The 52,420-nt window shown below is 60.9% G+C and carries 43 protein-coding genes; 21 read left to right on the top strand and 22 right to left on the bottom strand.

Annotated features, from left to right (window positions below; translation table 11 throughout):
* Positions 1-138: 138 nt before the first annotated feature.
* The gene (locus tag M2400_RS27685; RefSeq protein ID WP_177048376.1) at positions 139-2,316 is read right to left on the bottom strand and encodes a hypothetical protein; all 2,178 of its coding nucleotides are present in this window, start codon (positions 2,314-2,316) and stop codon (positions 139-141) included.
* A 207-nt stretch (positions 2,317-2,523) separates the two neighbouring features.
* Positions 2,524-4,785: a bifunctional diguanylate cyclase/phosphodiesterase gene (locus M2400_RS27690; RefSeq protein ID WP_259200000.1), complete on the bottom strand. Its 2,262-nt coding sequence runs from the start codon at positions 4,783-4,785 to the stop codon at positions 2,524-2,526.
* Positions 4,786-5,066: 281 nt separating this feature from the next.
* On the opposite strand from M2400_RS27690, the gene M2400_RS27695 reads away from it, so the two are divergent.
* Positions 5,067-6,413 carry an MFS transporter gene (locus M2400_RS27695; protein WP_177076700.1) on the top strand — a complete coding sequence of 449 codons (1,347 nt, stop codon included), beginning with the start codon at positions 5,067-5,069 and terminating at the stop codon, positions 6,411-6,413.
* A gap of 7 nt (positions 6,414-6,420) precedes the next feature.
* Entirely contained in the window at positions 6,421-6,543 is a 123-nt protein-coding gene (locus M2400_RS27700; protein ID WP_256348204.1) for a hypothetical protein, read from the top strand.
* A 57-nt stretch (positions 6,544-6,600) separates the two neighbouring features.
* Here M2400_RS27700 and rapA read toward each other — a convergent pair whose 3' ends face one another.
* Positions 6,601-9,447 carry an RNA polymerase-associated protein RapA gene (gene rapA, locus M2400_RS27705; protein WP_177048372.1) on the bottom strand — a complete coding sequence of 949 codons (2,847 nt, stop codon included), beginning with the start codon at positions 9,445-9,447 and terminating at the stop codon, positions 6,601-6,603.
* A 218-nt stretch (positions 9,448-9,665) separates the two neighbouring features.
* On the opposite strand from rapA, the gene M2400_RS27710 reads away from it, so the two are divergent.
* Positions 9,666-10,007 carry a hypothetical protein gene (locus M2400_RS27710; protein WP_010176684.1) on the top strand — a complete coding sequence of 114 codons (342 nt, stop codon included), beginning with the start codon at positions 9,666-9,668 and terminating at the stop codon, positions 10,005-10,007.
* Here the strand turns inward: M2400_RS27710 and M2400_RS27715 are convergent.
* The 3 genes from M2400_RS27715 to M2400_RS27725 all read right to left on the bottom strand — a co-directional run bounded on the left by M2400_RS27715 (position 10,004) and on the right by M2400_RS27725 (position 12,628).
* On the bottom strand, positions 10,004-11,200 hold the full coding sequence (locus M2400_RS27715; RefSeq protein ID WP_259200003.1) for an aminotransferase class V-fold PLP-dependent enzyme: 1,197 nt from the start codon (positions 11,198-11,200) through the stop codon (positions 10,004-10,006). The genes M2400_RS27710 and M2400_RS27715 overlap by 4 nt on opposite strands.
* Complete coding sequence (locus M2400_RS27720) at positions 11,197-11,667, bottom strand: RidA family protein (protein ID WP_259200013.1); 471 nt, start codon at positions 11,665-11,667, stop codon at positions 11,197-11,199. Before M2400_RS27720 ends, M2400_RS27715 begins: the two co-directional genes overlap by 4 nt.
* A gap of 88 nt (positions 11,668-11,755) precedes the next feature.
* On the bottom strand, positions 11,756-12,628 hold the full coding sequence (locus M2400_RS27725) for a LysR substrate-binding domain-containing protein (protein ID WP_259200014.1): 873 nt from the start codon (positions 12,626-12,628) through the stop codon (positions 11,756-11,758).
* Between the two features lie 187 nt (positions 12,629-12,815).
* On the opposite strand from M2400_RS27725, the gene M2400_RS27730 reads away from it, so the two are divergent.
* From M2400_RS27730 to ccoM, 3 genes are all read left to right on the top strand, one after another.
* Positions 12,816-13,301: a lipocalin-like domain-containing protein gene (locus M2400_RS27730; RefSeq protein ID WP_259200017.1), complete on the top strand. Its 486-nt coding sequence runs from the start codon at positions 12,816-12,818 to the stop codon at positions 13,299-13,301.
* Between the two features lie 102 nt (positions 13,302-13,403).
* Complete coding sequence (locus M2400_RS27735; protein WP_003172386.1) at positions 13,404-13,565, top strand: hypothetical protein; 162 nt, start codon at positions 13,404-13,406, stop codon at positions 13,563-13,565.
* Between the two features lie 143 nt (positions 13,566-13,708).
* Positions 13,709-13,825, top strand: a complete 117-nt coding sequence (gene ccoM / locus M2400_RS33440; RefSeq protein ID WP_049709599.1) for a cytochrome c oxidase subunit CcoM — start codon at positions 13,709-13,711, stop codon at positions 13,823-13,825.
* A gap of 577 nt (positions 13,826-14,402) precedes the next feature.
* Here the strand turns inward: ccoM and M2400_RS27740 are convergent.
* Both M2400_RS27740 and M2400_RS27745 read right to left on the bottom strand, forming a co-directional pair.
* Positions 14,403-15,878 (bottom strand): inorganic phosphate transporter, encoded by a 1,476-nt coding sequence (locus M2400_RS27740; protein ID WP_177048865.1) that lies wholly within the window; start codon positions 15,876-15,878, stop codon positions 14,403-14,405.
* A 311-nt stretch (positions 15,879-16,189) separates the two neighbouring features.
* Positions 16,190-16,390: a hypothetical protein gene (locus M2400_RS27745; protein WP_003219834.1), complete on the bottom strand. Its 201-nt coding sequence runs from the start codon at positions 16,388-16,390 to the stop codon at positions 16,190-16,192.
* 622 nt (positions 16,391-17,012) lie between these two features.
* On the opposite strand from M2400_RS27745, the gene pcaR reads away from it, so the two are divergent.
* From pcaR to pcaC, 11 genes are all read left to right on the top strand, one after another.
* Positions 17,013-17,855 carry a pca regulon transcriptional regulator PcaR gene (gene pcaR / locus M2400_RS27750; protein WP_003219833.1) on the top strand — a complete coding sequence of 281 codons (843 nt, stop codon included), beginning with the start codon at positions 17,013-17,015 and terminating at the stop codon, positions 17,853-17,855.
* A 148-nt stretch (positions 17,856-18,003) separates the two neighbouring features.
* Complete coding sequence (locus M2400_RS27755; RefSeq protein ID WP_259200037.1) at positions 18,004-19,350, top strand: MFS transporter; 1,347 nt, start codon at positions 18,004-18,006, stop codon at positions 19,348-19,350.
* 148 nt (positions 19,351-19,498) lie between these two features.
* The gene (locus M2400_RS27760) at positions 19,499-20,356 is read left to right on the top strand and encodes a CoA transferase subunit A (protein ID WP_177048869.1); all 858 of its coding nucleotides are present in this window, start codon (positions 19,499-19,501) and stop codon (positions 20,354-20,356) included.
* A complete protein-coding gene (locus tag M2400_RS27765; protein ID WP_259200178.1) occupies positions 20,353-21,135 on the top strand; it encodes a CoA-transferase subunit beta in 783 nt (260 codons plus the stop codon). The genes M2400_RS27760 and M2400_RS27765 overlap by 4 nt, the downstream gene beginning before the upstream one ends.
* Positions 21,132-22,337 carry a 3-oxoadipyl-CoA thiolase gene (gene pcaF, locus M2400_RS27770; protein ID WP_177048902.1) on the top strand — a complete coding sequence of 402 codons (1,206 nt, stop codon included), beginning with the start codon at positions 21,132-21,134 and terminating at the stop codon, positions 22,335-22,337. Before M2400_RS27765 ends, pcaF begins: the two co-directional genes overlap by 4 nt.
* Positions 22,338-22,365: 28 nt before the next feature.
* Complete coding sequence (gene pcaH / locus M2400_RS27775; protein WP_259200043.1) at positions 22,366-23,070, top strand: protocatechuate 3,4-dioxygenase subunit beta; 705 nt, start codon at positions 22,366-22,368, stop codon at positions 23,068-23,070.
* Position 23,071: 1 nt separating this feature from the next.
* Positions 23,072-23,638 (top strand): protocatechuate 3,4-dioxygenase subunit alpha, encoded by a 567-nt coding sequence (pcaG, locus tag M2400_RS27780; RefSeq protein WP_177048873.1) that lies wholly within the window; start codon positions 23,072-23,074, stop codon positions 23,636-23,638.
* Positions 23,639-23,818: 180 nt separating this feature from the next.
* Positions 23,819-25,114 carry an MFS family transporter gene (locus tag M2400_RS27785; protein ID WP_010176673.1) on the top strand — a complete coding sequence of 432 codons (1,296 nt, stop codon included), beginning with the start codon at positions 23,819-23,821 and terminating at the stop codon, positions 25,112-25,114.
* Between the two features lie 49 nt (positions 25,115-25,163).
* Positions 25,164-26,528: a 3-carboxy-cis,cis-muconate cycloisomerase gene (locus tag M2400_RS27790; RefSeq protein WP_259200067.1), complete on the top strand. Its 1,365-nt coding sequence runs from the start codon at positions 25,164-25,166 to the stop codon at positions 26,526-26,528.
* A gap of 10 nt (positions 26,529-26,538) precedes the next feature.
* On the top strand, positions 26,539-27,330 hold the full coding sequence (gene pcaD / locus M2400_RS27795; RefSeq protein ID WP_177048879.1) for a 3-oxoadipate enol-lactonase: 792 nt from the start codon (positions 26,539-26,541) through the stop codon (positions 27,328-27,330).
* An 84-nt stretch (positions 27,331-27,414) separates the two neighbouring features.
* A complete protein-coding gene (gene pcaC, locus M2400_RS27800; protein ID WP_177048881.1) occupies positions 27,415-27,813 on the top strand; it encodes a 4-carboxymuconolactone decarboxylase in 399 nt (132 codons plus the stop codon).
* Between the two features lie 14 nt (positions 27,814-27,827).
* On the opposite strand, the gene M2400_RS27805 is transcribed toward pcaC, so the two are convergent.
* Complete coding sequence (locus M2400_RS27805; RefSeq protein WP_259200101.1) at positions 27,828-29,441, bottom strand: M91 family zinc metallopeptidase; 1,614 nt, start codon at positions 29,439-29,441, stop codon at positions 27,828-27,830.
* 260 nt (positions 29,442-29,701) lie between these two features.
* Between M2400_RS27805 and M2400_RS27810 the strand changes: the two genes are divergently transcribed.
* Both M2400_RS27810 and M2400_RS27815 read left to right on the top strand, forming a co-directional pair.
* Positions 29,702-31,030 carry a TrkH family potassium uptake protein gene (locus M2400_RS27810; protein WP_259200103.1) on the top strand — a complete coding sequence of 443 codons (1,329 nt, stop codon included), beginning with the start codon at positions 29,702-29,704 and terminating at the stop codon, positions 31,028-31,030.
* Entirely contained in the window at positions 31,020-31,715 is a 696-nt protein-coding gene (locus M2400_RS27815) for a TrkA family potassium uptake protein (protein ID WP_177048885.1), read from the top strand. Before M2400_RS27810 ends, M2400_RS27815 begins: the two co-directional genes overlap by 11 nt.
* Positions 31,716-31,724: 9 nt before the next feature.
* Here M2400_RS27815 and M2400_RS27820 read toward each other — a convergent pair whose 3' ends face one another.
* The 8 genes from M2400_RS27820 to M2400_RS27855 all read right to left on the bottom strand — a co-directional run bounded on the left by M2400_RS27820 (position 31,725) and on the right by M2400_RS27855 (position 45,184).
* On the bottom strand, positions 31,725-32,624 hold the full coding sequence (locus M2400_RS27820) for a polysaccharide deacetylase family protein (RefSeq protein WP_259200195.1): 900 nt from the start codon (positions 32,622-32,624) through the stop codon (positions 31,725-31,727).
* 134 nt (positions 32,625-32,758) lie between these two features.
* Positions 32,759-34,276, bottom strand: a complete 1,518-nt coding sequence (locus M2400_RS27825; protein WP_259200108.1) for a M91 family zinc metallopeptidase — start codon at positions 34,274-34,276, stop codon at positions 32,759-32,761.
* A 119-nt stretch (positions 34,277-34,395) separates the two neighbouring features.
* Positions 34,396-35,646: an OprD family porin gene (locus M2400_RS27830; RefSeq protein ID WP_177076684.1), complete on the bottom strand. Its 1,251-nt coding sequence runs from the start codon at positions 35,644-35,646 to the stop codon at positions 34,396-34,398.
* A 157-nt stretch (positions 35,647-35,803) separates the two neighbouring features.
* Positions 35,804-37,423: a J domain-containing protein gene (locus tag M2400_RS27835; RefSeq protein ID WP_259200112.1), complete on the bottom strand. Its 1,620-nt coding sequence runs from the start codon at positions 37,421-37,423 to the stop codon at positions 35,804-35,806.
* Positions 37,424-37,435: 12 nt separating this feature from the next.
* A complete protein-coding gene (locus tag M2400_RS27840; protein WP_177048893.1) occupies positions 37,436-39,133 on the bottom strand; it encodes a molecular chaperone HscC in 1,698 nt (565 codons plus the stop codon).
* A gap of 283 nt (positions 39,134-39,416) precedes the next feature.
* Positions 39,417-40,874 (bottom strand): AdeC/AdeK/OprM family multidrug efflux complex outer membrane factor, encoded by a 1,458-nt coding sequence (gene adeC, locus M2400_RS27845; protein ID WP_177048894.1) that lies wholly within the window; start codon positions 40,872-40,874, stop codon positions 39,417-39,419.
* Positions 40,871-44,032, bottom strand: coding sequence for an efflux RND transporter permease subunit (locus tag M2400_RS27850; protein ID WP_177048895.1), 3,162 nt, complete (start codon positions 44,030-44,032; stop codon positions 40,871-40,873). Before M2400_RS27850 ends, adeC begins: the two co-directional genes overlap by 4 nt.
* A 3-nt stretch (positions 44,033-44,035) precedes the next feature.
* Positions 44,036-45,184, bottom strand: a complete 1,149-nt coding sequence (locus M2400_RS27855; protein WP_177134187.1) for an efflux RND transporter periplasmic adaptor subunit — start codon at positions 45,182-45,184, stop codon at positions 44,036-44,038.
* A 265-nt stretch (positions 45,185-45,449) separates the two neighbouring features.
* Between M2400_RS27855 and M2400_RS27860 the strand changes: the two genes are divergently transcribed.
* Complete coding sequence (locus M2400_RS27860) at positions 45,450-46,082, top strand: TetR family transcriptional regulator (protein ID WP_003219798.1); 633 nt, start codon at positions 45,450-45,452, stop codon at positions 46,080-46,082.
* Positions 46,083-46,433: 351 nt separating this feature from the next.
* On the opposite strand, the gene M2400_RS27865 is transcribed toward M2400_RS27860, so the two are convergent.
* Genes M2400_RS27865 through M2400_RS27875 form a run of 3 tightly spaced genes read right to left on the bottom strand, consistent with a single transcriptional unit; the run spans position 46,434 to position 49,009 of the window.
* A complete protein-coding gene (locus tag M2400_RS27865) occupies positions 46,434-47,489 on the bottom strand; it encodes an alkene reductase (protein WP_259200121.1) in 1,056 nt (351 codons plus the stop codon).
* Between the two features lie 25 nt (positions 47,490-47,514).
* The gene (locus tag M2400_RS27870; protein WP_177048898.1) at positions 47,515-48,681 is read right to left on the bottom strand and encodes an MFS transporter; all 1,167 of its coding nucleotides are present in this window, start codon (positions 48,679-48,681) and stop codon (positions 47,515-47,517) included.
* 13 nt (positions 48,682-48,694) lie between these two features.
* Complete coding sequence (locus M2400_RS27875) at positions 48,695-49,009, bottom strand: helix-turn-helix transcriptional regulator (RefSeq protein WP_177048899.1); 315 nt, start codon at positions 49,007-49,009, stop codon at positions 48,695-48,697.
* Between the two features lie 156 nt (positions 49,010-49,165).
* Between M2400_RS27875 and M2400_RS27880 the strand changes: the two genes are divergently transcribed.
* A complete protein-coding gene (locus tag M2400_RS27880) occupies positions 49,166-49,750 on the top strand; it encodes an ACP phosphodiesterase (RefSeq protein WP_177048900.1) in 585 nt (194 codons plus the stop codon).
* Positions 49,751-49,860: 110 nt separating this feature from the next.
* On the opposite strand, the gene M2400_RS27885 is transcribed toward M2400_RS27880, so the two are convergent.
* The gene (locus M2400_RS27885) at positions 49,861-50,652 is read right to left on the bottom strand and encodes a lysophospholipid acyltransferase family protein (protein ID WP_177076678.1); all 792 of its coding nucleotides are present in this window, start codon (positions 50,650-50,652) and stop codon (positions 49,861-49,863) included.
* Complete coding sequence (gene olsB / locus M2400_RS27890) at positions 50,652-51,407, bottom strand: L-ornithine N(alpha)-acyltransferase (RefSeq protein ID WP_010176659.1); 756 nt, start codon at positions 51,405-51,407, stop codon at positions 50,652-50,654. Before olsB ends, M2400_RS27885 begins: the two co-directional genes overlap by 1 nt.
* Positions 51,408-52,420: the final 1,013 nt, after the last annotated feature.

Here is a 52,420-nt window from a genome sequence, read left to right on the forward strand (position 1 = left end):
TAGGCGAGGTGCCGAGTGGTGGGGCAAGAGCGTTTTGCTTACTTTTGCGCTTTTCAAAAGTGAGCCGCTGTAAGAGCGGAACCCATATCAGCCATCACCTAAATAACGGATATACACCCCACCCCAGCAACAACCAGCCTACGCAGTCTTCCCGGTATGGTTATTCAGCGAAATAACCTTGGTCTTCCCAATCCGGTGACGATAAATCTCGCGCAGGTACTTGATCGCCTTCTTCACACAATCCCGCGACAGCCGGATATCGTTGATCGACACAAACTTGTCCTTGTCGTTGATCAACTCACGGTACTTCTTCTCATACATCGGTTTGATCGCATACCAGTTGGTATCCAGGATCTTCGCCGGATTCTCGAACTCGTTGAGCAGCTCATCAATCCGGTCTTCATCAAAATCCTCATGGATGATGAAATCCAGGATCGAATTATCCAGCGTGTCATCAAAGCGGTACGGATTACGCGCAAAGCAGCGCTTGATAAACGCCACGATCAACGTCAGAAAGTCGTCCGACAAACACGGGCTCTTGGCAATCAGGGTGGTCAGCGACAAGTTGGCCGACGCCCCGATCACCAACGCATAACGCTTGAGGGTCGTGTTGGGAAACAGACTGTTGAGGTGCGTCTTGAGCCGGTTCAGGTCCATATAGGACAGCTTGTAATCCTTGGGCAACGACACAATCGATACCACCGACGAGCAGTTCTTGAAGAAGTGCAGGTCATGCAGCGCCGCCGCGTCATACCCGGAGTTCTTGTACTGCTCCAGGGACGCCTTGTAGCGCTTGGACTCAATCGGCAACAGGCTGATGCCCTCGATCGCCTGGGTCACCTTGTTGAAGTGCGGCAGGTCAATGGAGCGGAAGAACAGGTCGTCGATGTTCAGCCGCTGCGGCTCTTTTTCGAACACCTTGAACTTGTCGCTCGACGGCGCCGGGGTTTCCGGTACCACCGATTCGGCGTAGGCAATCGCCACCGGGCCGGCCAGGCTCATGAACAGGTCGTTGGCATCCAGGCGGATGGTCTCGCCGATGTCGATCCCGGCCCGACGGAAATAGTTCTGGTCGTAGTCGGTCGTAACCGCCTGGGCCGTCAGAATGTTGAAGATCTGCTGCGAGATGTACTGGTTGGCGTGTTTCTCCATGGCATTGACATCAATGTTCTGGATGTTGCCGTCATCGCTTTCTTCGGCGTAACGCATGATGTCGTTGGAGATCAGCATCATCGCGTTCCACGGCCGGATACGGCCTTTCACGCTGGCTTCGCTGCTGTCTTCATTGTCGAAGTTGTACGAGAAGTCCCATTCCTCCGACAGGTATTTGCACAGCAGCCGCCCGGCGTTGATGTGCAGCGCCTCGGACATTTCGCTGCGGTGATCGGAGATATTCGGCAGCACACAAATGCCGCTGGTGAAGATCGGCTCGAACACGAAGGCGTGGCCGCTTTTGCTGTCGTGCTCGTCGGCGGGCTTGGTGTCGAACGTCTTGTTCATGTACGAGTGCTGCTGGGCCAGGCCGAATTCCGAGGCCATGCCCGAGCCGGTACCGCCGCCGGCGCTGAAGATCGAGAAGTACAGCCGCGACTGGTTGGCCTTGATGCCGCAGGAGTCGATCAGGTACGAATGGATCATCTTCCAGTCGGGGCTGGAGAAGCGCTGGGTGTCTTTGTTGAGGATGATCTTGGCCAGGTACTGGCCGAGGATCGGCGCGTTGCCGGCGCCACCGGCATGGACTTCCGAGAGGTCCATGATTTTCATCTTGCTGTAGTCCCGCAGGAAACCGCTTTTCTCACCCTTGCGCGAGAAACGGATGCGCCCGGCAATGTCCTTGTCCAGGTCGCCCAGCATTACCAGCGGCTCGACCAGGAATACCGGCTTGGTGCCCTTGTTCGAACCCAGGCGCAGGTTGTTGCGAATCCATTGGGCGGGGCGATAGCCCTTATCCGTGGACTTGTCTTCGTTGCTGAATTCGTTGAGGTAGAACTTGCGGGCGTTGTACACCAACTCCGCCACATCCAGGGCAATGTTCGAACCGCAGCGGCCCAGGCCGATCAGGCACACCGAGGGGAATTCCTGCTCGTTGCGCAACTCACCGTCGACTTCCAGGTGCGGCGCACGCGGGAACACCATGTCGCGCAGGCCGTCGAGGTTATCGAGGATGCGGTCGGTGTTGGTCTCGGTGAAGTACAGGTACTGCTGGGTGGCCAGCGGGCGGGCGGTGCTCAATGACTTTGAACCTGAGGGTTTTTCCGCAGGGCCTGTCAGCAACACGTCGGATACCGCAGTGGCAGAGTTATTTTTAGAAGTCATTGTGCGCCATGTGCCTGGACGGATGGCTGGAAAAGTATCAAATAGCCATCACGGAATGAGAGATCGCAACTTTACAGTGCGTCCTGGTCCTGGGCGATAGGGTTTAACCCTAGGGTTTTAAGGGGGAAACTCTGGCCGGACTCTGATGAATCGGCCGTTCGTCGGGGTTCTTTAACGAAATGATGGCGATTTGCCAAATTTTCGACGTCAGCGAATTGGCCGAACGATGGACGCCGGGCCCGTACGACCCGAAGGCGGGTCTTTCGGCGCAGGTTCTCCTCCGGTGAGGCCCAGCAGGCTGAACATGTTGTGCTGATCAAGGCCGTTGATCACCGCGCTGATATCACTCATTGGCACCGCAGCGCTGAGCAGGTAACCCTGGACGAAATCGCAGCCGTGTTTTTGCACCACTTCCAGCTGTTGCAGGGTTTCCACGCCTTCGGTCACCACCTGCAGGTGCAGGGTGTGGGCCATGCCGATAATGGCCTGGACGATCTCGATGTCGGTGGTGGATTTGGGAATGTCCTGGATAAACGAGCGGTCGATTTTCAAGGTGTTCAGCGGCAGTCGCTTGAGGTAGGCGAGGGACGAATAGCCGGTGCCGAAGTCGTCAATCGACAGCGAGACGCCCAGGGCGCGGATTTGCCGCAGCAGCGCCAGGGTGCTGCTGATATTGCCCATCAGGGCGTTCTCGGTCACTTCCAGTTCCAGGCGATTGGCGGCGATCCCGCCGAAGCGCAGGGCGTTTTCGATTTCGTCGGCCAACTCGTCACGGGTCAGGTTCAGGGCCGAGCAATTGACCGCCATGATCAATTCGGTATGCCCTCGCTCCGACAGCAGACTCAGGTCGTGACAAGCCTGGCGCAGCACCCAGTGATCCAGTTCGGCAATCAGCCCGTTGTTTTCGGCAATGCCGATAAACCGGTCCGGGGTCAGCAGGCCATGTTGGGGATGTTGCCAGCGCACCAGGGCTTCAAGGCGCGTGATCTTGCCTTTTTTCAGGTCAAGAATCGGTTGGTAAAACAGCACCAATTCGTTCTTGCCGCGCAGGGCCGCGCGCAGTTCTTCTTCCAGCTGCAGTTCCAGGAAAGCCCGGGTTTTCAGGTTGGAGCTGAAGAAGTTCAGGCTGTTGCGCCCCGCATCCTTGGACTGATACAGCGCCAGGTCAGCGGTTTTCAGCAGTTCTTCGCTGGTTTTGCCGTCTTCGGGGAAGAGGCTGATACCGATGCTGGTGGTCATCACCATGCGCCGGCCGGCCAGCTCGATGGGGTCTTTCATTTTCTGCATGATGCGCTGGGCCAGATGCCGCGCTTCATCGCGATGATGGATGCTGATGAGGATGCAGAACTCGTCACCGCCAAACCGTGCAACCACGTCGTCATGGCTGCGTACCGAGCTTTTGATGTGGCCGGCGAGCACGGTCAGCAGTTCGTCACCGGCGTCGTGGCCGAGGCTGTCGTTGATGCGCTTGAAGTGGTCGATGTCGAGGAAAATCACCGCCAGCATGCCGTCGGTGGCGGTTTTTTCCGCAAGTTTCTCGGCAAAGATCTGGTTGAAACCACGGCGGTTGAGCAGGCTGGTCAGGGCGTCGTAGTGCGCCACCTGTTGCAGGGAGGCGCGGGCCTGATCCAGCTCGGTGAGCAGTGCATTGACCCGGCGCAGGTCGGTTTCCTTGTGTTGCAGCTTCTTGTCTGCCAGGGCGGCGCTGATGCTGCTGCCGATCACCAGCAAGGCGATGACCGCCACCAGCAGGCCCAGTTGGACCGGGTTGTTGTCCACGGGCAGCGGCGACGGCACCACGTCCTCGGGCACCAGCAGTTGCATGGCCGCCATGCCGGTGAAGTGCATGCTGATAATGCCGGCGCCGAGCACCAGGCTGGCGGCGTACTTGAGCAATTGATGGAACATCCCCGTGCCGTTGCGCAGGTACAGCGACAGCAGCAACGCCGCCAGGCTGGCGCCGATGGCGATTACCACCGAGGCCAGGAATAGCCCGGTCTCGAAATACACGCCCGCCTCGGAGCGCATGGCCGACATGCCAACGTAGTGCATCAGGGCAATACCCAGCCCCATCCACACTGAAGCCAGCACATATTGGTGCAGGCGCAGCCTTGGGTGACTGAGGGTTTGCATGGCGAACAGCGACGCGATCAGGGCGATCAGCAGCGAGGCGAACGTCATGATCAATTCGTAGTGAATCGCGATAGGCGCCTGGAAGGCCAGCATGCTGATGAAGTGGGTCGACCAGATACCGCCTGCCAGGCAGCCCGCGCCTACCCAGCGCCAGTGCCGTTGAGCTTTGAGGTTGTCGACATGGCCGACGCGCTCGGCCATGTCCAGGGTGCCGAAGCCCGCTGCACAGGCCACTACGTAAGCCAGTAGCACCAGAAAAGGGTTATGACTGCAATTGAGTAATAAGTGCCCGGTCCCTGGAAGGTCGGTAAAAAAATGCAAACCAAGCCATTCCATAGCATGTCCCATCACAGAGTTTTAGTCTGACTGCGCTCTTGAGTATAGAGAGCGTGAGCGGGTTGCAAGGGTTGATGGCAGATTGCTTCTAATCATTTGGCGATGAATCTATAAACAACTAGAACTAAATGAATAGGGATGACCGCCAGGGTCGCCCGATGGAGTGACATCAGACTTACGAATCATTACAGACAATCACCACGGGGCTGACTAGATTGCAGGTTCCGGGCTCAGGATGCGTCTGGCATCGCGGCTCACATAACAATAAAAGAGACGGACCCATGCAGAACTCGACCCAAGCGGCGAATGCCTGGCGCATTCTGTTCCTGTTGTTCCTGGCCAACCTGTTCAACTTTTTTGACCGCACCATTCCCGCGATCATCATTGAACCGATCCGTATGGAGTGGCACCTCAGCGACTTCCAGCTCGGCATCATCGGTACGGCGTTCACCATTGTTTATGCGATTGCCGGCTTGCCGCTCGGGCGCATGGCCGATACCGGCTCGCGCAGTAAGCTCATGGGCTGGGGCCTGGCAGCGTGGAGCGGCCTGACCGCGGTGAATGGTCTGGTGGGCAGTTTCTGGACCTTCTTGCTGGTGCGCATGGGCATCGGCATCGGCGAGGCGAGTTATGCGCCGGCGGCCAACTCGCTGATCGGCGACCTGTTTCCCGCCCACCGTCGGGCGCGGGCCATGGGGATCTTCATGCTGGGCCTGCCCTTGGGGCTGTTGCTGGCGTTCTTCACCATCGGCGCGATGGTCAAGGCGTTCGACAGCTGGCGCGCACCGTTCTTTATTGCTGCGGTGCCGGGGCTGATCCTCGCGGTGTTCATGTTCTACATCAAGGAACCCAAGCGCGGCGCGGCGGAAACCGTGCAAGTCTCCCAGGAGAAAGTCGACCGGCCGATTCGCCGGGTGCTGGCGGTACCGACGTTCCTGTGGCTGGTGCTGGCAGGGTTGTGCTTCAACTTCGCCACCTACGCCTGCAACTCGTTCCTGGTGCCGATGCTGCAACGTTATTTCCTGTTGCCGTTGCAGGATGCGGCAGTGGCCACCGGTGTTATCGTCGGTGTTACCGGCCTGGTGGGCCTGACCCTGGGCGGCTGGATTGCCGACAAGATTCATCAACGCATCGCGAATGGCCGGCTGCTGTTCGCGGCGTGCAGCCTGATCATCTCCACTGTCACCACTGCCTGGGCGTTGCACGCCGGGCGGATCGAGATTGGTGTGTTTGTGGCGCTGTTCAGTGTGGGCTGGCTGTTTGCCTATAACTTCTACACCTGCGTGTACACGGCGATCCAGGACGTGGTGGAGCCGCGCCTGCGGGCGACGGCGATGGCGTTGTTCTTCGCCGGCTTGTATTTGCTGGGCGGTGGCATGGGGCCGATTGTGGTGGGCGGGTTGTCAGATCATTTTGCCCATTCGGCGATGTATGCGGCGGGGGCGGAGCAGATGACCGAGGCGTATAAAGCCATAGGGTTGCACGATGCCATGTACCTGATTCCGGTGGCGCTGTTTCTGACCATGCTGTTTCTGTTCCAGGCGTCCCGCAGCTTTGTGCGCGATGCCAAGCGGATGAAGGATGGGTTGGGGGTGGTGGAGGTGCCGGCTGCGGCGGTGACTGCTTGAGACCGAGGTGACGCCATCGCAGGTAAGCCAGCTCCCACACCTGATCGAGTTGTTGCTGATGTACACGGTCACTGTGGGAGCCGGGCTTGCCCGCGATGACGGCAGCAAGGTCACCGATGAAACCCTGTGAACAAAAAAAGGCCCGCATTGCGCGGGCCTTTTTGCTTGGCAGGGCAGGGCGGCGAGTTTAGCCCGCGACCAACACCCGAATCGCTTCCAGTCGCAGCGCCGCCTTGTCGAGCATGGCCAGGCCTTGCTCGCGCTGCTGGCGCAGGGCAACCAGTTCGCTGTCACGCACGGTCGGGTTGACCGCTTGCAACGCGGTCAGGCGTGCCAGTTCTTCGTCGGTATCCGCCGCCAGGCGACGTTGAGCCTCGGCCACACGCTCGGCGTGGCGCGGTGCGATCTTCTCTTCACCGGCGTTGATCCGTGGCGTCAGTTGGTCGCGCTGAGCCTGGACGAACTTGTTGGCACTGGCACGCGGCACGCTTTCCAGCTGGTCGTTCAAGGTCAGGAACGAGACGCGGCCCGACAAGTCATTGCCGTTGGCATCCAGCAGGCAGCGCAACGCGGCCGGTGGCAGGTAGCGGCCCAGTTGCAGCGAGCGCGGGGCAACCACTTCGCTGACGTAGAGCAGTTCCAGCAACACGGTGCCGGGTTTGAGCGCCTTGTTCTTGATCAGCGCCACGGCGGTGTTGCCCATGGAACCGGACAGCACCAGGTCCATGCCGCCCTGCACCATCGGGTGTTCCCAGGTGATGAACTGCATGTCTTCGCGCGACAGCGCCTGGTTGCGGTCGTAGGTGATGGTCACGCCTTCGTCGTCGCCCAGGGGGAAGCTGGCGTCGAGCATTTTTTCGCTGGGCTTGAGGATCAGCGCGTTTTCCGAATGGTCTTCGCTGTCGATGCCGAAGGCGTCGAACAGGGTTTCCATGTAGATCGGCAGGGTGAACTGGTCGTCTTGCTCAAGGATGTCTTCCACCAGCGCATCACCTTCGCCAGCGCCGCCGGAGTTGAGCTCCAGCAGGCGGTCGCGGCCGGTGTGCAGCTCGGCTTCGAGGCGCTCGCGTTCGGTGCGGGCTTCGTCGATCAGCGCTTGCCACTCGCCGTCGTCGGCGTTTTCCAGCAGCGGCAGCAGGCGCGGGCCGAACTGGTGCTGCAAGGCGTTGCCGGTCGGGCAGGTGTTGAGGAACGCATTCAGCGCTTCGTGGTACCACTGGAACAGCCGCTCTTGCGGGCTGGTTTCCAGGTACGGCACGTGCAGTTCGATCACATGCTTCTGGCCGATCCGGTCGAGACGGCCGATCCGCTGTTCCAGCAGGTCCGGGTGGGACGGCAGGTCGAACAGCACCAGGTGGTGGGAGAACTGGAAGTTGCGGCCTTCACTGCCGATTTCCGAGCAGATCAGCACCTGGGCGCCGAACTCTTCGTCTGCAAAGTAGGCAGCGGCGCGGTCACGCTCGAGGATGTTCATGCCCTCGTGGAACACCGTGGCCGGGATGCCGGAGCGCACGCGCAGGGCGTCTTCCAGGTCCATGGCGGTTTCGGCGTGGGCGCAGATCACCAGCACTTTGGTGCGTTTGAGCATTTTCAGCTGATCGATCAGCCACTCGACCCGCGGGTCGAAACGCCACCAGCGTTGTTCTTCGTCCACGTCCGGCTGCGACTGGAAGCTGACTTCCGGGTACAGCTCGGCGTGTTCGCCCAGGGGCAGTTCGAGGTATTCGTCCGGGCACGGCAGCGGGTAGGCGTGCAGCTTGCGCTCCGGGAAGCCTTGCACCGCGGCGCGCGTGTTGCGGAACAGCACGCGGCCGGTGCCGTGGCGGTCCAGCAGTTCGCGCACCAGGCGGGCGCTGGCTTCGGCGTCGCCATCGTTGACGGCGGTCAGCAGCGCTTCGCCTTCGTCACCGAGGAAACCCTGGATGGTCTTGTGGGCGGCTGGAGACAGGCGGCCCTTGTCCAGCAGCTCCTGGACGGCTTCGGCCACCGGGCGATAGTTTTCGCTCTCGGCGCGGAAGGCGTGCAGGTCGTGGAAGCGGTTCGGGTCCAGCAGGCGCAGGCGCGCGAAGTGGCTGTCCTGGCCCAGTTGTTCAGGGGTTGCGGTGAGCAGCAGTACGCCGGGAATCACTTCGGCCAGTTGTTCCACCAGCGAGTACTCGGGGCTGGCTTTCTCTTCGTGCCAGACCAGGTGGTGAGCTTCGTCGACCACCAGCAGATCCCAGCCGGCGGCGAACAGCGCGTCCTGGGCTTTCTCGTCGTCCACCAGCCATTCCAGGGCCACCAGCGCGAGCTGGGTGTCTTCGAACGGGTTGGCGGCATCGCTTTCGATAAAGCGTTCTTCGTCGAACAGCGCGACTTGCAGGTTGAAGCGGCGGCGCATTTCCACCAGCCACTGGTGCTGGAGGTTTTCCGGCACCAGGATCAGCACGCGGTTGGCGCGGCCCGACAGCAACTGGCGATGGATCACCAGGCCGGCCTCGATGGTCTTGCCCAGGCCCACTTCGTCCGCCAGCAGAACCCGTGGCGCGATACGGTCGGCGACTTCACGGGCGATGTGCAACTGGTGCGCGATTGGTTGCGCGCGCACGCCGCCCAGGCCCCAGAGCGAGGACTGCAACTGGCGGCTGGTGTGTTCCAGGGTGTGGTAGCGCAGGGAGAACCAGGCCAGCGGGTCGATCTGGCCGGCGAACAGACGGTCGCTGGCCAGACGGAACTGGATGAAGTTCGAGAGTTGGGTTTCCGGCAGGGTGACCTGCTCGTTCTGCCCATTGAGGCCGTGGTAGACCAGCAGGCCGTCGACGTCGTCGACCTCTTGCACGGTCATTTTCCAGCCTTCGAAATGGGTGATGGTGTCACCCGGCGAAAACCTCACGCGAGTGAGGGGCGCATTCCGTAGCGCATACTGGCGGGTGTCGCCAGTGGCCGGATAGAGCACGGTCAACAAGCGGCCGTCCTGTGCCAGAACGGTGCCTAACCCCAGCTCTGCTTCGCTGTCACTAATCCAGCGTTGCCCCGGTTGATACTGCTGCGCCATGCTGCCTGACTCCCGCCGTGAAAAAGCCGACTATCTTAACGGAACAAGGGCCCCAGCCAAAGGACTCTGACAAAAACTACCAAGCTTTACGGGTGGTTCGGGCTGCAATCGACGGGTGGCAAGGCACTTGAGACTGACGACTGAGTCACAAGTTGGCAAACGAAGGCTCAAGTGGATCCCGCGCCAGCCGACAGCCTGCTGACAGGAGACTGATAATTATGATTCCACCCATGCTGCCCTTGAGTGTTGTGCCGGTCACGTCGCAACTCGATCCGGTGCGCCAGAAACCGGATATCCCGCCCGTGGTGCCGGTTCAGCCAGGCTCCAACGAAAGCACCATCGACCTGCAAAAGCGCGACCCCGAGGAAGCGGCACTGTTGCTGCGCGAAGAACAACGTCGCCAGCAGGAACAGCAAAAGCGCCGCCGCGAAGCCGATGAGGATCCGCAGGAGCACCTGGCTGTGCCCGGTGACGAACTCAACGCCGACAACACCGTGCCGGTGGTGCCGCTGATCGAAGATGCGCCCCGCCAAGGCTTGTGGGTGGACGTCGAGGTTTAGTCCCGCAGTTCCCGCAGGGCGGCGAGCAGTTGCTCGATGTCTTGCGCCGTGTTGAGGTAGCTCAGCGAAATTCGCGCCACGCTGTCCAGCCCGCGCGCCAGCATGTCCAGCGGGGTGTAGGGCACGCCGTTGGCACCGATGTTGATCCGCTTGAGCCCCAGGCGCCGCTTGAGCTCAAAGGCGTCCCAGCCGGCCAGGTTGAAGGCGATCAAACCGGACTGGTTTGCGGCCACCCCCAGGTCATGCAAGGTTATCCCGTCGATCCCGCGCAGTTCTTCGCGAAGCGTGACGCTTAGAAGCCGGACCGTCTCGCGTATCCGCTCAACCCCCAATCGATTGACCTCCAGCAACGCGTTGCCCAGGCCTGCCAGCAAGGCGAATGACACTTCGCTGGTTTCAAAGCGCCGCGCGTCGTTGCGCAGGTCGAAACCCGCCGGGCTCCAGGGCGCAGAAAACACATCGCGTTGGGCCGGGTTCAAACGCTCCAGAAAATCCGGCCGCACATAGAGCAGGGCGGTCCCGCGCGGGCCCCGCAGATGTTTGCGCCCGGCGCCCTTGAGCACATCGCACCCCAGCGCTTGTACATTCACCGGCACCTGGCCGATGGCTTGGCCGGCGTCGATGAAATAGGCGATGCCGTGACGCCTGGCTACCTGGCCGATGGCCTCGGCGGGGTTGATCAAACCGCTGTTGGCGGGGAGCCAGGTCAGGTCGATCAACCGCACCCGGGCGTCGAGCATGGCTTCCAGGCCAGCGACGGACACGGCGCCGGTTTCATCGCAAGGAATCACCTCAATCCGCGCGCCTGCTTCTATGGCCGTCTGCATGCTCGCCAGGTTGCCGCCCCATTCATGGCGGCCCACCAGGATCCGGTCGCCCGGCTGCCACGGGCCCAGCGCCTGGAACGCCATGCTCCAGGCGGTGGAGCCGCTGCTGGCGAAAGCAATCGATGATACCGGCGCGTTGAGCAATTGCGCGGCGGCGCGCCGGGCTTTCTCGGCCAACAGCGCACCGTGGTCGCCGGTCTCCATCGGGCCGTCGCGGGCTTCGCGCTGCAACTGATCAATGATCGCGTCGAGCGTGCCCTGGCTGGGCAGGGACGCACCGGCGTGATTGAAGTGGACGATGCCGGACTGGCAGCCCGGCGTTTCGTCCCGCAGTTCCAGGACTTGCGTCGGGGAAAGCGCGGTCACGGCTGCAGCTCGAAAATGGCGTCGATCTCCACGGCCACGCCGCCCGGCAAACTGGCGACGCCCACAGCCGTACGGGCATGGCGGCCCTTGTCGCCGAGGGCGTTGACCAGCAGGTTCGACGCGCCATTGGCGACGGCGCCCTGGCGCTGGAAATCGCCGCTGCTGGCGATAAACACCCCCAGCCGAATGATGCGCACCAGCCGCGACAAGTCATCGCCCAGGGCATCGCTCAATTGCGCCAGCAGGCCCAATGCCGCGAGTTCGGCGGCCTTGGTGCCTTCATCTTCGCTGATGGACTCGCCGAGTCGGCCGATGTACGTCGGCTTGCCATCCAGCAGCGGGATTTGGCCGGAGATGAACAGTTGGTTCTGGCTGATCACGTAATTGACGTAGTTGGCGATCGGCTGGCTGGGTGTCGGCAGGTTCAGGCCGAGGGCTTGTACGCGTTGGGCGATGGAGTGGCTCATGTCGAATCCTCGTGGAAAGAGGCTTCAGCATGGGCGGCATGATTTTGGTCGACAAACGGATAGATCTCACTCGACGTATCTAAATAACTCATGCGTCGGCACAGATTTCCTTTAACCATTTACTGAAAGCTGCGGCCGCTTCGCGGGTATCGCCTTGCGGTGCGATCAGCCAGTAACCGATCTCGCTTTGGTAAGGCGGCCAGTCGAAGGCTTCCACCAGCGTGCCGTCCTTCAACCTGCGCTCGATCAACCGGTGGCGGCCCATGGCGATGCCCTGGCCGGCGGCGGCAGCTTCAACCACGATGTTGTAGTCGTGCAACAGCGCCTTGGGATAGTGCTCCACATTCACTTGGTAATGCCGGGACCAGTCGGTCCACTCGAAAGGACGGTGTGAAGTGGCCATTAGCAGCGGGCCATTATCCAGTTGGCTGGCCTTGAATGCCGGGCTGCACACCGGTGACAGGGTTTCGCTCATCAAGCGGGTGGCCTGCACATCGTCCCAGTCACCCTTGCCATAGCGAATCGCCAGGTCGACCTCGGCAGCGGCGACGTCCGCCAGTTGAATCGCCGGCACCAATTCCACCTGGATGTGCGGGTAGCGGCTGAGAAACCCGGCCAGGCGCGGTGCCAGCCACAAGGTGGCGAACGAGGCGAGCAGGCCGATTCGCAGCACGGTGCTGGCGGGCGGTGTTTGTTGCTGGCGCGTCGCGGCGGCGATGGCGTCGAGGGCGGGGCGGATCTGGTTGTAGTAGTGCTGACCGTCTTCTGTCAGATCGATGGCCCGGGTGCGTCGGATAAAGAGTGGCTTGCCCAAGTGCTGTTCGAGCTTTTGCACCTGATGGCTGAGGGCGCTCTGGGTCACCGACAGCTCGACGGCGGCCTTGATAAAGCTCAAATGCCGGGCCACGGCCTCAAAGGCGCGCAGGGCCAGAAGTGGGGGAAGGTCCTTGTGCAGTGCCACCTGAGTGCGCCTCGTGCGTAGAGTGTAAAAGTGCTGATTCTGGGCGATGGCGGTGTAATTTGTCGCCCGTTGTTTTGCTGTCGGTTTTGATCACCAGGCCTGCATGGCATTGGCTTGGGATTTGTCTTACATAGACTTTCACAATTATTCTGAAGAATTTACGCCTCATTATTGAGGTGATGGAACGATGCACAGGTATGTAAAAAAGTGGTTGTTTGGGGTGACTATTACGGCGGCACTTTGCGGGACGGTACTGGCAAATGAGTCACCGTTGGTGGGGGCATGGCGCTTGGTCGGTTATCAGGTTGAGTCCCAGGCTACCCTTGAGCGGATTCCTGCGATGGGAAGCCATCCTTCCGGGCGCGTCATTTTTACCGCAGATCACCGAGTGGCTTTTGTGCTGACGGGTGAGGGAAGAAAAGCGGGATCAACGGACGCGCAAAAGGCGGTGTTGCTGAATACGCTGGTGGCCTATACCGGTATCGAGCGGGTCGAGGGCAACCGATGGTGCACACAGGTAGAGGCCGCCTGGAACCCGGATTGGGTCGGTACCGAGCAGTGCAGGGATTTTGAGGTCAAGGGGGACACGTTGGAAGTGCTGACGCCTTGGCGAGAGATGCCGAATTGGCCGGGCGTTACACGCTCCATCATTACCTTTGAGCGCGATAAATAAGCGAGTGAATGTGAGTGCGGCGGGAATTTTCTCCAGGGTATTTGCCGCAACGCAGGCAAGGCCGCATTATTGAGTCATTCCCGCCACAACGTAAGCCAAGCCATGAGTGATGACGACAAGCTGATTGACCTGAATGCCGAACGTGCCAAACGCGTTCATGACCTCAATGACAAGCGTCTGAACGAAGTGCGCCAGGCATTTGAGCAGGCGATGCCGTTGGGTAAGGCTAAGAAAAAGCCGAAAAACAAACCGAAAAAGCGTTGATATAGCCTGCATCATTTGATGCAGGTCAGTTATTTCCCTTCTTTACGTCCCGTCGCGTGCGACATTGATCCTAGTCAATTTCTTCTTTCGTCTTCTTGGTTAACTTAGCCCTATCGCAACAGGGCAAGTGCAGGAGGCCGGTCATGTTTTTCGATAATGTGGTATTTGCCGGAGTGCTGACGGTTAGCCTCATGGTGATGTTCTTTGTAGGGTTTGGAATTTTTATCTGGAAAGACGCTAACAAGCGTAAGAAGCCTTAGGTCTTTTCGGGATACATGAGCACGCAAGGCATTTTGGGCGACTTCGGTCGCCTTTTTTTTGTTTTGTTTTTATTGGGGTTGAGTACATATCCGTTGCTGCGGTAACGGCTACTTAGGGTTCCGCTCTTACAGCGGGTCACTTTTGAAAAGCCGGAATGCCGGCCCAGCCCAAAGTAAGCAAAGGGCTCTTGGGGCAGTCAGATCAACAGCACGGCGGCCTGAAAGCCGACCTGAGTGTTAAAAGCAAGATCCAGAGCGAAAGCAGAGGTGCTTTTCTGTAGGAGCTGGCTTGCCTGCGATGCAGACAACTCGGTACATCAGATACACCGAGGCGATGCCATCGCAGGCAAGCCAGCTCCCACATTTTTGACCGTGCCCGCTGTAGCTTTTGATTTTGATGTTGCCTTTGCTTCACCACACTCAAGCCGGCCTGTAGGCCGCTGTGTCAAAAGTGAGCCGCTGTAAGAGCGGAACCCATATCAGCCATCACCCAAAAAACGGATATACACCCAAACCCCAGCCATAAAAAAAGGCGCAACCCTCACAGGTCGCACCTTCTTCACAAGCCAAAGACCTGTCAGCTACCCAACGCCTTGGAAGCCAACCAGAACAACCCGGCCGAAAGGCCCACAGTCGCCGGCAAGGTCAACACCCAAGCCATCAGAATGGTCTTGACGGTGCCGCCCTGCAGCCCGCTCTTGTTAGCCACCATGGTCCCCGCCACACCCGAAGACAACACATGGGTCGTAGAAACCGGCAGGCTGAAGATGTTAGCCAAGCCAATCATGCTGGCCGTGGTGATCTGCGCCGACATGCCCTGGGCATAGGTCATGCCCTGCTTGCCGATCTTCTCGCCAATGGTCAACACCACACGCTTCCAGCCCACCATGGTGCCCAGGCCCAAGGCCAACGCTACCGCCAGGATCACCCAGAACGGCGCGTACTCCGTGGTAGCGGTCAGGTCCTTGCGCAACTTGTCCAGGTCCGACTTCTCACGCGCATCCAGGCCAGGCAACTTGCCAACCTTCTTCGCGGTGTCATCCAGGCACAACAGATAACGGCGCACTTCAATCCGATGCTCGGCGGTCAACGAATGGTAGTCAGAGACACCTTTCAATGTACCCAGCAGGGCGTTGATGGTCGGCTCAGTCTGCTGCGGATTGCACTGGAACTTGCCCGGCAGATCGTTTTGCACACTCTTGCCCAGGGCAAGGAACTCACCGAGGGTTTCATGATTGCGCTGGTAGAACTGATTCAAGTGCAGGGTGGCGTCGCGGGTACGCTCGATCTGGTAAGTGGTGCTGCCCAGGTCCAGTACAAACTGTGCCGGCACAATACCAATCAACACCAGCATGATCAGGCCGATACCTTTCTGCCCGTCGTTGGAGCCGTGCACGAAGCTCACGGCCATGGCCGAAATCACCAGTACCAGGCGGTTCCAGAACGGCGGGTGCTTCTTGTCGTCGAGCTTACGGCGCTGGTCCGGCGTCTTGTGCATCTTCGACAGCGGGCGCCACCATTTCAGGCCCAGCAGCACCAGGGCTGCCACCACGAAACCGGCCATCGGCGAGAACACCAGCGAGGCGCCGATATCGATCGCTTTCTGCCAGTTCACGCCGTCAGCCAGCGGGATGTCGTTGATCAGGGCGTTGGCCAGGCCGACACCAAGGATCGAACCGATCAGGGTGTGGGAGCTGGACGCCGGGATCCCGAAGTACCAAGTGCCGAGGTTCCAGGTGATCGCCGCTGCCAATAATGAGAAGACCATGGCCAGGCCGTGGCCGGTGTTCACATTGATCAGCAACTCCACCGGCAGCAAGTGCACGATGGCATAGGCAACACCGACACCGCCGAGCAACACGCCGAGGAAGTTGAACACCCCGGAGAAGAACACGGCCAGATGCGGAGGCATGGCTTTGGTATAGATGACTGTGGCAACCGCGTTAGCGGTGTCATGAAAGCCATTGATGAACTCGAAGGCGAGGACAAAGGCCAGGGCGAGCAACAGGCTCACGAGAACCCAAGCATCCAGTCCGCTGAATAAATCGATCATGAAGGTTTTCTGACCCGGTCGTAAGGGGGCGCGATTATGCCAGAAAACATCGGTAATCAATGCACTAGCTGCTCATCGGTAACATTCTTCAACGAAAAAAAATGGGGGCGAGGCGCGCATCCCGCTGTTTTCGTGGCTTTGGCAAGTGTTTGATTTATAAAGAAGATTTGTGAAATATTTGGGTTTAAGCACCGGGAAGGCATATCTGAAACAATTGTATGAAATTTCGCTAAGACGGCCAAAAGGGGCTTCCCTCCACCAGCGCAGTACTGGCAGAGAGATGGCACTTGTGACTGCTCAACCCGAATCGCTTATGGCTCTTCGGCTTTGAGGTCCTGTTCAATCTTTTGGATTTCCTGGGCAAAGGCCTGATCGAGCAGACTGGCTCGTTTGCGCCATGGCTTGCGTTCAGGTTCTGGCTGGGCGGCGTAGGTGGTGACTTCCCCGCCGTAAACATCCTTGTAACGTTGTTCCTGGCGCTCAAGTTCCGCGCGCAGTTCGTCTTTCGTCACATTGTTACCTAATTGAGTTGAGTTTGATTCCGGTGAAGCGCGATGCCAGGAAGGACAAAACATTTCCTTATTCCGCGCGGCCACGATACCGGAGAAGAACAGCTGTCGTAGCAACAGTTTTCTTTTTCTCAGCCACAAGCAGTTGGCAGGCATTTGAAATGAGTGTCAGGTACTTGCGGCGCAGCTTGCACAAAGCCAGTGCATGGCTGGGTGAGGTTCGTCCTCGGGGGCTAGACGAGGCTGGCCTCTACACAGGATGCATTATAGCGATGCGTTTGAATAACACTATCATCATCAAGTTAAAAATCGTCAACTTTGTGTGAGGGTTTTGTTACGTGCGCATGTGGGGTACTTGCTGAACTATTGGCGCCATAAATTGTGCGGTGTTTTACAGGCGGTAAATAAACCTTAAGTTCTTTCGTACATCAGTCGATTTTGAAAACAGGTCAAGTGGCGCGCCGATTTGGGCCCGGCACCGGCCGGCAGTGTCAAATTGCGATAATCGAATGATCGTCCGATAATCGCACAATGTTGGCTGCCCTGCCTTGTGTACCCATTGCATGGCGGCTTGTAATAGCGGTTACCCTCCCGCAGCGGTTAAAAACAAGAGAAAGGACCCCACATGAACGATCAATTGCGCAACTCCTTCGCATCAGTGGCGCCGCCGATCGTTGCTTCACCGGCCAAGCGCATCCAGGCGTTTACCGGTGATCCGGACTTCATGACTTCCCTGGCACGTGGCCTGGCCGTGGTGCAAGCGTTCCAGGAGCGCAAGCGCCACCTCACCATCGCCCAGATCAGCCATCGCACCGAAATTCCCCGCGCTGCCGTACGCCGTTGCCTGCATACCTTGATCAAACTCGGCTACGCCACCACCGACGGGCGTACCTACTCGCTGCTGCCCAAGGTGCTGACCCTCGGCCACGCGTATCTGTCGTCCACGCCCCTGGCGGTATCGGCCCAGCCCTATCTGGACCGCATGAGCGAGCAACTTCACGAAGCCTGCAACATGGCGACCCTGGAGGGCGACGACATCCTCTACATCGCCCGCTCGGCCACCACCCAGCGCCTGATTTCCGTCGACCTGTCGGTGGGCGGGCGCCTGCCGGCCTATTGCACCTCCATGGGCCGCATCCTGCTGGCGGCACTCGATGACGCCTCGCTGCAGGACTACCTCGACCACGCCGACCTGCAAACCAAGACCAGCCGCACCCTCACCACCCCGCAAGCCTTGCTCGAATGCCTGCAGGAAGTGCGGCAACAGGGCTGGTGCATTGTCGACCAGGAACTGGAGCAGGGCCTGCGTTCCATCGCCGTGCCGGTGTACGACGCTTCCGGCCAGGTGCTGGCGGCGTTGAATGTCAGCACCCATGCCGGGCGGGTCAGCCGCAGTGAGCTGGAGCAGCGTTTCCTGCCGAGCATGCTCAGCGCCAGCCAGGAGTTGAGTGCCCAGCTGTTTGCCTAAGCTGTTCGGTGATCGCACAGATACCGGCCGGATGAATTGACGGTGTTTCCCCAGGCTTATTAATGTGCGGCAGCGCTTCATGGCGCCGCCCCAATAATAATGACGACCCAACGTCGTTCGCCCGCCCATCGGTGTGGAAATAAAAATAATGAATCAGCCTTCACCTGCTGTCGGTACGTGCCTGGACGTTCAGTCCTTCATCAACGCCCAACCGCTGTCGCGGTATCAGTGGCGGGTGGTGATCCTGTGTTTTCTCATTGTGTTCCTCGACGGCCTCGACACCGCCGCCATGGGCTTTATTGCCCCGGCGCTGTCCCAGGACTGGGGCATCGAGCGCGCCAGCCTCGGCCCGGTGATGAGTGCCGCGTTGATCGGCATGGTCTTCGGTGCCCTGGGGTCCGGCCCGTTGGCCGACCGCTTTGGGCGCAAGGTGGTGCTGGTAGGGGCAGTGCTGGTATTCGGTGCCTTCAGTCTCGCATCGGCCTACAGCAGCAACGTTGATCAATTGCTGATTCTGCGTTTCCTCACCGGCCTGGGCCTGGGTGCCGGGATGCCGAACGCCACGACGCTGCTTTCCGAATACACCCCGGAACGCCATAAATCCTTGCTGGTGACCAGCATGTTCTGCGGCTTCAACCTGGGCATGGCAGGCGGCGGGTTTATCTCGGCCAAGTTGATTCCGGCCTTCGGCTGGCACAGCTTGCTGATGATTGGCGGAATTTTGCCGTTGATCCTCGCCGTGGTGTTGCTGTTCTGGCTGCCGGAATCGGCGCGTTACCTGGTGGTGCGCAATCGCGGCACCGACAAGGTGCGCAAGACCCTCGCGCCCATTGACCCCGCCGTTGTCGCCCAGGCCTCAAGCTTCAGCGTGCCCGAGCAAAAAACCGTCAAGGCGCGCAACGTATTCGCGGTGATCTTCTCCGGCACCTACAGCGCCGGCACCTTGCTGCTGTGGCTGACTTACTTCATGGGCCTGGTGATTGTTTACCTGCTTACCAGTTGGCTACCGACCCTGATGCGCGACAGCGGCGCCAGCATGGAACAGGCCGCGTTTATCGGCGCCTTGTTCCAGTTTGGCGGCGTGTTGAGTGCGGTCGGTGTGGGCTGGGCGATGGACCGGTTCAATCCCCACAAAGTTATCGGCACCTTCTACCTGCTGGCCGGGGTATTTGCCTACGCGGTGGGGCAGAGCCTGGGCAATATCACGCTGCTGGCGACCCTGGTGCTGATCGCCGGGATGTGTGTCAACGGTGCGCAATCGGCGATGCCGTCGTTGGCCGCGCGTTTCTATCCGACCCAAGGCCGCGCCACCGGTGTCTCGTGGATGCTCGGCATCGGCCGTTTTGGCGCGATCCTCGGTGCCTGGATGGGCGCGACCTTGCTGGGCCTGGGCTGGAACTTCGAACAGGTGCTGACGGCCCTGGTGATTCCGGCGGCGTTGGCCACCACGGCGGTGGTGATCAAGGGCATGGTCAGCCATGCAGACGCGACGTAAAGCCGACCGATAGCAAGACAACAATCCGTTCGATAATCGAACACTCAGTCGATTATCGGATTGTTTGGCCCCGACCCCCGGCTTAATCTTCAAGCACTTCGGCGCTGCCTCCAGCGCCTTTTTCGATCCATACCGGGAGCCCAACCCCATGGCTGAAATCCTTTCCCTGGCCGAGGCCGTGAAGCAGTTCGTGAATGACGGTGACACCGTTGCACTCGAAGGCTTTACTCACTTGATTCCTACGGCGGCAGGTCATGAAATCATTCGTCAGGGCAAGAAAGACCTGACGCTGGTGCGCATGACGCCCGACCTGATCTACGACCAGTTGATCGGCGCCGGCTGTGCACGCAAGCTGATTTTCTCCTGGGGTGGCAACCCGGGTGTGGGTTCCCTGCATCGCTTGCGGGACGCGGTTGAAAAACAGTGGCCGCAACCGCTGGAGATCGAAGAGCACAGCCACGCCGACCTGGCCAATGCCTACGTCGCCGGTGCCTCCGGCCTGCCATTTGCGGTGCTGCGTGCCTACGCCGGTTCCGACCTGCCCAAGGTCAACCCGCTGATCAAGACCGTAACCTGCCCGTTCACTGGCGAAGTGCTGGCAGCGGTGCCGTCGGTGCGCCCGGACATCACTGTGATCCACGCGCAAAAGGCTGACCGCAAGGGCAACGTGCTGCTGTGGGGCATCCTCGGGGTGCAGAAGGAAGCGGCCCTGGCGGCCAAGCGCTGCATCGTGACCGTCGAAGAGATCGTCGACGACCTCAACGCGCCGATGAACGCCTGTGTATTACCGACCTGGGCCCTGACCGCCGTGTGCCACGTGCCAGGCGGCGCGCATCCGTCCTACGCCCACGGTTACACCGAGCGTGATAACCGTTTCTACCAGGCCTGGGACCCGATCGCCCGGGACCGTGAGACGTTTACCGCGTGGATCAACGAATACATCCACGGCACCGCCAACTTCAGTGAATTCCAGGCCAAGCTGGCCACCGCGCAGGAGGCCAAATAATGGCTTACTCCACCAACGAAATGATGACCGTCGCCGCCGCGCGCCGCCTGAAGAATGGTTCGGTGTGCTTCGTCGGCATCGGCCTGCCTTCCAAGGCCGCCAACCTGGCACGCCTGACGTCGTCGCCCGACGTGGTGCTGATCTACGAGTCCGGCCCGATTGGCGCCAAGCCGTCGGTACTGCCGCTGTCCATCGGTGACGGCGAGCTGGCGGAAACCGCTGACACCGTAGTGCCGACCGGTGAGATTTTTCGCTACTGGCTGCAGGGCGGGCGCATTGACGTCGGCTTCCTCGGTGCGGCCCAAGTCGACCGTTTCGGCAATATCAACACCACCGTGGTTGGTGATTATCACCAGCCCAAAGTGCGCCTGCCGGGTGCCGGTGGCGCACCGGAGATCGCCGGCTCCGCCAAGAGCGTGCTGATCATCCTCAAGCAGTCGGCCCGTTCGTTTGTCGACAAACTGGATTTCATTACCTCGGTTGGCCACGGCGAAGGCGGCGACTCGCGTAAACGCCTGGGTCTGCCAGGCGCCGGCCCTGTAGGGATTATTACCGACCTGTGCATCATGGAACCGGAGGAGGGCAGCCACGAGTTTGTCGTCACCGCCCTGCACCCCGGCGTGACCCGTGAGCAAGTAGTGGCCGCCACCGGTTGGGCGATCCGCTTCGCCGACCAGGTGACCACCAGCGCCGAGCCCTCCGAGATTGAGCTGACTGCCCTGCGCGACCTTGAAGCACGCACCGCTGCCGCCCACGGCCAAGCCCCCGGAGAAGCCTGATGCGCGACGTATTTATCTGTGACGCGATTCGTACCCCCATCGGCCGTTTTGGCGGTGGCTTGTCCACCGTGCGCGCCGATGACCTGGCGGCGCTGCCGATCAAGGCCCTGATGGAACGCAACCCGTCGGTGGACTGGAATGCGGTGGACGAAGTGTTCCTCGGCTGCGCCAACCAGGCCGGCGAAGACAACCGCAACGTCGCCCGCATGGCCGCGCTGCTGGCCGGCCTGCCGGAGAGCATTCCCGGCGTCACCCTGAACCGCCTGTGCGCTTCGGGCATGGACGCCATCGGCACGGCGTTCCGCGCCATCGCCAGCGGCGAGATGGAGCTGGCAATTGCCGGTGGCGTCGAGTCGATGTCCCGCGCGCCGTTCGTGATGGGCAAGGCGGATGCAGCGTTTTCGCGCAACATGAAGCTGGAAGACACCACCATCGGCTGGCGTTTCATCAACCCGTTGATGAAGGCCCAGTACGGCGTCGACCCGATGCCGCAGACCGCCGACAACGTGGCCGACGACTATCAGGTTTCCCGCGCCGACCAGGACGCCTTCGCCCTGCGCAGCCAGCAACGTACCGCCGTTGCACAGGCCGCCGGCTTCTTCGCTGAAGAGATCGTGCCGGTGCGGGTCGCCCACAAAAAAGGCGAAACCGTGGTCGAGCACGACGAGCACCCACGGGCCGATACCACCCTGGAGGCCCTGACCAAACTCAAGCCGGTCAACGGCCCCGACAAGACCGTCACCGCGGGCAACGCCTCGGGCGTCAACGACGGTGCCGCCGCGCTGATCCTGGCCTCCGCCGAAGCCGTCAAAAAACATGGCCTGACTGCCCGCGCTCGGGTGTTGGGCATGGCCAGCGCCGGTGTGGCGCCACGTGTAATGGGCATCGGCCCGGTGCCGGCGGTGCGCAAACTGGTGGAGCGCCTGGGCCTGGCGGTCACCGATTTTGATGTGATCGAACTCAACGAAGCCTTTGCCAGCCAGGGCCTGGCCGTACTGCGGGAACTGGGGATTGCCGACGACGCACCCCAGGTCAACCCGAACGGCGGCGCGATTGCCCTCGGCCATCCGCTGGGCATGAGCGGCGCGCGCCTGGTGCTGACCGCGTTGCATCAGCTGGAAAAAACCGGCGGCAGCAAAGGCCTGGCGACCATGTGTGTGGGGGTTGGCCAAGGTTTGGCCCTGGCGATCGAACGCGTTTGAGACCCACAAAAATAAAGAGGATTGCTCCATGAGTGACAAGCCCGGATACCGGCGCCCGCAAGCGGGTACTCAGCCTGATTACCTGCACCCGGCCTACCAGTCGACGAACCTGCGTTCGCCGTCCAAGCCGTTGGTGTTCCTGCCCCATTCCCTGTCGGAAATCACCGGCCCGACCATCGGTGCCGAGCGGATCAACGAGAAGGACAACGACCTGACCGCCCAGCACGAAGGCGAGCCCCTGGGCGAGCGCATCATCATTCACGGGCGTGTGCTGGATGAAAACGGCTTGCCCGTGCCCGGCATCCTCGTGGAAATCTGGCAGGCCAACGCTGCCGGCCGCTACAACCACAAACGCGACGTGCACGACGCGCCGCTGGACCCGAACTTCACCGGCACCGGCCGTACCGTCACCGACGCCGATGGCTGGTACCAGTTCCAGACCATCAAGCCCGGTGCCTACCCGTGGGGCAACCACCACAACGCCTGGCGCCCGGCGCATATCCACTTCTCGCTGTTCGGCCCGAGTGTGCTGACGCGGCTGGTGACGCAGATGTACTTCCCCGGCGACCCGCTGCTGGCCTACGACCCGATCTACAACTGCGTCCCGGATACGTCCGCCAAGGAACGCCTGATCGCCTCGTTCGATCTGGAAAAAACCATTCCGCACTATGCCCTCGGCTACCGCTGGGACATCGTCCTGCGCGGCCGCGACGCCACGCCGATGGAGAAATGAGATGAGCCTCAACGCGACTACTTCCCACACCGTCGGGCCGTATTACCACATCGGCCTGACCTGGCTGAACCGCGAAGACCTGACCGTTGCAGCAACCCTCGGTGAGCGTGTGGCGATCACCGGGCAGGTGGTGGATGGCAACGGCGATGTGGTCAACGACGCCATGCTGGAAGTCTGGCAGGCCAATGCAGCCGGCAAGTACGACCATCCCGAAGATGACCAGGACAAGGCGGTGGACCCGAACTTCGAAGGTTTTGGCCGGGTGCCGGTGGATGCCGAAGGGCGGTTTCGGTTTACCACCATCAAGCCGGGCAGCGTGCCGGGGTTGAAAGGCACGACCCAGGCGCCGCACCTGGTGGTGCTGGTGTTTGCCCGTGGATTGGTGAAGCACCTGCTGACGCGGATTTACTTTGACGGTGAGGCGCTGAATGGGGATGACGCGCTGCTGGCGTGTGTGCCCCAGGAGCGGCGGCGCACGTTGATCGCCAAGGCGGATGCGGCGGGTGTGTATCAGTGGAATGTGATTTTGCAGGGCACAGACGAAGAAACGGTGTTCTTCGATTATTGAGTTGGCGGGGGATTTATCGCAGGCAAGCCAGCTCCCACAGGGGAATGCATTCCAAATGTGGGAGCCGGGCTTGCCCGCGATGAGGCCAGCCCAGGCAACAAATATCCAAAAGTCTGCTTGCGGAACATGGTTGTTGCAAAGTATGTCTAGGCTATAACCGTTCCCACTGAGTGAAAAAACATGACAACAAAAACGAGCCACTACACCGGAGAAGAACGCAGCAAAAGGATTTTTGCGATTGTCGGTGCCTCATCCGGCAACCTCGTCGAATGGTTCGACTTCTACGTCTATGCCTTCTGCGCCATCTACTTCGCCCCGGCGTTTTTTCCGTCGGACGACCCCACCGTGCAACTGCTCAACACCGCTGGCGTGTTCGCTGCCGGCTTCCTGATGCGTCCCATCGGCGGCTGGCTGTTCGGCCGGGTGGCGGATAAACACGGTCGCAAGAATTCCATGATGATCTCGGTGCTGATGATGTGCGCCGGCTCCCTGGTGATCGCGTTTTTGCCCACCTACAAAGACATCGGCGCCTGGGCCCCGGCCTTGCTGCTGGTGGCCCGGTTGTTCCAGGGCCTGTCGGTCGGCGGCGAATACGGCACCACCGCCACCTACATGAGTGAAGTCGCCCTCAAGGGCCAGCGCGGGTTCTTCGCCTCGTTCCAGTACGTGACCCTGATCGGCGGGCAACTGCTGGCGGTGCTGGTGGTGGTGATCCTGCAACAGATCCTCACCGAAGAAGAACTGCGGGCCTGGGGCTGGCGGATTCCGTTCGTGATCGGCGCCATCGCGGCCGTGATCTCGCTGTTGCTGCGTCGCACCCTGAAAGAAACCACCAGCAAGGAAATGCGTGAAGACAAGGACGCCGGCAGCATTGCCGCGCTGTTCCGCGATCACAAGGCGGCGTTTATCACGGTGCTCGGCTACACCGCCGGCGGCTCGCTGATTTTCTACACCTTCACCACCTACATGCAGAAGTACCTGGTGAACACCGCCGGGATGCACGCCAAGACGGCCAGCTACATCATGACCGGCGCGCTGTTCTTCTACATGTGCATGCAGCCGGTGTTCGGCATGCTGGCAGACAAGATCGGCCGGCGTAATTCGATGCTGTGGTTCGGCGCCCTGGGCACCCTGTTCACCGTGCCGATCCTGCTGACCCTGAAAACCGTCAGCAGCCCGTTCCTGGCGTTTGTGCTGATCACCCTGGCCCTGGCCATCGTGAGCTTCTACACCTCCATCAGCGGGCTGGTGAAAGCCGAAATGTTCCCGCCACAAGTGCGTGCACTGGGCGTGGGCCTGGCGTATGCGGTGGCGAACGCGATCTTCGGTGGTTCGGCGGAGTACGTGGCCCTGGGCCTGAAGTCCCTGGGCATGGAGAACACCTTCTATTGGTACGTCACGGCGATGATGGCGGTGGCGTTCCTGTTCAGCTTGCGCCTGCCCAAAGAGGCGGCGTACTTGCACCACGATCTGTAACCGGCTGGCGCATGCCCGTTGCCGGGTATGCGCCACCTAGGGATGTTTTATGAGCATGCGCACGAGCAACCAACTGTTCGACGCCTATTTCACTGCCAACGGCATGGCCGAAGTGTTCTGCGACCAGGGGCGCTTGCAGGGCATGCTGGATTTCGAAGCGGCGCTGGCCCGGGCCGAGGCCCAGGTGGGGTTGATCCCGCACGCGGCCGTCGCACCCATTGCCCAGGCCTGCCTGGCTTCTCTCTACGACGTTGATGCCCTCGGCGAGGCGATTGCCACGGCAGGCAATTCGGCGATTCCGTTGGTCAAGGCCCTCGGCAAGTTGATCGCCAGCGAAGATGCCGGCGCCGAACGTTATGTGCATCTGGGCGCTACCAGCCAGGATGTGATGGACACCGGCCTGGTGCTGCAACTGCGCAGCGCGGTCGAATTGATCGAACATGACCTGGCGCGGCTCGGTGACATCCTCGCCGCCCAGGCTCAACGCTATGCCGCAACCCCGTTGGCTGGCCGGACCTGGTTGCAGCATGCAACGCCGGTCACGCTGGGCATGAAAATCGCCGGCTGGCTCGGTGCAGTCAGCCGCAGTCGGCAACGCCTCAGCGAACTCAAGCCGCGCTTGCTGGTGCTGCAATTTGGTGGTGCTTCCGGCACCCTGGCGGCCCTCGGCGAACAGGCGATGCCGGTGGCTCAAGCGCTGGCCGCCGAGTTGCAACTGGGCTTGCCGGAACAACCCTGGCATACCCAGCGCGACCGCCTGGTGGAGTTCGCCTCGGTGCTTGGCCTGATCGCCGGTAGCCTGGGCAAACTCGGCCGCGACATCAGCCTGCTGATGCAGACCGAAGCGGCGGAAGTGTTCGAACCGTCGGCACCCGGCAAAGGCGGCTCCTCGACCATGCCCCACAAACGCAACCCGGTGGGCGCCGCCGTGCTGATCAGCGCCGCCACCCGCGTGCCCGGCCTGGTGGCGACGATGTTCAGCGCCATGCCCCAGGAGCACGAGCGCAGCCTGGGCCTGTGGCACGCCGAATGGGAGACCTTGCCGGAAATCTGCCGGCTGGTCTCCGGTGCGTTGCATCAGGCGCTGCTGGTCAGCGAAGGCCTGGAAGTCGACCCCGGGCGCATGGGCCAAAACCTTGACCTGACCCAAGGCCTGGTGCTGGCCGAAGCGGTCAGCATCGTCCTCGCCCAACGCCTGGGCCGCGAAACTGCGCACCATCTGCTGGAACAATGCTGCAAACGCGCCGTCGCGCACGGGCGCCACCTGCGGGCGGTGCTGGGGGATGAGCCGCAAGTGACGGCCGAGCTCTCGGCCACCGAACTTGATCGCCTGCTGGACCCGGCGCACTACCTGGGCCAGGCGCAAACCTGGGTCACCCGGGCCGTGGCCGAACATTTTGCTTTGACTGCCTGAGGAGGCTGCTGTGGGATTTGTACAACTCGCCGATGGCGCACTGAACTACCAACTCGATGGCCCCGAAGACGCACCGGTGCTGGTGCTGTCCAACTCCCTGGGCACCGACCTGCACATGTGGGACATCCAGATCGAGGCGTTCACGAAGCACTTCCGGGTGCTGCGTTTCGACACTCGTGGCCACGGCAAGTCACTGGTGACAGAAGGCCCCTACAGCATCGAGCAGTTGGGCCATGACGTATTGGCGTTGCTGGATGCGTTGCAGATCGAACGCGCGCATTTTTGCGGGTTGTCCATGGGCGGCCTGATCGGCCAATGGCTGGGCATCAATGCCGGTGAGCGCCTGCGCCGGCTGGTGGTGTGCAACACCGCCGCGAAAATTGGCACGCCCGAGATCTGGAACCCGCGCATCGAGATGGTCCTGCGGGACGGCTCGGCTGCGATGGTGGCCCTGCGTGACGCCTCGATCGCACGTTGGTTTACCGCCGATTTCGCCGACGCCCATCCTGATCAAGCCAAGCTGATCACCGACATGCTGGCGGCGACCAATCCCCAAGGCTATGCCGCCAACTGCGCGGCGGTCCGCGACGCGGATTTGCGCGAGCAACTGGCATTGATCAAGGTGCCGACCCTGGTGATTGCCGGCACTGAAGATGCGGTCACACCGCCTTCCGGTGGGCACTTTATCCAGGAGCAGGTGAGGGGCGCCGAGTATGCCGAGTTCTACGCGGCGCACCTGTCCAACGTGCAAGCCGGTGTGGCGTTCAGCGACCGCGTACTGGAATTTCTGTTAGCCCGCTGAGTATCGCTAAACCCTGTGGCGAGGGAGCTTGCTCCCTCGCCACAGGTAGGTGCCTGTCGTCGATAGTTGCATGAGGAGCTTTTTGTGGACGAGAAACAACGTTATGCCGACGGGCTGCAAGTGCGCCGCGAAGTGCTGGGCGACGCCCATGTCGACCGCAGCCTCAATGCCCTGACCGAGTTCAACAGCGAGTTCCAGGAAATGATCACCCGCCACGCCTGGGGTGATATCTGGACCCGCCCGGGCCTGCCCCGGCATACCCGCAGCCTGATCACCATCGCCATGCTCATCGGCATGAACCGCAGTGAAGAACTGAAGCTGCACCTGCGGGCCGCCGCGAGTAACGGCGTGACCCGCGCCGAGATCAAGGAAGTGCTGATGCAGAGCGCGATCTACTGCGGGATTCCGGCGGCCAACGCGACGTTTCATCTGGCCGAGTCAGTGTGGGACGAACTCGGTGTGGAGTCGCGCGATTCGGCCTGAGTGAGCGGTGCCTGTTACGTGTAATGGCCGCGTAATGGGCGTCCCATTTCGTCCCTCAGGGCGTTTTCCGTAAAGGGCGTGGGATTGGTAGTCGTGGGCGCGGTCGCGCGGTGATTGTCGAAGTCAAACGGCTGCGTGGCGGTAGGCAAGCCTACCGCTTGTCGTTCAGCGTTGGGTTCACCTTCGGGGTTCTGCGGTATGGCGGTGTCGCCCTGCAGGAAGGTCCCGGTTGCACCGTTATAGGCATGGGCCATTTCGTGATAGAGGGCGTTGACCGGCGCGCTGTCCTCATCAAGCGAGAAGGAGGGGTTGTACTGTATTTCCCCGGCGGTGGCGACAGCGCCGCGCTGATGATCGGTGATATGGCCTTGGGCCGCGGGTGCCAGGGTTTCAAGGGGTTCACCTGCTGCCAGATGGCTGCGAACCGCGGCGTTATTGAAATAATAAACACCGTTATCGCCCGTGAATTCAGTGATGCGAACCGGGGCGTTGTTGCGCTGGGCCGTGGCGTCGGCAGCACCGAGCATTTTCTTGCCCTGCGGTGACATTCTCAGCAACTCCATATCGTCCTCTACCCGTTGTTTGAACTCGGTAGAACCTTCAATGATGTAGCCACTTTTACCCGCCTGATCGGGTTGTGTGTGAACGCGTGTGGAACCTGGCGTGCGGTGAATCTCGTCCGAAGTCTTGGCGTAGATGACGGTGTCGTCGTTATCGGACCTGACAATGTTCCGGTCGCGCCCGGTATAGATCGTGGCGGGGCCATGGGTCACGATCAGATTTTCACCTTTGCCTCCGTGTATGACTGCCGGGATGTCGGTGTCATTGCGGGTGACAATCATGAAGTCATGGCCATCACCGCCGTCCATGAACAGGCGGCGTTCCGGTGATCCTCGGCCGGCTTGCATACGGTCGTTGCCGTTGTTGCCTTTGAGAACGCTGTTACCGGAACCTGCGATCAGCAAATCATTGCCATCGTCGCCGAACGCGATGCCGTTGCCGCTGCCGAGTTTAAGGGTGTCGTTGCCCGCTCCGCCGTAGAGTCGGGTGTTGCCCGCGCCGGCCCTGGCGTAATCGTTGCCGTCACCCAATTCGATGCGGATATCGTTCGCAACCTGAGGGTCGATCAGAACGCAGTCGTCGCCGCCGTTTGTTCTGATGCGCAGGGGTTGAGTTTCACTGCCGTCAGGGGAGCGAAGCAGGTTCAGTTGGTAGGGTGTTTTGTTGATGAGAGCGATCAGGCTGTGGTCCGGGCCTTTTTTGATGATCACCTTGTCGGCTTGGTTGCCTGTCTCGATGACGAACTCGTTACCGGTAGAGCCCACAGGCTGTCCGTTTTTACTGACGTAGGTGATCTCCTGGTAGATCTTCACATTTTGGTCGTGTCGCAATACGTCGGTATTGACGTACTTTTTCTCGTTTTTATCCCACGGATTCTGGTCCGGGGTGAGCCTGGAGTCGGCAGAGAAATACAAGAAGTCCAGCGGCCTGTCGTGGCCAATATATCGCGACGATTTGCCGGTGATGACCACGGGGACTGGCGGTGAGGACGCCTTCGAATCTGTCGGTGCAGGTGATATCACCTGTGGGTTGAGTGCCGGCGAACCGAGAAGGGGAGACATATTCATGGGGTCTTATCTCTGTGTGGATATACCCTTTGTGTGGCGGAACTTGGGGGCGAGTTCCTCATGGCACTCGGGATGTTGGGGCGATTACTGTTACCTGTCGTCGCGAGGCTGTGCAACGCAGTAGACGGTCCTACGGATGGGCACTTGAGTGTTTCAGCTATGCTGATAATGAGTGACGGCTTCTTCCTACAGCTCCTATGGCGCGTCGTGTTTATCCTGCGCTATGGCCCTCTCTGTTACGCCCCGAGCCCTGATACCCGATGAAACTACTGCTGCATCCCGCAAGGGTAGTTGCCCTGGTGTTCCTGGCCGCCATACTGGCCGGAACCTTCATACTGATGCAGCCAATCTCCCAGGCTGAAGGCGCAGCCGTTCCTTGGGTGACGGCCTTCTTTACGGCGGTGTCCGCCGTCTGCGTGACCGGGTTGGTGGTGGTGGACACTGGCACGTACTGGTCGACCTTCGGTCAGTCGGTGATTCTTCTGCTGTTCCAGCTCGGTGGCTTCGGCATCATGACGGTGGCCACGTTGCTCGGCTTGATGGTGAACAGCCGGTTGCGCCTGCGCACCAAAATGGTCGCGCAGTTGGAGTCGCGCTCATTGGGCGTGGGCGACATTACCAGCGTGGCCAAATTGGTGTTGGTGGTGACGTTAGCCCTGGAACTCGTCGCGGCCGTTTGGCTCACCCTCAGGTTTCATTTTGCCTATGGCCAGCCATGGAGCGACGCGGCATGGAGCGGCCTGTTTCATGCGGTATCGGCGTTCAATAATGCGGGGTTCTCGATTTATCCCGACAGCCTGATGCGTTATGCCGCAGACGGCTGGGTGTTGCTGCCGATCATGGCGGCGATTGTAATCGGCGGCATTGGTTTTCCGGTGCTGTACGACTTGCGCAGCCGGTTCAATCAGCCCCGTCGCTGGTCACTGCATACCAAGCTCACCCTGGCCGGCACCGCCATTTTACTGATGCTCGGGTTGCTCACGCTGCTGCTGTTCGAGTGGGACAATTCGGCGACCCTGGGCCCGATGGCCGTGGCCGATAAACTGCTCTCGGCGGCATTTGCTTCGGTTTCCGCCCGCACTGCCGGGTTCAATTCCATCGAGATTGGCGCACTGACCCCGGAAAGCTGGGCCGTGCATTACTTCCTGATGTTCATCGGCGGTGGCAGCGCGGGCACGGCCGGTGGTGTCAAGGTTGGCACGGTCGCGATCCTGGCCTTGCTGGTGATTGCCGAAATTCGCGGGAACAGTGACTGCGAGGCATTTGGCCGGCGAGTTGGCGCCCCGGCCCAGCGCCAGGCCATTACGGTGCTGGTGCTGAGCAGCGCGCTGATCGTGCTGGCGACGCTGTTTATCCTGCGTGAAACCGCGCTGCCCACCGACCAGGTGATTTTCGAAGTCATCTCGGCGTTTGGCACCGTGGGCTTGTCCACCGGCATTACCGCCGATCTCCCCACCTCGGCCCAGTTGGTGCTGACCCTGCTGATGTACATCGGGCGTGTTGGCACTATTACCCTGGCGGCCTCGCTGGCGCTGGGGGAGCACCGCATGCCGTACCGCTACCCGGAGGAACATCCAATTGTTGGCTAACTTGTTATTTTCAGAACGCTTTTCTTTCGCCAAAGGCGACAGCGTAGTGGTGATCGGGCTTGGCCGCTTTGGTGGCTCGGTGGCCCAATCATTGATGCGCCTGGGCCATGATGTGATGGGGATCGACAGCGACCCTGCGCCGGTGCATGAGTGGGCCGATCTCTTGACCCACGCGGCCCAGGCCGACTCGACCAACCTGCAGGTCATGCGCCAACTGGGGATTGCCGACTTTGCCCACGCTATTGTGGGAATTGGCACCGACTTGTCCGCCAGCCTGCTGACCGTCATGGCCCTGACCGAACTGGGGATCCCGGATATCTGGGTCAAGGCCCGCACCGCCGAGCACGGGCAGATCGCCCAGCGCATTGGCGCCCATCATGTGGTCTACCCGGAGAAGGAAATGGGCGAGCGGGTTGCTCACCTGATTACCGGGCGGATGATTGATTTCATTGAGTTTGACGACGGTTTTGCCATCGCGAAGATTCATTCCCCGTTGTCGTGTCACAACAACACCCTGGCCGACGGGCAGATCCGCGAAAAATTCGGCGTGACGATCGTCGGGCTCAAGCGCGCCAGCCAGGATTTCCAGCATGCCACTCCGAGCACCCTGGTGCTGCCGGGTGATCTGCTGATCGTGTCCGGCCCGACGCATCTGATCCAGAAATTTGCCGGCCACTCGAGCTGACCCGAGCGATCAGTGAGAGTCCGCGTCCCACACCCAGTTCCACACGCCCGGCAGATGCACCACTTCGTCGGCGTTCTTTACCGTGCGGGCCATGGCGGCGCGCTGCAAGGCCGCCCGGTCGGTATAGAACGGCTGCGTGGCGACGGGTACGCCGTTGATGCGCGCACTGTCCATCAGGATTTGCAGGTATTCCTTCAGGTGCCAGGCGGTGTAGCGGTTGATGTCGTGAAAGGTCACCACCACCGGAATCACACCGTCCACGGTCGGTAACTCACCCTTGGCAATGCGCTCGCGCAGTACCGACAACTGGCGTATCAGGTTTTCCCGACGACGCGGGCTGCCGTTGAAGACCCAGATCACCCCGTCATTCGCACTCAGGTCCGTGAGCAGCACGTGCATCCCATGCTGCTGGTAGGCGGCGAAGGTGCGTTTGTCGTAGTTCCAGAATGGCGGGCGTACCAGCGTGGGCGGCTGGCCGGTGATGGACTGAAGGGTCGACGAACCCAGGCTGAGGTAGTGCTCCAGCTCAACCGGATTCTGCGAGCGATGATTGCTGTGCCACGGCGTGGCGGTGTGGAAGGCCAGGATATGGCCGGCCGCGAATTCCCGCTCCATGGTCTTGCGACCCCGTGGGTTGCCGCCAGAGCGGGGCGCCTCGGTCTGCAAAAAGAACACCGCCTTGATGCCCGGCTGTATCGGGTTATTCGCCAGGTCAGCCATCACCGAACGGCTGGGGTTCATAAAACCCGAAGCGCTGGGGCCGTCATCGAAGGTCAGCAAAAAACGAATTGGCGCCTCGGTTTTCAGGCGTTGTTCGGTCTGCGGTGTGAGGGCCAGGGGCGGACTGATACAGCCGCTGAGGCTCAGGGCCAGGACCCATAGGGCCGATGCGAGGGCGAAGGGTTTCATGGTGGACGGCGGACTCGAAGACGTTGGCTGCTGGTTCGGGTCATCCATGACACGCGCACCATACAGCAAGTCCCGCGAGGCTTTACAGCAGGCTTGGCGGGTAACTGACGACCAGCCGGTTATCGCACAACGTGTCAGGAGTAACGACGGCGCAAGGGCCTGCCCATTTCTTCGTGCAACGTATTTTCGGTAAAGGGTTTGGGGTTGGTTGACGTGGCTGGCGTGGCGGGGTCGTTATCGAAGTCGAACGGCGGGGCGTCAGTTTCAAGGCCGACCGCCTGGCGTTCGTTATTGGCCACGTACCCTGGCGACTCGCCTGGATGCCCCTCCAGCATGAACCCGGGAAGAAACGTGCCGTTGGCACCGTTATAGGCGTGCGCCAGTTCATGGTACAGCGTGGTCAAGGGGGGGGCGACATTGCCAGGGGTGATGTGTAAGGACGTCCGGTTGAAACGGATATAAGCCTGAGTTGCACTAGAGCCGGGTACGCCGTTTTTGATGGCACCTTCAATAGGGTCGTCGGTATCGACTGGCGAGTGTTGCAGCCACGCCCTCAATTCCTCGCTATCGAAAACGTATTGGCTGTCATCGATATGAAGTTCTTCCTTGATCGTGACGGGCCCACCGTTTTTCCTGGCCGCCGCATCCATTGCCATCAGCATCGCCTGGCCGCTGGGTGAGTTGCGCAGCAGTTCAAGATCATCCGCGACGCGCTGCCTGAAGGCGTCCGAACCTTCGACGGCCAGGCCCTGGGCGCCTGCGGTACTGGGTGTTACCTGGCTGACGATTGAACGGCGGGCACCGTAGACCGTGTCGCCGGCCTTGCCATAGATGAGGTTTTCGCCTCCATTGGAGAAAACCCTGTCGTTACCCTGGCCGGTGTAGAACGTGGTCCGATCATGACCCACCAGTACATCATCGCCTCGGCCTCCATGGATGACCGTATGGCCATTGCCCGCGTAAAGATGATCGTTGCCCTGGCCACCGCCCAGGTAACTCTGTTTGCCGCAGGTTCCAGCCCCGGCATACAACCGGTCATTACCGTTGTTGCCATACATCACGTGGCTGCCGGTGCCGCCCGTGATCAGGTCGTCGCCATCATTGCCTTCGGCGTAGCCTGTGCCGTCGGCCAGGCGAAGGGTGTCATTGCCCGCGCCGCCGAACAGCCATGTTGCGCCGCCGCCCGCCTGGACGTGGTCGTGACCGTCACCGGCTTCGACTTTGACGGCAAGCCTGACATCACTGTCAATCCTTACCCGGTCATTGCCGCCCTGGGTCTTGATATGCAGCAGTGGCGGCGGCCCATCCTGCGTGTCCGAGGGCTTAAGCCAATAGGATCGGCCGTTCACGCTGACCCGTAACTGCCCACTGTGGTGTTTGCTGATGTGCACGATGTCTGGGTGATTGCCGGTTTCAATCAGCAGGGTGTCATTCAGTATTTCCGCTTGGTCGGGGTGCCCCAGATCCCAGGTGACCACCCGGCTGGCGTGCAGGTTGCCATCATTGATCAGCGTGCTGGTCTTGATTTGAATGGGCTCCTGCACATGCTGTGGTAACCGTACGGGCGGATCGTAGGCGGGCGGATGACGAAAATCTATGCTGTTCAATGGCGTGGCCTTCAAGTCGGGAGGGTGGGTTTTCAGCTGCGCCATCAGAGGGCGAGAGCATCGCCTGCCGACACGTGCGGCAGGTGTACCTCTACGTTCTCTATCGAGCGGGACTGGTTCCACCCGGTATTGCATCGAACTGATTCAGCACGTGCGCCGCCGGCTTACAGCAGGCTTATCGGGTAACTGACGATCAGCCGGTTTTCATCAAACTCATTGTTGTTGTAGTCCCGGCGCATGCTGGAATTGCGCCAGCGCACATTGAGGTCTTTCAACGTTCCGCTTTGCACCACGTAGCCCACTTCGCTTTCCCGTCCCCATTCCCTGCCGTCGGTCACCGTGCCGCTGTGTACGTTGCTGCCGCTGATGTAGCGGTTCATCAACGTCAGGCCTGGGATGCCCAGGGCGGCGAAGTTGTAGTCGTGGCGCACCTGCCAGGATTTTTCCCGGGCGTTGTCGTAGCTGGCGTTGTAGCTGTCGTTGGCCAATGTGCCGCCGCTGGTGCCGTTGACCCGCATCCAGGCGCTGTTGCCGGTGAGTTTTTGCAGGCCTACGTAGAAGGTGTTGCCACCGTATCGGGCCGAGAACAAGCCGGACCAGGTCTTGTTGTCGAGGTCGCCGGCGCGGGCGCTGCCGTCGTCCTTGCCGTAGAAGAACCCGAGGTTGGCGCCCAGGGTCCAGTCGCCCACGGGCTGGCTGTGGATCAGGTTGAGGTATTGCTGGCTGTAGATGTCCTTGAGCTGGGCGTTCCACACGCCGATCTGGGTGCGTTTGTCGTTGAAGGCATATTCGCCGCCCTGGAAGTTGAAGCGGTCGGAGGTGAACGCGGTTTTCCCGAACATCGACATGTCGGTCATGCTGCTGTCGTCCCGCGGGCTGTTGGCGCGGAACTGGCCACCGTACAGGGTCAGGCCGTCGATTTCTTTGGAAGTGATTTGCCCGCCGCGCAAGGTTTGCGGGAGTGAGCGGCCATCGTCGGAACGCAGGATCGGCAGCACCGGCATCCACTCGCCCACCTTCACTTCGGTCTTCGAGATCCGGGCCTTGAACGCAACGCCGAGGCGTCCGAAGTTATCGGCGGGCTCGCCATCGCGGTCCAGCGGCAGGAGTTGGGTACCGCCGGTGCCGCGTCCGCCATCGAGCTTCTGCGAGTACAGGCCGAGCACGTCCATACCGAACCCGACGGTGCCTTGGGTGAAACCGGACCTGGCGTCGAGAATGAAACTTTGCGTCCACTCCTGTGCGCCGCCCTGGGCCTTGGTCGGGTTGGTGAAGTTACGGTTGAAGAAGAAGTTGCGCAGGTTGAGGTTGGCGCTGGCGTCTTCGAGAAAGCCGTGTTCTTCGGCGAGAACGGGAAGGGCGAGACTGGCAACAGCGGTTGCCAGCAATAGCTGGCGCGGGTCAAGGATGCTCATGGTGTCGGACCTGTTGTTATTGGGGTTATGCAGGTGCGGGCCATGGTGCGGGGCGGTGCGGGGGCGTTTCAATTGGGGTGGAGCGGGTTTTGGGCGATGATCGAACGCAAGTTGCAGGACCAGCCCCGCGGCAGGGCTGGCCGGTTTTTCGCAAGCGTCAAAGGCGGGAGGCGGTGAGGCTGGTCCAGGGAAAGGCGGGCAAGTATTTCTGGCAGGCGAGGGTTGCGGCCACCATCACTAACAGGAACACGACCTGAAACGGGCTCCAGTAGCTCCAGTGCAGGCCGCTGATCCACGGGTATTTTTCATTGAAGCTTTCGCTGACTTGGCCAATGCGCCGGCGGTGAAACTGATTGATCAGAATCATGCCCAGGTAGCCCAGCATGCCCATCAGTCCCAGCACGAAGCCGAACATCAACAGCATGCCCACTTGCGGGACACCGTGGCGCAGCACCAACCAGTATTGATGAGGGTTGAAGCGCTTGGGCAGCAGGCGTTCACTCAGCCACAGGTCGGGGACGATCAGCCGCGAAGTGAATGCCGCCCAGAGCTGGGTGCCACGAATGGCGATCATGGCCGGGATAAAGGTCAGCAGCATGAACATGACCATTTCGGCGACCAGCGTGGTTTTTTTCTGCTGATAAAACGCCAGGCCACTGGCGATGGCCAGGCCGCCCCACACCCGGACCCAACTCTGATAAGAGACGGCGCGCGGCAGGAACCTGCGCCAGAAATACACATCGGGCTGAGGCAGACGCTCAAGCAGCTGCGGGTAGCGCCAGGCCAGGGTTTCAGACAGGTGCTGGCAGGCGTTCCATTCGTTGCCGCCAAACGGGTCTGTGAAGCGATGCTGCTGTGTGGCGGACATGGGCGTGAGCAGCAGCCGCGCCGCCAGCACGTCCGGTGAGTTGCGCGGACCATCCTTGGCCTTGGCCAGCAGGTTGTCGTAGAAGCTTTCCTGCTGGCAGCGCTCCACCAGGCCGCTCCACATCCACTCGGGCTCCGGGTGCACGCCTTTCTGATCGTCCCAGCCAAAGGCCTGGGACACCCGCTCGAACAGCGGCACGCTCCACTGCGTTTCGTGGAGCAATTGCAGGATGATGCGTTGCCACTGTTGCTGCAGGTCGAACACCCGCAACCAGGGCTGCTGGTTGTAGGCCGTGAGCTGGTTGACGAACTCGCGCTCGGCCTTTTGCTCCAACAGCTCCTGAAGCGCCTGGCGGTATTGCTGGAGCAGTTCGTTGGTGAGCGCTTCGTGTTGCCAGGGCGTCATCACCACGCTTTGCCAGGGCGTCAGCCATTCCAGATGCTGCACGGCCCAGGCGGCAATCGCGCCGCGTTCGCCAGGGGTATCGAAGCAATGGCGCAGCAGGGCGGCCTGGAAGGCATCCGCACACAGTTGCTGCTGCGCCTGCTCCCAACGCTCGGTGAGGTTGGCTGCGCTCAGCCCTTTGATCAGGGCCTGTGCACGAGTCTGCTCGGGCGGTAGCTCGAACGGGGCAGGGCTGACGGGGTGCACGTCGATAAAGTCCGAGTACTGGTTGAGGCTGCCGTAGGCCTGCTCCGCCACCGGGGCTTCAATGACTTCGGCTTCTTGCTCTTCATGCTCGGCCCGCCAGCGCGCGATGTTCAGCGCCTGCTCGTAAGCCTCCCGCAGGCGCTGGAAGCCTTCGGCATCGTCATCCGGGCGGCAGTTTTTGAGCAGGCGCGCATAGCTACGCTTGATGCTGCGTTCGTCGGCGTCTTCCGGCAGTTGCAACACTGTCCAACATTCCATGTCGCAGGCTCCCTAGCGCCAGATGCCACTGTCCAGTTGTTCCAGTTGCCGGGTGAGTTCAGTGCGGGCTTCACGGATACGACGTTCGTCCTGGGTGTCGAGCACTTGCTGGAACTGCGCCGCCCAATGGCCCAACTGCTCACGCAATTCCCCCAGGTTTTCCTGGTAGAGCCGCTCCAGGCGTGCGGTCAGCACGGTGTTGACCTGTTGGTCCCTCGGGTGAATCTTCAGCAGCGCCAGGGCTTGCAGGCGTTGCTGGATTTCGTCCGCGGTCAGTACGCCGGGGTTGTTCTCGATCACCAGCGAGTGTTGCTCGCCCGTCAGCGGAATACTTACCTGGGCTTCCAGCAGGCCGTTGTTGTCATAGGTGAAGCGCACATCCAGCGAGACTTCGCCGGCCTTGCGCTTGGGCACATCAATTTCCAGCTCGCCGAGCTTGATGTTGTCTTTCACCAGGCGGCTTTCGCCCTGGAAGATTTTCAGCAGTACCTGGGCCTGGTTGTCGTGCATGGTGTGCACGGTTTTGACGCGGCTCACCGGCACGCTGCTGTTGCGCTCGATCAGCGGCAGGTAATGGCCGCTTTCGATGTGGTTACCGTACTGGGTCGAGGTTTCGATGCCCAGGGTGTAAGGGCAGACGTCGGTCAGCACCACTTCTTCCAGCGCCGCCGAACGCGCCTTGAGCGCGGCTTGAATCGCGGCGCCGTGGGCGACGACCTGGTCGGGGTCGAGGCTGATGGACGGGAAGCGCCCGAACAACCCGGCGGCCAGCTTGCGCACCAGCGGCATGCGGGTGGTGCCGCCCACCAGCAGGATCTCGTCCAGGTCGCCGACCCGGATGCGCGCGTCCCGCAGCGCCCGTTCAATCGGGGTGCGCAGGCGTTCAAGCAGCGGCGTGAAGAGTTTGGCCAGTTCCTGCTGGGTGATGGTGTGGGTCCATTGCTGGCCATCCACTCGCAACGTGAACTCGGCGCTGTCGTCCTGGCCGAGGGCCTTGCGCACCCGTTCGGCTTCGCGTCGCAGGGGTTGCAGCACCGAGGCCCGTGGCGGGAAACCTTGGACGTTGCGCTGGCTGTCGATGAAATGGTCGAGCAGCAGGGTGTCGAAATCTTCGCCGCCGAGGAAGTTGTCACCGGCGCTGGCGCGCACTTCCATGACGCCGTCGAACAGCTCGATAATCGACACGTCAAAGGTGCCGCCGCCAAGGTCGAACACCAGGAACGAGGTTTCCTTGTCCCGCTGGTGCAGGCCATAGGCGAGGGCGGCGGCGGTGGGTTCGTTGATCAGCTTTTCGATGTTCAGGCCGGCCAGTTCACCGGCGATGCGGGTGGCCTTGCGCTGGCCGTCACTGAAGTAGGCGGGCACGCTGATCACGGCTTCCGTGACGGTGTGGCCGTAGGTGCGCTCGATGTCTTCCTTGAGGCTTTTGAGCACCAGCGCCGAGAGCTCTTCCGGGCGGAACAGCCGGTCGCCCAGGCGCACTTCAGTGGCGCTGCCCATGTAGCGCTTGAACAGCGAGGTGGTCAGTTGCGGGTGAGTGTGCAGCCGCTCGCGTGCGGCCTGGCCCACCAGGATCCGGCCCTGGTCATCCAGCCCGACCACGCTTGGGGTCAGGAACTGGCCAAGGGCGTTGGGCACCAACTCGGTGGTGTCGCCGCGCCATACGGCGGCAAGACTGTTGGTGGTCCCCAGGTCGATTCCTACGATCATTACGACAAGCTCCCTCTGTGGTCTGTAAGAATCTGTTACCAATTTTACCCTGATGTCCGGCGCGAAACGCAACCCACATTAGACCAGTGCCGCTCCCGGATCTGAAATGCACCCCCTTGTGGGAGCCGGGCTTGCCCGCGATGCAGACGACGCGGTCTGCCAGACACACCGCAGCGATCCCATCGCAGCCTCGCCAAGGCTCGACAGCTCCTACCTTGATCTTTGTTACAGGCATAAAAAAACCGCCTCCCGTGAGGGAAGCGGTTTTTGTGTTACCGGGCTATCAGAACAGATTCAGCTTTGGCGCTTCTTCTTTCAACGGCTCGTTCTTCGCGGTTTGCTCGTTCCAGCCACCACCGAGGGCCTTGTACAGGTTGACCTCGCTGTTGAGCTGCGCCAGGCGGTCGGTGATCAGCGATTGCTGGGCACTGAACAGTTGGCGCTGGGCGTCGAGGAACGTCAGGTTGCTGTCGACACCAATGCGGTAGCGACGCTCGGCCAGGCGGTAGTAATCCTGGTTGGCCGCGACGAAGCCACGTTGGGCGTCCAGTTGCTGCTTGTAGGTCTCGCGGGCGGCAAGGCCATCGGAGACTTCCTGGAAGCCGGTCTGGATCGCTTTCTCGTAGTTGGCGACGTTGATCTCTTTCTGGATTTTCGAGTAATCCAGGCTGGCGCGCAGGCTGCCGGCGTTGAAGATCGGGATGTTGATCTGCGGTGCGAACGACCAGGTACCCGAACCACCCTTGAACAGGCCGCCCAGGGTCGGGCTTGCAGTACCGGCACTGGCGGTCAGGGTGATGCTCGGGAAGAACGCTGCCCGTGCCGCACCGATGTTGGCGTTGGCCGCCTTGAGGTTGTACTCGGCCTGCAGGATGTCCGGACGACGTTGCAGCAGGTCCGACGGCAGGCCGGCCGGTACTTCGCTCAGCAGGTCGTCAGCCAATGGCCGGCTGACGATGTTCGCCGGCAGGCCGGTGCCCAGCAGCAGGGTCAGGTTGTTTTCGTCCTGGGCCACCTGGCGGGTATAGCGCGCCAGTGCAACCCGGGCGTTTTCCACCGAGGTACGGGCCTGGCTCAGGTCCAGGGCCGACGCTACGCCGACTTCATTGCTGCGGGAGGTGAGCTTGAAGCTCTGCTCGTACGCGCCCAGGGTGTCCTGGGTGAGCTTGAGCAGCTCCTTGTCGGCCTGCCAGGTCAGGTAGGCGTTGGCCACACTGGCCACCAGGCTGATCTGAGTGGTGCGACGCGCTTCTTCGGTGGCGAAGTATTGTTGCAGCGCTTGCTCGCTCAGGCTGCGCACGCGGCCGAACAGGTCCAGCTCATAAGAGCTGATCCCCAGGCCCGCCGAGTATTGGCTGGTAATGCCCGCTTCGCCGGTCTGCGACAGTTTGGCCGGAGTCCGCGAACGGCTGCCGCTGCCGGTGGCCGAGATGGCCGGGAACAGGTCGGCACGCTGGATCTGGTACTGCGCGGCATAGGCGTCGATGTTCAGGGCCGCGACACGCAGGTCGCGGTTGTTCACCAGTGCAGTCTGGATCAGCTGCTGCAGGGCAGGGTCATGGAAAAACTGCTTCCAGCCTTGCTCGGCGGCGGCCTGGCTCGGCGCCTGGGCCGACGAATACGCCGGCCCCTGCGGGAACTGCGCGGCTACCGGCGCTTCAGGGCGCTGGTAGTCCGGGATCAGCGAGCAGCCACTGAGCACGAATGCCGTGACGGCTAAGGAAAGTAGCGACTTGCTCATTGGCCAGCCTCTTTAGGAGTTTGCTTGGTTTCAGTCTTTTTACGCTCGCCAGCGGAGGACACGGTTGCGAAGAACAGGGGTACCCAGAAAATCGCGAGGACCGTGGCGGTGATCATACCGCCAATTACGCCCGTACCGATGGCGTGCTGGCTACCTGAGCCGGCACCGGTGGAAATCGCCAGGGGCAGTACGCCGAGCATGAACGCCATGGACGTCATGATGATCGGACGCAGACGCATGCGGGATGCCTCGATAGCCGACTCGACGATGCCTTTGCCCTGTTCGTGAAGCTCTTTGGCGAACTCCACGATGAGGATGGCGTTTTTCGCCGCCAGGCCCACCGTCACCAACAGGCCCACCTGGAAGAACACGTCGTTGGACAGTCCCCGCAGGCTGGTGGCGATCAGCGCACCGATCACACCCAGTGGTACAACCAGAATTACCGCGATCGGAATCGACCAGCTTTCGTACAGTGCCGCAAGGCAAAGGAACACGACCAGCAGCGACAGGGCGTACAGCGCAGGCGCCTGGGAGCCGGACAGGCGTTCTTCGTACGACAGGCCGGTCCAGGAGTAACCGACACCGGCCGGCAGGTCCTTGGCGATGCGCTCGACTTCCGCCATCGCGTCACCGGTACTGTAGCCAGGTGCCGGGGTACCGAGGATTTCCATCGCCGCTACACCGTTATAGCGCGAGAGTTTCGGCGAACCGAAGATCCACTTGCCCGAAGAGATGGCCGACAGCGGCACCATCTTCCCGGACGTGCTGCGCACGTACCATTTGCTCAGGTCTTCCGGAGACATCCGGCTGGCGGCGTCACCCTGTACATACACCTTCTTCACACGACCACGGTCGATGAAGTCGTTGATGTAGCTGCCACCCAAGGCGATTGCCAGGGTCTGCTGGATGTCTGCCAGGCTGATGCCCTGGGCGCTGGCCTTCTCGTCGTCAACGGTCAGCTCGTACTGCGGCTCATCGTTCACGCCGTTGGGGCGCACGCCCGCCAGGATCTTGCTTTGTGCAGCGGCACCGAGGAACTGGTTACGCGCATCCATCAACTTCTGGTGGCCAACGCCGCCCTGGTCTTGCAGGAACACGTCGAAGCCGGTGGCGTTACCCAGTTCCAGTACCGACGGTGGTACCACGGCGAACACCATGGCGTCCTTGAAGGTCTGGAAGAAATAACCCTGGGCGCGCTTGGCAACTTCAAATACCGACAGCGACGCATCACGCTCATCCCATGGCTTGAGCATCACGAACGCGAGGCCCGAGCTCTGGCCACGACCGGCGAAGTTGAAGCCGTTTACGGTAAACACCGATTTAACCGCCTTGCCTTCGCCTGGCTCGCCTTCCTTGTCGTTCAACAGGTAGGCGCGCATGTCGTCGATGACTTTCTGCGTACGTTCAGCCGAAGAGCCCACTGGCGTCTGGACCTGGGCAAAGATCACGCCCTGGTCTTCCTCTGGGAGGAACGCGCTTGGAATACGGGTGAACATCCAGATCATGCCGGCGAGGATCAGTGCATAGACCACGAAAGCCGGGAACTTGTGCTTGATCATGTTACCGACGCCGCGCTCGTAGCTCAGTACGCCACGGTCGAAGGTACGGTTGAACCAGCCGAAGAAACCGCGCTTGGGTTGGCCGTGCTTTTCCGGGTCAATCGGCTTGAGCATGGTGGCGCACAAGGCCGGGGTGAAGATCAGGGCAACCAGTACCGACAGCGCCATCGCCGAAACAATGGTGATGGAGAACTGGCGGTAGATCACACCGGTGGAACCACCGAAGAACGCCATTGGCAGCAATACCGCCGACAGTACCAGGGCGATACCCACCAGGGCGCCCTGGATCTGGCCCATGGACTTGACCGTCGCCTCCTTGGGCGACAGGTGCTCCTCGGCCATTACCCGCTCGACGTTCTCCACCACAACAATGGCATCGTCCACCAGCAAGCCGATGGCCAGGATCATGCCGAACATGGTCAGGGTGTTGATGGTGAAGCCGAACGCGGCGAGGATCCCGAAGGTACCCAGCAATACCACCGGTACGGTCATGGTGGTGATGATGGTGGCGCGGAAGTTCTGCAGGAACAGGAACATCACCAGGAACACCAGCACGATCGCTTCGACCAGGGTGTGAACCACACCGGAGATCGATTCGGTCACGACCGGCGTGGTGTCATACGGCACCACAGCCTTCATGCCAGGCGGGAAGAACGGTTCGAGGGACGCAACCGTTTCACGAATCGCCTTGGCGGTGTCGAGTGCGTTGGCACCGGCTGCCAGCTTGATCGCCATACCGGAAGCCGGCTTGCCGTTGAACTGTGCACTGATGCTGTAGTTCTGGCCGCCCAGTTCGATACGCGCAACGTCACCCAGACGAACCTGGGAGCCGTCGGAGTTGACCTTCATCAGGATATTGCCGAACGCTTCAGTGGTTTGCAGACGCGTCTTGCCGATGATGGTGGCGTTCAACTGAGTGCCGGGCAGGGCAGGCAGGCCGCCCAATTGGCCGGTGGCCACCTGGACGTTCTGCGCCTGGATGGCGTTGCTGACATCCACTGGCGTCAGCTGGTAGTTGTTCAGCTTGGCCGGGTCGAGCCAGATACGCATGGCGTACTGGGAACCGAACACCTGGAAGTCACCCACACCAGCGGTCCGGGAAATCGGGTCCTGGATGTTGGAAACGATGTAGTTGGAAAGGTCATCCTTGGTCATGCTGCCGTCTTCCGACACCAGACCGATCACCATCAGGAAGTTCTTCACCGACTTGGTAACGCGGATACCTTGCTGCTGTACTTCTTGTGGCAGCAGCGGGGTCGCCAGGTTGAGCTTGTTCTGCACCTGAACCTGGGCGATGTCCGGGTTGGTACCCTGGTTGAACGTCGCGGTGATGGTCATGCTGCCGTCGGAGTTACTGTCCGAGGCGACATAACGCAGGTTGTCGATACCGTTGAGCTGTTGCTCGATCACCTGCACCACGGTGTCCTGCACGGTTTGTGCAGACGCGCCCGGGTAGGTCACCTGGATATCAATGGCGGTTGGCGCAATGGCCGGGTACTGGTTGATGGGCAACTTCAGGATAGACAGTGCCCCGACCAGCATGATCACCAGGGCAATTACCCAGGCGAAAATGGGACGGTCGATAAAAAATTTCGACATGAATTACTCCCCTTGACCAGCAGCGGCAGCAGGAGCAGCAGCGGAACCGGCGGGCTTGGCGTTATCCGCGTCCTTGACCTTGACTTCGATGCCCGGCTTGATGAATTGCAGGCCTTCGGTGATCACACGGTCACCGGCGTTCAGGCCTTTTTCCACCAGCCAGTAGGCGCCGGTAGTCCGGTTGGCGACCAGTACACGCTGCTCGACCTTGTTGTCCTTGTTCACCACCAGCGCGGTCGGGATGCCCTTCAGGTCGCGGGTCACGCCTTGCTGCGGTGCCAGGATGGCCTTGCTGTTCACACCGGCCTGCAATTGCGCGTGCACAAACATGCCCGGCAGCAGGGTGTGGTCTGGGTTCGGGAATACGGCACGCAGGGTCACGGAACCGGTGGTTTCGTCGACCGAGACTTCAGAGAATTCCAGTTTACCGTCCAGCTTGTAATCGCTGCCGTCTTCCAGGGTCAGCTTGACCTTGGCCGCGTTATCACCGGCTTTTTCCAACTGGCCGCTTTCCAGGTCGCGACGCAGTTTCAGCATCTCGGCGGAGGACTGCGTGACGTCGACGTAGATCGGGTCCAGTTGCTGGATCACGGCCATGGCATCGGTCTGACCGCTGCTGACCAGCGCGCCTTCGGTGACCGAAGAACGGCCGATACGCCCGGAGATCGGGGCGAAGACCTTGGTGTAGCGCACGTTGATCTGGGCCGTTTGCACGTTGGCTTCAGAGGTCATGCGGTTGGACACGGCGGTGTCGTATTCCTGACGGCTGACCGCTTGCTCGTCCACCAACTGCTTGTAGCGGTCGGCAATCGACTTGGTCTGGGCCAGGTTGGCCTGGGCGCTTTTCAGAGAGGCGTCATACACCGACGGATCGATCTGATAGAGCTGCTGGCCTTCCTTGACGTCGCCGCCTTCCTTGAACAGGCGCTTGAGAATGATGCCGTTGACCTGAGGGCGAACCTCGGCAATGCGATAGGCCGTGGTGCGGCCTGGCAGCTCGGATGTCAGGGTAAAGGCTTGAGGTTGAATAGTGACCACGCCGACCTGAGGGGTTTGAGCGGGCGGAGCCGCTTCTTCCTTTTTACATCCGCTGAGCAGCGATGCCAGGGCGACGGCAGTAACCAGGGCGGTAACAGCTGGCTTAAGTTGCATGAAGATCCTCGGGTCAGGCGCGCAGAGTGCGCACAAGAAGTGTGGAAGGGTAAAAAACAGGCACTGAGTGGATAAGTAGCTTGCTACGCAATATACTTACGTTCATGGTTGTTTGTAAACTCTTGACAGGCTTCGCGGAATGTTGACAAAGCAGCGTCCAAAGCCTCGATTCTAGTACGTTCGGCGCCCATGAAGGCGTCGTCCCACAATTATTCAGATGGTCGTTTCCGGCCACCCAAAGTGTCCTGATTGAGGTTTTACTGCCATGGTTCGTCGTACCAAAGAGGAAGCTCAGGAAACGCGCAGCCAGATTCTTGAAGCGGCCGAGCAAGCCTTTTACGAGCGCGGGGTTGCGCGTACCACGCTGGCGGACATCGCCGCCTTGGCGGGCGTGACGCGCGGTGCCATCTACTGGCATTTCAGCAACAAGGCCGACCTGGTGCAGGCGATGCTCGATACGCTGCACGAGCCGCTGGATGAGTTGGCCAGGGCCAGTGAGAGCGAGGACGAGGTCGATCCGCTGGGTTGCATGCGCAAGCTGCTGATTCATCTGTTCCATCAAGTGGCGCTGGACCCGAAGACCCGGCGCATCAATGAGATTTTGTTTCATAAGTGCGAATTCACCGATGAAATGTGTGATCTGCGCCGTCAGCGCCAGACCGCCAGCCTTGAATGCAACCTGCGCATCGGGCTGACCCTGCGTAACGCGGTCCATCGCGGGCAGCTTCCGGAGAATCTCGACACCGTACGTGCTGCCGTATGCATGCACGCTTATATCGACGGAATTCTCGGCCAATGGCTGCTGGTACCCGACAGTTTTCAATTGGCCCAGGACGCAGAACGGTGGGTCGATATCGCGTTGGACATGCTGCGCTTGAGCCCTGGCCTGCGCAATTAAGACAAAATGCGTAATTGCGACCAGTTGTGTCAACAATAAAGGCCAGGGCAGGTCAATCAGCCTTTTCCCTGATTTTATGGGGTGACGTTATATACGGGCTGGCGGGTGGTTGATAGGTAGTTGGCTAAGTATTTTGTAGCAATATTGTTGCAAGGCTGTGAAGGAATGTTCCTGCGGCCTGTGTAGGAGCGAGCTTGCTCGCGAAGATCGTCAACGATAACGCGGGCATGCTGCATTAACGCGTCGCCTGGGCGTTTTTCGCGAGCAAGCTCGCTCCTACAGGAAAATGTTTCCTGCGGCCCATAAAAAAGCCCCGGCTCTCGCAAGCCGGGGCTTTTTCGTTTCAGCCGATTACAGGGCCAGGGTCGGGTAGTCGATGTAGCCGACCGGGCCTTTGGCGTAGAACGTCTCTGGATGCGCTTCGTTCAGCGGAGCATCGGCCTTCAGGCGAGCCGGCAGGTCCGGGTTGGCGATGAACGGTACGCCGAACGCTACGGCGTCGGCCTTGCCCGAGGCCAGCCAGGCGTTGGCGCTGTCCTTGGTGAAGCGTTCGTTGGCGATGTACGGGCCGCCGAAGGCTGCTTTCAGTTGTGGGCCGAGGCTGTCGCCGGCTTCCTTTTCACGGGAGCAGATGAACGCGATACCACGCTTGCCCAGCTCTTTTGCGAGGTAGGTGAAAGTTTCCGACAGGTTGGCGTCGCCCATGTCGTGGGAGTCGGCGCGTGGTGCCAGGTGCACACCCACACGGCCGGCGCCCCAGACTTCAATCACTGCGTCAGTCACTTCGAGCATCAGGCGTGCACGGTTTTCCAGGGAGCCGCCATAGTTGTCGGTGCGCTGGTTGGTGCTGCTTTGCAGGAACTGGTCGAGCAGGTAGCCGTTTGCGCCGTGAACTTCCACACCGTCAAAACCGGCAGCCTTGGCGTTCTCGGCACCTACGCGGTAAGCGTCGACGATGTCGGCGATTTCAGCGGTTTCCAGGGCACGCGGGGTAGGGTAGTCGGCCAGTGGGCGCACCAGGCTGACGTGGCCTTTAGGCTGGATGGCACTGGGTGCGACCGGGGTTTCACCGTCGAGGTACGATTCATGGGAGATGCGGCCCACGTGCCACAGTTGCAGGAAGATCTTGCCGCCTGCGCCGTGTACGGCCTTGGTTACATTGGCCCAGCCACGCACCTGGTCGTTGGACCAGATGCCCGGGGTATCCGGGTAACCCACGCCCATTGGTGTCACGGAGGTGGCTTCGCTGAGGATCAGGCCGGCGGAGGCACGTTGTACGTAGTACTCGGCCATCAGCGCATTGGGCACACGACCGGCGTCGGCACGGCAGCGGGTCAGCGGCGCCATGATGATGCGGTTCGACAGTTGCAGGTCGCCCAGCTTGATTGGATCGAAAATAGTCGTCATGGGATACACCCTTCTCTTTAGTTGATCAGTTGGTCGCGGGGGCCAGGTCGGCATCGCCGGTCTGACGGAAAGTAATCAGGGTCACCAGCAGGGCGAGCACCGCCAGTGCTGCAGCGGCCAGGGGCACGCTGGTCAGGCCAAAACCGTGGGCAATCACGCTGCCGCCAACCCAGGCGCCGAGGGCGTTGCCGATGTTGAAGGCGCCGATGTTCAAGGTGGACACCAGGTTGGGGGCGGCCTTGCCGAAGGTCACCACGTTGATTTGCAGCGCCGGCACGGCGGCAAACGAGGCGGTGGCCCAGAGGAACAGGGTGATTTCAGTCGGGATCACGGCGACGCTGGTCCAGGTCAGCACCGTGGAGACGACGGCCATGCTGATGAATACGCCGATCAGGGTGGCGGCCAGGCGTTTGTCTGCCAGCTTGCCGCCGATGATGTTACCGACGGTCAGGCCCAGGCCGATCAGCAGCAGGGTCCAGGTCACGCCTTTGGGCGAGACACCGGTGACATCCCCCAGCAGCGGCGCGACGTAGGTAAAGAGGGTGAACATCGAGGCGGAGAACAGCGCGGTCATGCTCAATGACAGCCAGATACCGGCGCCTTTGAGTGCTTTGAGCTCGGCGCGCATGTCGAGTTTTTCCTCGTCACGCTTGGTCGGCAGGAAGCGGATCAGGCCGATCAATGCGATCACTCCAATCACGGTGACTGCCCAGAAGGTCGAGCGCCAGCCGGCCTCCTGGCCCAGTGCCGTGCCCAACGGCACACCCAGCACGTTGGCCAGGGTCAAGCCGGTGAACATCAGCGCCACGGCCGAAGCACGCTTGTTGGCCGGCACCAGGTTGGCGGCGACCACCGAACCGATACCGAAGAAGGCACCGTGGCAGAGCGCCGTGACCACACGGGCAAACATCAGCACGTTGTAGTCACTGGCCATGGCGCAGAGCAGGTTGCCGATGATGAAAATGCCCATCAACGCTACCAGGGCGGCCTTGCGTGGCAGCTTGGCGGTGGCCAGTGCCATGAAGGGCGCGCCGATGGCCACACCCAGAGCGTAACCGGTCACCAGCCAGCCGGCGCCGGGAATCGATACACCGAGGTCGGCCGCCACATCGGGCAACAGCCCCATGATGACGAACTCGGTCGTACCGATGGCGAAGGCGCTTAAGGCCAGGATGAGTAGCGAGAGAGGCATTGGTGGGTCCTTGTTACAGCGGTGTGCTGAGTTCTTCGGTGAGCGCTTTGAGGAAGGCTTGGATTGCCTCCTCATTGCGTTTGAAAAAGTGCCATTGGCCGGCCTTCTGGCTGCTGATCAGCCCCGCCCGTTGCAGGGTCGCCAGGTGCGCCGACACGGTGGACTGGGACAGGCCGCAACGCTGGTCGATCTGCCCGGCGCAAATGCCGTGCTCGTGGTGGTGGATCTGCTCAGGGAATTGCGTCTTCGGGTCTTTCAGCCAGTTGAGGATGTCTCGCCGTACTGGGTGCGCCAGGGCTTTTATTATTTCGTCGAGGTCGATGGACATGGCAGTGATGCTCGGGTTTATAAAACGTTATATCGCGATGAGGCGAACTTTAAATCGTTATATTCCGATACACCAATATGATTTTGGTCTTAGGCCAGGCTAAATCGGTATATCGGGTTATAACGATACGTTGACGGCAGTGTTAGACTGCGCGGCATGAATTATCTCGCACATCTGCACCTGGGCGGCCAACTTCCTGCTCAATTGCTCGGCAGCCTGTATGGCGACTTCGTTAAAGGTCGCCTGCAAGGCCAGTTCAGCCCGCAAATCGAGTCGGCGATTCAGTTGCACCGCTCAATCGACCGCTACACCGACAGCCACCCGCTGGTAGGGGAGGCATTGTCGCGCTTCACACTCACCCGACGCCGCTACGCCGGGATCGTCCTCGATGTGTTTTTCGACCACTGCCTGGCGCGGGATTGGGCCTTGTATGCCGATCAGCCGCTGGAGCGGTTTACCTCGCGGGTTTACCGGGTGCTCGCCGAAGAGCCGGCGTTGCCGGGGCGGCTGGCGCAGATTGCGCCGTATATGGCGGCGGATGACTGGCTGGGTTCATACCGCGAGTTTGCGGTGATGGAGCAGGTATTGGCGGGGATCGGCCGGCGCCTGACACGGCCCGAAGAACTGGGCCAAGCCATGCAGGAATTGCGCACGCTGTATGAGCCGTTGAGCGAGGACTTTCGGGTGTTTTATCCAGAGTTGCAGCAGTTCGCACAAAACCAGCTGACCACACATAACTAAATGTAGGAGCTGGCTTGCCGGCGATGCAGGCACCTCGGTTTTTCAGATACACCGAGGTGATGCCATCGCAGGCAAGCCAGCTCCCACAGGTTAATTGTGTTCACATCACTTCATGCAGCGAACGCTGGCCGTACGGGTAGCTGCTCTGTTTCAGGGGTTGGCCCAAACAACGCCTTCTGCACCGCCTGCTGCGCCTGGAATGCCAGCGCGGCACGTTCCTGCCCGGCGCAGGCAATCGGCTTGAGCAGATGGATTTCCACATCGCCCTGGTCATTGCCAAACAAACGCATCAGGTGCGAGAGCAAATCATCGTCGCCAATAAAGGGTGCCAGCGGGTCGATGTTGCCATCGCGCAGATAACGGATCGCCACCGGTTGCAACGACACGTCGGCATCAATCGCACTGGCCAGCAACCGCCCGTGGAACGTGCGCAGGGCACGACCATCGGTGGTGGTGCCTTCCGGGAACATCAACAGCGGGTGCTTTTGTTCCAGGTGACGGGTCATCTGCTTGCGGATCAACTGGCTGTCACCCGAACCGCGGCGGATAAACAGGCTGCCGGCCTTGGCCGCCAGCCAGCCCGCCACGGGCCAGGTACGCACCTCGGCCTTGGACAGGAACGACATCGGCGCCACCATCCCCAGCAGCGGGATATCGGTCCAGGACACATGGTTGCTGACCCACAGCATCGACTGCTGTGGCAACTCACCGTGAACGGTCACGCGAAAGGGCAGAGCACTGGTCAGCCGCGCCATGAAAAACCGCGACCAGCGCTGGCGGCGTACCATCGAGTTGGCCACCCCCAAACGTTCAAACACACCAAACACACTGGCCATGGTCAAACCCAGGGCCACCACTAGCAGCACGCGGGCGATCCGCCCGTACACCCGAAGGCGGCTCATCACATGGCTGCCTTGAAGTGGCGAGCGTAACGCGGGCACAACTCGTCGCGCTTGAGCAGGATAAACACGTCGGCCACCTGGAAATCCTCGTCCCAGCATGGCTCGCCGCAAATCTTCGCACCCAGGCGCATGTAGGCCTTGAGCAGGGGCGGCATTTCGGCGATGACGTTGGACGGCAGGTCCAAGGCAGGCAGCGGCTTTTTCGGCTCGGCGCGCAGGTGTTCGTTGCACAGGTAGCGTTCGCGCAGGCGCTGCATGATGGCGTGGGCCTGGATGCCGCCGTCGTGCATCGGGATGCTCGCGCAGCCCATCAGGTAGCTGTAGCCGCCCTGGTTGAGTACCTCGGCCAATTCGCCCCACAACACCGCGATGGTGCCGCCGTTGCGGTAGGCCGGGTCGACGCAGGTGCGGCCGATTTCCAGGATCGGGCCTTTGAGGTGCAGCAGGCCGTGGAGGCTGAATTCTTCTTCGCTGTAGAAGCGGCCCAGGGTGCTGGCGGCCTGGTGGTCGAGCAAACGGGTGGTGGCGACGAGTCGACCGCTGTTCAAATCCCGCACGCCGATGTGGCTGCAGTGAACATCATAGTCATCCATGTCCAGGCCCAGTTCTGCGCCTTTCAGCTTGGCGTTGAATTCGCCGCTGAACACGTTGAACCGCAGGGCCTGGGCTTCCTGCAAAGCCTGGGCGCCGATCAGGCGTTCGGCTTGCAGGCGGCGTTCATTGCCGGTGTCGCTGATGCGGGCGATCTGAGTCATGGCGAGTCTCCGAGTGCCGGCCAGGGTTGCGGCCGGTCGACTTGTTTGTGCCAACTCAGGCTATGTACGGCCGGTGTCATCTCCATGAAGTTACGGTGACGCTTAGATGACAGGCGTTTTGGTCGGGGATCGCTGGGTACATATCCGTTATTTAGGTAACGGCCGCCTATGGTTTCGCTCTTACAGCGAGTCACTTTGCAAAAGCGGCAAAGTAACCAAAACGCTCTGCCCCGCCTGTCGGCACCTCGCCTAGGCTCGGTGTTCCCTCACTCCGGCATTGCTCCGCGGGCCGCCGCGACGGGGCGTCCCTGCCCCGTCGCGGCTAAACCGGCGTCCTGCCGGTTTACCCGCTCCTCAATCCCTGCGTTCGGCCTCGGGCTGAATGGGGCAGTCAGATCAAGAGCAAGATCAAGATCAACAGCACGGCGGCCTGAAAGCCGACCTGAGTGGTAAAAGCAAGATCCAGAGCGAAAGCAGAGCTGCTTTTCTGTAGGAGCTGGCTTGCCGGCGATGCAGACAACTCGGTACATCAGTTACACCGAGGTGATGCCATCGCCGGCAAGCCAGCTCCTACAGTGGACCGTGCCCGCTCTGGTTTCAGATGTTGATCTTGCTTTTGCTTCACCACACTCAAGCCGGCCGGTAGCCCAGCGGCCTACCGGCCAGCTTGAGTGTTAGAAGCCAGATCAAAAGCCACAGCGAAAACCAAATCTGAAACTGATGCTAATGCAGAGCTGCTTTTCTGTGGGAGCTGGCTTGCCTGCGATGCAGACAACTCGGTACATCAGATACACCGAGGTGATGCCATCGCCGGCAAGCCAGCTCCCACAGTTGACCGCGCCCGCTCTGGTTTCAGATGTTGATCTTGCCTTTGCTTCACCACACTCAAGCCGGCCGGTAGGCCGCTGTGCTTTGCTTTTGATCTGCTTTTGATCTTGATCTTAGGCGCCCCGTTAAACCACGCTGGCCGAACGCAGGTATTACGGAGCGGGTAAACCGGCAGGACGCCGGTT

Source organism: Pseudomonas sp. BIGb0558, assembly GCF_024807515.1.
GTDB classification, from domain to species: domain Bacteria; phylum Pseudomonadota; class Gammaproteobacteria; order Pseudomonadales; family Pseudomonadaceae; genus Aquipseudomonas; species Aquipseudomonas yamanorum_A.

Excerpts from the sequence above, each read along its gene's own strand:
- M2400_RS27685 (WP_177048376.1), bottom strand. The coding sequence starts at position 2,316 with ATGACTTCTAAAAATAACTCTGCCACTGCGGTATCCGACGTGTTGCTG.
- M2400_RS27690 (WP_259200000.1), bottom strand. The coding sequence starts at position 4,785 with ATGGAATGGCTTGGTTTGCATTTTTTTACCGACCTTCCAGGGACCGGG.
- M2400_RS27695 (WP_177076700.1), top strand. The coding sequence starts at position 5,067 with ATGCAGAACTCGACCCAAGCGGCGAATGCCTGGCGCATTCTGTTCCTG.
- rapA (WP_177048372.1), bottom strand. The coding sequence starts at position 9,447 with ATGGCGCAGCAGTATCAACCGGGGCAACGCTGGATTAGTGACAGCGAA.
- M2400_RS27710 (WP_010176684.1), top strand. The coding sequence starts at position 9,666 with ATGATTCCACCCATGCTGCCCTTGAGTGTTGTGCCGGTCACGTCGCAA.
- M2400_RS27720 (WP_259200013.1), bottom strand. The coding sequence starts at position 11,667 with ATGAGCCACTCCATCGCCCAACGCGTACAAGCCCTCGGCCTGAACCTG.
- M2400_RS27730 (WP_259200017.1), top strand. The coding sequence starts at position 12,816 with ATGCACAGGTATGTAAAAAAGTGGTTGTTTGGGGTGACTATTACGGCG.
- M2400_RS27735 (WP_003172386.1), top strand. The coding sequence starts at position 13,404 with ATGAGTGATGACGACAAGCTGATTGACCTGAATGCCGAACGTGCCAAA.
- ccoM (WP_049709599.1), top strand. The coding sequence starts at position 13,709 with ATGTTTTTCGATAATGTGGTATTTGCCGGAGTGCTGACGGTTAGCCTC.
- M2400_RS27740 (WP_177048865.1), bottom strand. The coding sequence starts at position 15,878 with ATGATCGATTTATTCAGCGGACTGGATGCTTGGGTTCTCGTGAGCCTG.
- pcaR (WP_003219833.1), top strand. The coding sequence starts at position 17,013 with ATGAACGATCAATTGCGCAACTCCTTCGCATCAGTGGCGCCGCCGATC.
- M2400_RS27755 (WP_259200037.1), top strand. The coding sequence starts at position 18,004 with ATGAATCAGCCTTCACCTGCTGTCGGTACGTGCCTGGACGTTCAGTCC.
- M2400_RS27760 (WP_177048869.1), top strand. The coding sequence starts at position 19,499 with ATGGCTGAAATCCTTTCCCTGGCCGAGGCCGTGAAGCAGTTCGTGAAT.
- pcaH (WP_259200043.1), top strand. The coding sequence starts at position 22,366 with ATGAGTGACAAGCCCGGATACCGGCGCCCGCAAGCGGGTACTCAGCCT.
- pcaG (WP_177048873.1), top strand. The coding sequence starts at position 23,072 with ATGAGCCTCAACGCGACTACTTCCCACACCGTCGGGCCGTATTACCAC.
- M2400_RS27785 (WP_010176673.1), top strand. The coding sequence starts at position 23,819 with ATGACAACAAAAACGAGCCACTACACCGGAGAAGAACGCAGCAAAAGG.
- M2400_RS27790 (WP_259200067.1), top strand. The coding sequence starts at position 25,164 with ATGAGCATGCGCACGAGCAACCAACTGTTCGACGCCTATTTCACTGCC.
- M2400_RS27805 (WP_259200101.1), bottom strand. The coding sequence starts at position 29,441 with ATGAATATGTCTCCCCTTCTCGGTTCGCCGGCACTCAACCCACAGGTG.
- M2400_RS27810 (WP_259200103.1), top strand. The coding sequence starts at position 29,702 with ATGAAACTACTGCTGCATCCCGCAAGGGTAGTTGCCCTGGTGTTCCTG.
- M2400_RS27820 (WP_259200195.1), bottom strand. The coding sequence starts at position 32,624 with ATGAAACCCTTCGCCCTCGCATCGGCCCTATGGGTCCTGGCCCTGAGC.
- M2400_RS27825 (WP_259200108.1), bottom strand. The coding sequence starts at position 34,276 with ATGGCGCAGCTGAAAACCCACCCTCCCGACTTGAAGGCCACGCCATTG.
- M2400_RS27830 (WP_177076684.1), bottom strand. The coding sequence starts at position 35,646 with ATGAGCATCCTTGACCCGCGCCAGCTATTGCTGGCAACCGCTGTTGCC.
- M2400_RS27835 (WP_259200112.1), bottom strand. The coding sequence starts at position 37,423 with ATGGAATGTTGGACAGTGTTGCAACTGCCGGAAGACGCCGACGAACGC.
- M2400_RS27840 (WP_177048893.1), bottom strand. The coding sequence starts at position 39,133 with ATGATCGTAGGAATCGACCTGGGGACCACCAACAGTCTTGCCGCCGTA.
- adeC (WP_177048894.1), bottom strand. The coding sequence starts at position 40,874 with ATGAGCAAGTCGCTACTTTCCTTAGCCGTCACGGCATTCGTGCTCAGT.
- M2400_RS27850 (WP_177048895.1), bottom strand. The coding sequence starts at position 44,032 with ATGTCGAAATTTTTTATCGACCGTCCCATTTTCGCCTGGGTAATTGCC.
- M2400_RS27855 (WP_177134187.1), bottom strand. The coding sequence starts at position 45,184 with ATGCAACTTAAGCCAGCTGTTACCGCCCTGGTTACTGCCGTCGCCCTG.
- M2400_RS27860 (WP_003219798.1), top strand. The coding sequence starts at position 45,450 with ATGGTTCGTCGTACCAAAGAGGAAGCTCAGGAAACGCGCAGCCAGATT.
- M2400_RS27865 (WP_259200121.1), bottom strand. The coding sequence starts at position 47,489 with ATGACGACTATTTTCGATCCAATCAAGCTGGGCGACCTGCAACTGTCG.
- M2400_RS27870 (WP_177048898.1), bottom strand. The coding sequence starts at position 48,681 with ATGCCTCTCTCGCTACTCATCCTGGCCTTAAGCGCCTTCGCCATCGGT.
- M2400_RS27875 (WP_177048899.1), bottom strand. The coding sequence starts at position 49,009 with ATGTCCATCGACCTCGACGAAATAATAAAAGCCCTGGCGCACCCAGTA.
- M2400_RS27880 (WP_177048900.1), top strand. The coding sequence starts at position 49,166 with ATGAATTATCTCGCACATCTGCACCTGGGCGGCCAACTTCCTGCTCAA.
- M2400_RS27885 (WP_177076678.1), bottom strand. The coding sequence starts at position 50,652 with ATGAGCCGCCTTCGGGTGTACGGGCGGATCGCCCGCGTGCTGCTAGTG.
- olsB (WP_010176659.1), bottom strand. The coding sequence starts at position 51,407 with ATGACTCAGATCGCCCGCATCAGCGACACCGGCAATGAACGCCGCCTG.